The sequence below is a fragment of the Mesorhizobium sp. B2-4-1 genome (genome assembly GCF_006442185.1).
Taxonomy (GTDB): domain Bacteria; phylum Pseudomonadota; class Alphaproteobacteria; order Rhizobiales; family Rhizobiaceae; genus Mesorhizobium.
The window spans coordinates 1-57,671 of record NZ_VFVN01000018.1; the positions used below are offsets into that span (position 1 = coordinate 1).

49 protein-coding genes and 2 pseudogenes (1 of these 51 running past the window's edge) are annotated in these 57,671 nt (G+C 64.0%); 28 read left to right on the forward strand and 23 right to left on the reverse strand.

The features are described from left to right. The 8 genes and pseudogenes from FJ949_RS28595 to FJ949_RS28630 form a co-directional block, all read right to left on the reverse strand. Window positions 1-356 (reverse strand): annotated as a pseudogene (locus FJ949_RS28595) (NAD(P)(+) transhydrogenase (Re/Si-specific) subunit alpha); the annotation flags it as partial. Window positions 357-443: 87 nt separating this feature from the next. Next, a complete protein-coding gene (locus tag FJ949_RS28600) occupies window positions 444-668 on the reverse strand; it encodes an aa3-type cytochrome c oxidase subunit IV (protein WP_140501115.1) in 225 nt (74 codons plus the stop codon). Window positions 669-881: 213 nt separating this feature from the next. Continuing rightward, entirely contained in the window at window positions 882-1,031 is a 150-nt protein-coding gene (locus FJ949_RS28605; protein WP_140501117.1) for a DUF3096 domain-containing protein, read from the reverse strand. A 114-nt stretch (window positions 1,032-1,145) separates the two neighbouring features. Next, window positions 1,146-1,913 (reverse strand): hypothetical protein, encoded by a 768-nt coding sequence (locus tag FJ949_RS28610; protein WP_140501119.1) that lies wholly within the window; start codon window positions 1,911-1,913, stop codon window positions 1,146-1,148. Window positions 1,914-2,253: 340 nt separating this feature from the next. After that, window positions 2,254-4,569 carry an EAL domain-containing protein gene (locus FJ949_RS28615; protein ID WP_140501121.1) on the reverse strand — a complete coding sequence of 772 codons (2,316 nt, stop codon included), beginning with the start codon at window positions 4,567-4,569 and terminating at the stop codon, window positions 2,254-2,256. Between the two features lie 136 nt (window positions 4,570-4,705). Continuing rightward, on the reverse strand, window positions 4,706-8,182 hold the full coding sequence (locus FJ949_RS28620) for an indolepyruvate ferredoxin oxidoreductase family protein (RefSeq protein WP_140501123.1): 3,477 nt from the start codon (window positions 8,180-8,182) through the stop codon (window positions 4,706-4,708). 220 nt (window positions 8,183-8,402) lie between these two features. Continuing rightward, the gene (locus FJ949_RS28625; protein ID WP_140501125.1) at window positions 8,403-8,954 is read right to left on the reverse strand and encodes a hypothetical protein; all 552 of its coding nucleotides are present in this window, start codon (window positions 8,952-8,954) and stop codon (window positions 8,403-8,405) included. Further along, window positions 8,929-9,543: a CGNR zinc finger domain-containing protein gene (locus FJ949_RS28630; RefSeq protein ID WP_140501127.1), complete on the reverse strand. Its 615-nt coding sequence runs from the start codon at window positions 9,541-9,543 to the stop codon at window positions 8,929-8,931. The genes FJ949_RS28625 and FJ949_RS28630 overlap by 26 nt, the downstream gene beginning before the upstream one ends. A gap of 150 nt (window positions 9,544-9,693) precedes the next feature. Here FJ949_RS28630 and FJ949_RS28635 point away from each other — a divergent pair, with 150 nt between their 5' ends. The 4 genes from FJ949_RS28635 to FJ949_RS28650 all read left to right on the forward strand — a co-directional run bounded on the left by FJ949_RS28635 (window position 9,694) and on the right by FJ949_RS28650 (window position 14,316). Further along, on the forward strand, window positions 9,694-10,599 hold the full coding sequence (locus FJ949_RS28635) for a branched-chain amino acid ABC transporter permease (protein WP_140501129.1): 906 nt from the start codon (window positions 9,694-9,696) through the stop codon (window positions 10,597-10,599). A 291-nt stretch (window positions 10,600-10,890) separates the two neighbouring features. Further along, entirely contained in the window at window positions 10,891-11,475 is a 585-nt protein-coding gene (locus tag FJ949_RS28640; protein WP_140501131.1) for a TRAP transporter small permease subunit, read from the forward strand. Then, window positions 11,472-13,268, forward strand: a complete 1,797-nt coding sequence (locus tag FJ949_RS28645) for a TRAP transporter large permease subunit (RefSeq protein ID WP_181172162.1) — start codon at window positions 11,472-11,474, stop codon at window positions 13,266-13,268. The genes FJ949_RS28640 and FJ949_RS28645 overlap by 4 nt, the downstream gene beginning before the upstream one ends. 19 nt (window positions 13,269-13,287) lie before the next feature. Next, entirely contained in the window at window positions 13,288-14,316 is a 1,029-nt protein-coding gene (locus FJ949_RS28650) for a zinc-dependent alcohol dehydrogenase family protein (protein ID WP_140501133.1), read from the forward strand. Window positions 14,317-14,469: 153 nt separating this feature from the next. Here FJ949_RS28650 and FJ949_RS28655 read toward each other — a convergent pair whose 3' ends face one another. Beyond that, window positions 14,470-15,579, reverse strand: a complete 1,110-nt coding sequence (locus tag FJ949_RS28655; protein ID WP_140501135.1) for a TRAP transporter substrate-binding protein — start codon at window positions 15,577-15,579, stop codon at window positions 14,470-14,472. Window positions 15,580-15,823: 244 nt separating this feature from the next. Here FJ949_RS28655 and FJ949_RS28660 point away from each other — a divergent pair, with 244 nt between their 5' ends. After that, window positions 15,824-16,615, forward strand: a complete 792-nt coding sequence (locus tag FJ949_RS28660; RefSeq protein ID WP_224647246.1) for a gamma-glutamyl-gamma-aminobutyrate hydrolase family protein — start codon at window positions 15,824-15,826, stop codon at window positions 16,613-16,615. Here the strand turns inward: FJ949_RS28660 and FJ949_RS28665 are convergent, their stop codons facing one another. The 5 genes and pseudogenes from FJ949_RS28665 to FJ949_RS28685 all read right to left on the reverse strand — a co-directional run bounded on the left by FJ949_RS28665 (window position 16,616) and on the right by FJ949_RS28685 (window position 20,637). Continuing rightward, entirely contained in the window at window positions 16,616-17,020 is a 405-nt protein-coding gene (locus tag FJ949_RS28665) for a hypothetical protein (protein WP_140501137.1), read from the reverse strand. An 86-nt stretch (window positions 17,021-17,106) separates the two neighbouring features. Continuing rightward, on the reverse strand, window positions 17,107-18,090 hold the full coding sequence (locus FJ949_RS28670) for a 2-hydroxyacid dehydrogenase (protein WP_140501139.1): 984 nt from the start codon (window positions 18,088-18,090) through the stop codon (window positions 17,107-17,109). Further along, complete coding sequence (locus FJ949_RS28675) at window positions 18,087-19,109, reverse strand: LacI family DNA-binding transcriptional regulator (RefSeq protein WP_140501249.1); 1,023 nt, start codon at window positions 19,107-19,109, stop codon at window positions 18,087-18,089. Before FJ949_RS28675 ends, FJ949_RS28670 begins: the two co-directional genes overlap by 4 nt. Window positions 19,110-19,176: 67 nt before the next feature. Further along, entirely contained in the window at window positions 19,177-20,061 is an 885-nt protein-coding gene (locus FJ949_RS28680) for a DMT family transporter (protein WP_181165295.1), read from the reverse strand. A gap of 173 nt (window positions 20,062-20,234) precedes the next feature. Continuing rightward, a pseudogene (locus FJ949_RS28685) lies at window positions 20,235-20,637 on the reverse strand (DUF2000 family protein). A 49-nt stretch (window positions 20,638-20,686) separates the two neighbouring features. On the opposite strand from FJ949_RS28685, the gene FJ949_RS28690 reads away from it, so the two are divergent. Continuing rightward, entirely contained in the window at window positions 20,687-21,556 is an 870-nt protein-coding gene (locus tag FJ949_RS28690; RefSeq protein ID WP_140501143.1) for an AraC family transcriptional regulator, read from the forward strand. Between the two features lie 15 nt (window positions 21,557-21,571). Here FJ949_RS28690 and FJ949_RS28695 read toward each other — a convergent pair whose 3' ends face one another. Continuing rightward, complete coding sequence (locus tag FJ949_RS28695; RefSeq protein WP_140501145.1) at window positions 21,572-22,042, reverse strand: MarR family transcriptional regulator; 471 nt, start codon at window positions 22,040-22,042, stop codon at window positions 21,572-21,574. A gap of 444 nt (window positions 22,043-22,486) precedes the next feature. Between FJ949_RS28695 and FJ949_RS28700 the strand changes: the two genes are divergently transcribed. The 5 genes from FJ949_RS28700 (at window position 22,487) to FJ949_RS28720 (ending at window position 28,308) form a co-directional block, all read left to right on the forward strand. Beyond that, complete coding sequence (locus FJ949_RS28700) at window positions 22,487-23,566, forward strand: GTP-binding protein (protein ID WP_140501147.1); 1,080 nt, start codon at window positions 22,487-22,489, stop codon at window positions 23,564-23,566. A gap of 128 nt (window positions 23,567-23,694) precedes the next feature. Beyond that, window positions 23,695-24,669 carry a WD40 repeat domain-containing protein gene (locus FJ949_RS28705; RefSeq protein WP_140501149.1) on the forward strand — a complete coding sequence of 325 codons (975 nt, stop codon included), beginning with the start codon at window positions 23,695-23,697 and terminating at the stop codon, window positions 24,667-24,669. Between the two features lie 98 nt (window positions 24,670-24,767). Further along, window positions 24,768-26,141, forward strand: coding sequence for an aspartate aminotransferase family protein (locus FJ949_RS28710; RefSeq protein WP_140501151.1), 1,374 nt, complete (start codon window positions 24,768-24,770; stop codon window positions 26,139-26,141). Between the two features lie 47 nt (window positions 26,142-26,188). Further along, window positions 26,189-27,574, forward strand: coding sequence for a glutamine synthetase family protein (locus tag FJ949_RS28715; RefSeq protein WP_140501251.1), 1,386 nt, complete (start codon window positions 26,189-26,191; stop codon window positions 27,572-27,574). After that, window positions 27,571-28,308 carry a UdgX family uracil-DNA binding protein gene (locus tag FJ949_RS28720; RefSeq protein WP_224647248.1) on the forward strand — a complete coding sequence of 246 codons (738 nt, stop codon included), beginning with the start codon at window positions 27,571-27,573 and terminating at the stop codon, window positions 28,306-28,308. The genes FJ949_RS28715 and FJ949_RS28720 overlap by 4 nt, the downstream gene beginning before the upstream one ends. 9 nt (window positions 28,309-28,317) lie before the next feature. On the opposite strand, the gene FJ949_RS28725 is transcribed toward FJ949_RS28720, so the two are convergent. The 4 genes from FJ949_RS28725 to FJ949_RS28740 form a co-directional block, all read right to left on the reverse strand. Continuing rightward, a complete protein-coding gene (locus tag FJ949_RS28725; RefSeq protein WP_140501155.1) occupies window positions 28,318-29,583 on the reverse strand; it encodes a glycerate kinase in 1,266 nt (421 codons plus the stop codon). 163 nt (window positions 29,584-29,746) lie between these two features. Continuing rightward, on the reverse strand, window positions 29,747-30,253 hold the full coding sequence (locus FJ949_RS28730; RefSeq protein ID WP_140501157.1) for a heme-degrading domain-containing protein: 507 nt from the start codon (window positions 30,251-30,253) through the stop codon (window positions 29,747-29,749). A gap of 88 nt (window positions 30,254-30,341) precedes the next feature. Next, complete coding sequence (gene guaD / locus FJ949_RS28735; protein WP_140501159.1) at window positions 30,342-31,655, reverse strand: guanine deaminase; 1,314 nt, start codon at window positions 31,653-31,655, stop codon at window positions 30,342-30,344. Window positions 31,656-31,657: 2 nt separating this feature from the next. Continuing rightward, a complete protein-coding gene (locus FJ949_RS28740) occupies window positions 31,658-32,875 on the reverse strand; it encodes a urate hydroxylase PuuD (RefSeq protein WP_140501161.1) in 1,218 nt (405 codons plus the stop codon). Between the two features lie 138 nt (window positions 32,876-33,013). Here FJ949_RS28740 and FJ949_RS28745 point away from each other — a divergent pair, with 138 nt between their 5' ends. From FJ949_RS28745 to FJ949_RS28755, 3 genes are all read left to right on the forward strand, one after another. Next, window positions 33,014-33,934 (forward strand): LysR family transcriptional regulator, encoded by a 921-nt coding sequence (locus FJ949_RS28745; protein ID WP_140501163.1) that lies wholly within the window; start codon window positions 33,014-33,016, stop codon window positions 33,932-33,934. 108 nt (window positions 33,935-34,042) lie between these two features. Beyond that, window positions 34,043-35,026, forward strand: coding sequence for an LLM class flavin-dependent oxidoreductase (locus tag FJ949_RS28750; RefSeq protein WP_140501165.1), 984 nt, complete (start codon window positions 34,043-34,045; stop codon window positions 35,024-35,026). Continuing rightward, a complete protein-coding gene (locus FJ949_RS28755) occupies window positions 35,023-36,279 on the forward strand; it encodes an LLM class flavin-dependent oxidoreductase (RefSeq protein WP_140501167.1) in 1,257 nt (418 codons plus the stop codon). Before FJ949_RS28750 ends, FJ949_RS28755 begins: the two co-directional genes overlap by 4 nt. Before the next feature lie 13 nt (window positions 36,280-36,292). Here FJ949_RS28755 and xdhC read toward each other — a convergent pair whose 3' ends face one another. The 4 genes from xdhC to uraH all read right to left on the reverse strand — a co-directional run bounded on the left by xdhC (window position 36,293) and on the right by uraH (window position 41,566). Further along, the gene (gene xdhC, locus FJ949_RS28760; RefSeq protein ID WP_140501169.1) at window positions 36,293-37,300 is read right to left on the reverse strand and encodes a xanthine dehydrogenase accessory protein XdhC; all 1,008 of its coding nucleotides are present in this window, start codon (window positions 37,298-37,300) and stop codon (window positions 36,293-36,295) included. A 61-nt stretch (window positions 37,301-37,361) separates the two neighbouring features. Continuing rightward, a complete protein-coding gene (xdhB, locus tag FJ949_RS28765; RefSeq protein ID WP_140501253.1) occupies window positions 37,362-39,707 on the reverse strand; it encodes a xanthine dehydrogenase molybdopterin binding subunit in 2,346 nt (781 codons plus the stop codon). Next, complete coding sequence (gene xdhA, locus FJ949_RS28770; protein WP_140501171.1) at window positions 39,707-41,188, reverse strand: xanthine dehydrogenase small subunit; 1,482 nt, start codon at window positions 41,186-41,188, stop codon at window positions 39,707-39,709. Before xdhA ends, xdhB begins: the two co-directional genes overlap by 1 nt. A gap of 3 nt (window positions 41,189-41,191) precedes the next feature. After that, entirely contained in the window at window positions 41,192-41,566 is a 375-nt protein-coding gene (uraH, locus tag FJ949_RS28775) for a hydroxyisourate hydrolase (protein ID WP_140501174.1), read from the reverse strand. A gap of 201 nt (window positions 41,567-41,767) precedes the next feature. Between uraH and puuE the strand changes: the two genes are divergently transcribed. From puuE to FJ949_RS28845, 14 genes are all read left to right on the forward strand, one after another. After that, a complete protein-coding gene (gene puuE, locus FJ949_RS28780; RefSeq protein ID WP_140501176.1) occupies window positions 41,768-43,192 on the forward strand; it encodes an allantoinase PuuE in 1,425 nt (474 codons plus the stop codon). A 10-nt stretch (window positions 43,193-43,202) separates the two neighbouring features. Continuing rightward, window positions 43,203-44,066: a bifunctional allantoicase/(S)-ureidoglycine aminohydrolase gene (locus FJ949_RS28785; protein ID WP_140501178.1), complete on the forward strand. Its 864-nt coding sequence runs from the start codon at window positions 43,203-43,205 to the stop codon at window positions 44,064-44,066. Then, on the forward strand, window positions 44,063-44,566 hold the full coding sequence (locus FJ949_RS28790; RefSeq protein ID WP_140501180.1) for an ureidoglycolate lyase: 504 nt from the start codon (window positions 44,063-44,065) through the stop codon (window positions 44,564-44,566). The genes FJ949_RS28785 and FJ949_RS28790 overlap by 4 nt, the downstream gene beginning before the upstream one ends. Continuing rightward, window positions 44,566-45,159 carry a nucleoside deaminase gene (locus FJ949_RS28795; RefSeq protein ID WP_140501182.1) on the forward strand — a complete coding sequence of 198 codons (594 nt, stop codon included), beginning with the start codon at window positions 44,566-44,568 and terminating at the stop codon, window positions 45,157-45,159. Before FJ949_RS28790 ends, FJ949_RS28795 begins: the two co-directional genes overlap by 1 nt. Window positions 45,160-45,251: 92 nt before the next feature. Then, the gene (locus FJ949_RS28800) at window positions 45,252-47,237 is read left to right on the forward strand and encodes a CocE/NonD family hydrolase (RefSeq protein ID WP_140501184.1); all 1,986 of its coding nucleotides are present in this window, start codon (window positions 45,252-45,254) and stop codon (window positions 47,235-47,237) included. 153 nt (window positions 47,238-47,390) lie between these two features. Beyond that, window positions 47,391-48,977, forward strand: coding sequence for an ABC transporter substrate-binding protein (locus tag FJ949_RS28805; protein WP_140501186.1), 1,587 nt, complete (start codon window positions 47,391-47,393; stop codon window positions 48,975-48,977). Window positions 48,978-48,992: 15 nt separating this feature from the next. Then, window positions 48,993-49,952, forward strand: coding sequence for an ABC transporter permease (locus tag FJ949_RS28810; protein ID WP_140501188.1), 960 nt, complete (start codon window positions 48,993-48,995; stop codon window positions 49,950-49,952). A gap of 11 nt (window positions 49,953-49,963) precedes the next feature. After that, complete coding sequence (locus FJ949_RS28815; protein ID WP_140501190.1) at window positions 49,964-50,788, forward strand: ABC transporter permease; 825 nt, start codon at window positions 49,964-49,966, stop codon at window positions 50,786-50,788. Then, window positions 50,788-52,443 (forward strand): ABC transporter ATP-binding protein, encoded by a 1,656-nt coding sequence (locus tag FJ949_RS28820; RefSeq protein WP_140501254.1) that lies wholly within the window; start codon window positions 50,788-50,790, stop codon window positions 52,441-52,443. The genes FJ949_RS28815 and FJ949_RS28820 overlap by 1 nt, the downstream gene beginning before the upstream one ends. A 114-nt stretch (window positions 52,444-52,557) precedes the next feature. Continuing rightward, window positions 52,558-54,141: an ABC transporter substrate-binding protein gene (locus FJ949_RS28825; protein ID WP_140501192.1), complete on the forward strand. Its 1,584-nt coding sequence runs from the start codon at window positions 52,558-52,560 to the stop codon at window positions 54,139-54,141. A gap of 81 nt (window positions 54,142-54,222) precedes the next feature. After that, window positions 54,223-55,062 (forward strand): alkaline phosphatase family protein, encoded by an 840-nt coding sequence (locus tag FJ949_RS28830; RefSeq protein WP_140501194.1) that lies wholly within the window; start codon window positions 54,223-54,225, stop codon window positions 55,060-55,062. A 126-nt stretch (window positions 55,063-55,188) separates the two neighbouring features. Continuing rightward, window positions 55,189-55,755: a sigma-70 family RNA polymerase sigma factor gene (locus FJ949_RS28835; protein ID WP_140501196.1), complete on the forward strand. Its 567-nt coding sequence runs from the start codon at window positions 55,189-55,191 to the stop codon at window positions 55,753-55,755. Then, window positions 55,752-56,420 carry an anti-sigma factor gene (locus FJ949_RS28840; protein WP_140501198.1) on the forward strand — a complete coding sequence of 223 codons (669 nt, stop codon included), beginning with the start codon at window positions 55,752-55,754 and terminating at the stop codon, window positions 56,418-56,420. Before FJ949_RS28835 ends, FJ949_RS28840 begins: the two co-directional genes overlap by 4 nt. Further along, a protein-coding gene (locus tag FJ949_RS28845; protein ID WP_140501200.1) for a S8 family serine peptidase crosses the window boundary here: on the forward strand, window positions 56,410-57,671 show its 5' portion. The gene runs 160 nt beyond the window's last position; 1,262 of the gene's 1,422 nt are visible here — the first part of the coding sequence; its start codon is at window positions 56,410-56,412; its stop codon lies off the right edge, out of view. Before FJ949_RS28840 ends, FJ949_RS28845 begins: the two co-directional genes overlap by 11 nt.

Here is a 57,671-nt window from a genome sequence, read left to right on the forward strand (position 1 = left end):
AATTCCATCGCAAAGGCCGTCAGCCCGGCCTTGGCCAGCGCCGCGACGGCGGCATCGTTGCCATACGGATCCATGATAGCGATGACCGCAGCGCCTGACTTGTAGCTTTTCAGCTCCGCATCAGTCGGCCGGCGCACCTTCAGCACCACGTCGGTCTTAGCCACATCGCCGGCCTTGCCGATTGAAGCGCCCGCCTTGGCGAACTCCTCATCGGGAATGCGCGATCGCGTGCCGGCACCGGCCTCCACAACCACTTCAAGACCCAGGCCGGCCAGCCGTTTCACCGTATCGGGCGAAGCCGCGACGCGCGGCTCGTTCGCATCGAGCTCACGAGGGATGAAAACCGTCTGTCCCACCGCATGATCCTTTCGGCTGGAACCTGTTTGCGCAAAATGTCGGCCGGGGGATCCGGCGACGTCAAAGGCAATGGGGTTTTGGAAAGACTATCGCAGAATGAAGGCGCCGACGGCCATGATCAGGACGAACAGGATAGTCGCCGAGAAGAAGCCGCCCGCGAAGAAACCGAAAGCCATCGCCAGAAGTATGGCGCCGCAGAAGAGTGATCCGTATTTGGCCAGCATGAGGAAGCCCGCATAGGTGCGGTCGTGCTCGGCATAGTCCATCTTCGCGCCCAGTTCGACAGGACCGGTCGGCGTGTGCTCAGCCATAGGAATACCCCTTCGAAGACATCTTTCAGGCACATAGCGAAAAGCCGCGCCGAGAGCAATGGCGCTATTGCCGCATCGCAGCCTACAACTGCCTCAAGGGAAATTTGAAGCAAAGCGCCCCTGCGTTCGGCAGAATCGCCGAACCGCTCCGGCTGCTTGTTTTCGCGCAATCCCGGACGAAGCCGGCTGGCGCGTCAACCGCGCTGTCCGTCTTTAGCCGGCGAGGTGCGGAAACAATCCAAGCAGGCCGGCTATGATCAGGTAGAGCGCGACGATGTAGTTCAGCAGCCGTGGCATGACCAGGATCAGCACCCCGGCGATCAGCGAGATAAGCGGCGTGAGCGCGAGCTGGGAAATATGCATGTCGGGGTCCTTTTGGCAGATACGTCGAAATGGAGACGCGGAGCGTCAACGCGCCGCCGTCATCAAAACGCGGATCTGGCCGGAAAGCTCCGGAGCTTTGCAAAATCAGGGGCCTCAGGCGGCCTCACGATAATATTTCGCCGTCGGCACGATAGACAAGGGCGTCAGCCGATTGATGGCCGGATTGGCGAACATCAACCGCTGTTCCATGGGCGTCGACCTGAAGAATGGGAAACGTTCGAGCGTCAGGCGCATATTTTCGCCGGCGGGGATTTCGAACAGGGCGATCCGGGTAAGAACGCCCGGAAACTCCTTAGCCTCGGTCCTCTGCACGGCATTGAAGTAACGAGAATAAAAATTGGAATGCTCGACCTTGACCGGCGTCAGCACAGAGTTCTGGCCAAAATAGAGCGAGGCCACCATGGCAAGCCTGAGTGTCAGAAACGGCAGCACTCCGGGTGCCGGCGCGGCATCAGGATCGGTTGCGAAGCGGGTTCCGTCGATGAAGGTTTCTCCGCGGGCAAGCCGCTCGATCAGTATTTCCGGATAGGCATCAACGGAGGGCGAATTCGGGTGCTCGATGGAAATGTAATGGAAGCGGATTGTGCTCACCAATTCGCCGTAGCAATAGACACCGAATCGGTAGGAATTGGGTAGATTGTCCCAGCGATCCTCGAACATGCCGCTGGCGAGCGGGCCGCACATGCCGGAGCGCAGATAGGACTTATAGCGAAGCCGGTAAATCGCTTCCAAATCCTCGCCCCCGGTAATGAGGCGATAATCGACATGCTCAAGCAGTTGCATCATCGATCGATTCAGCACCGAATCCCCGGCTGTGCTTACCCCGCCAGACGCATTCCTTGTAGCTGTTGCAGCATCCATCGTCTGTCCTCGAATTCGACCTAGGATAGGCTATTCGAGTTGAAATGAGACACAAGCCGAAATTTAGATCTTGTTGATTTACATTCCGTTAACCTTAATGGCCGGGAGCCGCTTGAGAATATCTTACTGAGCAATCGTCCGAGCGATTGCCACTGAGAGGATGTGGATCATGCCTCCGATACATCTGCGTAGTGAGGAAGACCTTTCAGCAGCATTGCGCAAAGGCAAAATCACGGCGGAACCGTATCCTCTCATCGAACGATTGAGTTCGACATCAAAGAGCATCGTGCGACTCGCAACGCGCGGGGAATCCAATCGAGCGAAGTCGAAAATTACGGCGCTAACGGACCGTCCGTTTACCGGTGCGACGCAGGTCAGCGGCGAATGGCCAGGTGACATTCGACATCGTCTCGATACCCGACGCACTGAGCGCGGCACCGAACAGGAAGCCTTGCACGAGATCCGGTTTCACTTGCAAGGCCAGGATCTTGAGCTGCTCAAAGGTCTCGACGCCTTCGACAGTCACCGAAAGTCCAAGCGGCCGCGACAGATTGACAATGCCCTTCAGCAGCTCCAGCGAACGCTTGCTCTGGGTGACGTCCATCAGGAAGGAGCGATCGATCTTGATCTTGTCGAGCGGCAGCTTGTGCAGATAGCTCAGGCTCGAATAGCCGGTCCCGAAATCGTCAAGTGCGATGCGCACACCGATCTGCTTCAGTTCCTCGATATATTGACGTGTCAGCGACTTGTCATCGAGCAGCGCAGTTTCGGTGACCTCGATCTCCAGCCGGCCGGCGGCAAGGCCGGAGCTGACCAGAGCGTCGCGAACCTTCTGGATGACGTCCCGGTTGCGGAAATCCTTGGCGGAGAGATTGACCGAGACGCTGGTGTGGTCCGGCCATTTGGCGCATTCGGTGCAGGCTGCCTGCAGCACGAAGGTGCTAATCTCGGAAATGATGCCCATTTCCTCCGCCAGCGGAATGAAGATGCCGGGCGAAATCGGCCCGAGGTCGGGATGGTCCCATCGGCACAGCGCCTCGCAGCTGGCGATGCGCATCGTGCTCATCGCCACGATCGGCTGGTAGACGACGCGCAGGGCCTTGCCTTCCACCGCGCTGCGCAGATCCGCCTTCATCAGCTGGCGGTTGCGGAACGCAGCGTCCATGGCGGCCTCGAACAGCCGCCAGCCGTTCTTGCCGAGCTCCTTGGCCTTATAGAGCGCCAGGTCCGCCTTGACGATCATGGCATCGACGTCGGTATCCCTGACCCGTGACAGCACGGCGCCGGCGCTGGCCTGGATGCGCAGCCCGTGGCCGGCGACGTCCACCTCCCCTTGCAACGCTGCAAAGATCTCGTCGATCTGAAGGGTCAGATGGCTCTCATCCTCTATGCGGTCGAAGAAAACCATGAATTCGTCGCCGCCGAAGCGGCTGACGGTGATGCCTTGTCCCGCAACGGCGGCAAGACGCTCGGCCACCGCGTAGATCAATCCATCGCCGATCGGATGCCCGAGCGTGTCGTTGACGCTCTTGAAATCGTCGAGGTCGAGCACGGCAAGGCCGCAGAGGCGGTCACGGTCGCCTGACGCCATCGCCTCGCCGATCAGTTCGTGGAAATAGGCGCGATTGGGCAGGCCGGTGAGATTGTCATAGCGCGCCATGAAGCGGATCTTGTCTTCCGCCTCGACGCGCGCCGTCACGTCCTCGAAGGTGATGACCCCGAGTTCCTGGCTGCCTTCGCGGGCGGAGAATTCGTAGTGCTGGCCATTGGCGAGCGAAACCAGGACCTTACGGTCGCGGCCCTCGCGCAATGCACGCGTCAGCTGGGCTTCGATGTAGCGGCAGTCCTTTGGGGCCAGCATGCCGCCCACGACGCCGCGCATCAAGAGACCATGGATTGACCGCCCAAGCAGCGCATCGGCCGATTTGAGCGACATCAGATGCGCGGCCTCGGCATTGGCGACCGCCACCCGACCGTCCGGGCCAAGCATGACGAGACCATGCGACATGGTATTGAGCGCGCGATCGAATCTGAGCGCGAGCTTCCTCGCTTCCTTGTGGCCGATGACGGCCGAGAAAAGCACATCGCGGACGTGGTCGGCGCTGTTGATCGTGACGAAAGTCAACGGGATGATCATCAGCCCGAGAATGACCGAAGGCACATCCATGCGCAGCAAAAGTGCAAGTGCTGCCGGACCAATGAAGGTCACGGAAAAAACCCGCACCATAATGGGAGAGCCGTAGTTCCGGCCAACAACCGTCACCAAGGTCGCGATGGCCAGCGACGTCGCGGCCAGTTCGGCAAAGGGATCGGGATAGACATAGATCGATATGAAGCACAGTGCGCCCAACGTGAGGCCCTGCACGCTGCCCTTGAGGATGTAGTTGCGCTCCCACCGATGCGCCTCCTGGACGTCGGCTATTACACCGCCTGCCTTCCGGAAGGCGCGAATGCCGAAATAGCGGTAAAGGCAGATGGACAGCAGAACAAAAGAGAAAGCCAGGAACAACGGATTGTTCGTGCGCAAGTAGATCATTAGTCCGAGGATCCAGTAGCACACGCCACCGATCACCAGCATGTGGGCGTTGTCGAACAACGACCGCACAAACTGGATATAAACATCCGCTGGGATGTTTTCGGTCTTTGTTCTGCCCATGTCGTCGGCCCAACGCTAGGCCTCGTCATCTCACATCCGCCTTAAGAAAGGCTTAGAACAGCGGTTTTGGGCGGCTTGCCGAAGGCGCGCAAAGCAGGACAGACTGGGAGAATTGGGCTTTAGGTAAACAAGGCCATCACTCGGCGGCCTGGAGTTCCACCCTCGCTGACGTGCCGGACAGGCGCTCGAGCAGTCTTTGGCGCTCGCCGGCCGCCTTTTGAGCGCTGGCTTGCCGAACATGGCCGTAACCGCGGATGAGTGCCGGCACCGAGACGAGGGCCGTGGCGGCCTCGATGGTGTCCGGCGCCAGCGAGTTGGCGACGCGTTGCAGGTCGGCCTCATATTGCGCCAGCAATTGCCGCTCCATGCGCCGCTCGGCGGTGTAGCCGAACAGGTCGAATGCTGTCCCGCGCAGGCCCTTCAGCGCCGCCAGCATGCGGAACCCTTTCATCATCCAGGGACCAAAGCTCGATTTCCTCGGTTTGCCGTCATTGCCGCGACGGCCCAGGATCGGCGGCGCCAGGTGGAATTCGAGTTTTTCGTAACTCTGGAACTGCTTGCCGAGTTCGGCGGCGAAGGAGCCGTCGGTATAGAGCCGCGCCACCTCGTATTCGTCCTTGATCGCCATCAGCTTGAACAGGTTCCTGGCCGCCGCTTCCGTCACGGCGCTCGAACCGGGCGCGGCCTTGGCTTCGGCTGCGCGCAGGGCAGCGATCCTGCCGGCGTAGCGCTTGCCATAGGCGGCGTTCTGATAGGCGGAAAGGAAAGCGATCCGGCGGGCAATGATTTCGTCCAGCGTCTGGGCAATCGTGGCGGGTTGGCCGTCCTTGCCCGGCTGGACGAGGCCACGCACGAAATCCGGCTGATGCGCGGCGCGGCGGCCCCAGCGGAAGGCGGCGATGTTCATCCCCACCGCCTCGCCGTTCAATTCGATCGCCTTTTCGACGGCTTGCGCCGACAGCGGCAGACCGCCATGCTGGAAGGCGAAGCCGAGCATGAACATGTTGGCGCCCAGCGAATTGCCGAACAGGGCGGTGGCTGTGCGGGTGGCGTCGAAGAAATGCGCCTTGTCGTCGCCGGCAGCAGTGCGGATCGCCTTCTTCAAGCGTTCGATGGGCAGCGAGAAATCGGCCGAGCGGGCAAACTCGCCCGGCATGATCTCGGCAGTGTTGGCGAGGAAGATGGTGTGGCCCTCGCGCACCGCGGCCAGCACCTTCTTGGCGCCCGACACGACGAGATCGCAGCCGAGCACGAGATCGGCTTTGCCGGCCGAGACACGGATGGCATGGATGTCATCGGGCGTGCGGGCGATGCGGACATGGGTGAACACCGAACCGCCCTTCTGGGCAAGCCCGGCCATGTCGATCATGCCGCAGCCCTTGCCTTCGAGATGAGCCGCCATGCCGAGCACGGCGCCGACGGTGACGACGCCGGTGCCGCCGACGCCGTCGATGATCGCCGCCCAGCCCTGTTCGCCGAGCGGGAATTCGGCGGCTGCTGGAACGCCGTCGAGCGGATCGGTCTTGCCGGCGATGCCTTCGGCCTTGCGGATCTTGGCGCCATGCACCGTGACGAAGGACGGGCAGAAGCCATTGACGCAGGAAAAATCCTTGTTGCAGCTCGACTGGTCGATCCGGCGCTTGCGGCCGAACTCGGTCTCCACCGGCTGGATGGAGACGCAGTTCGATTGGACGCCGCAGTCGCCGCAGCCCTCGCAGACCAGTTCGTTGATGAAGACCCGCTTGTCGGGATCGGGAAAGGTTCCGCGCTTGCGACGGCGGCGCTTTTCGGCGGCACAGGTCTGGTCGTAGAGCAGGATCGAAACCCCGCTGACGCCGCGCAGCTCGCGCTGGACGAGGTCGAGATCGTCGCGGTGATGGATGGTGGCGCCGGCCGGGAACTCGACCTTGCCGGCATATTTGTCGGGTTCGTCGGTGACGACGGCGATGCGCTCGATCCCTTCGGCTCGCACCTGCCTGGCGATCATGTCCACCGTCAGGCCGCCTTCATGCGGCTGGCCGCCGGTCATGGCCACCGCGTCGTTATAGAGTATCTTGTAGGTGATGTTGGCGCCCGACGACAGCGCGAAGCGGATCGCCAGCGTGCCGGAGTGGTTGTAGGTGCCGTCGCCGAGATTCTGGAAAATGTGGTCGCGCTTGGAAAAGGGCGCCTGGCCGACCCACTGCGCCCCCTCGCCACCCATGGCGGTGAAGCCGACAGTATTCCTGTCCATCCACAGTGCCATGAAATGGCAGCCGATGCCGGCCGCGGCGATCGAGCCATCCGGCACCTTGGTCGAGGAATTGTGTGGGCAGCCGGAGCAGAAGAAGGGCGTGCGGGAGCCGATGTCCGACGCGTCTGCGAGCATGGCCTGGAACTGGCGCAGCTTCGCCACCCGCGCTGAAATCTCTTCCGACGGACCGATGGTTTTCACGATCCTTTCGCCAAGGGCAATGGCGATCTCGTTTGGGTCGAGCGCGCCCTTGGCCGGAAACAGCCAGTCGCCGCGCTCGTCCCTCTTGCCGACGATGACGGGCTGCGTGGCGGTGCCGTAGAGGCTCTCGCGAAGCTGCACCTCGATCAGCGAACGCTTCTCCTCGACGACGACGATGGTGTCGAGGCCGCGCGCGAACTCGGCAATGTGCTGGAAATCGAGCGGCCAGGGGCAACCGACTTTGAACAGCCGCACGCCGATGCGGCCGGCGGCCGCCTCGTCGATGCCGATATCCTCGAGCGCCTGGCGGACGTCGAGATAGCTTTTGCCGATGGTGATGATGCCGATCCTGGGATTGCGGCCGCCCGAATAGACGACGCGGTTCAGCCCGTTGGCATGGATGAAGGCCGACGCGGCGGCGCGCTTGTACTCATGCAGCCGCTCCTCCTGGCCGAGCATGTCGATCTCGTGGCGGATGTTGAGGCCGCCGGGCGGCATGTCGAACTCGGGATTAACGATGTTCAGACGCTCGATCGAGGCATCGACCGAGGCCGTCGATTCGATGTTGTCCTTGACGCATTTGATGGCCGCCCATGTGCCGGCGAAGCGCGACATGGCAAAACCGTAGAGCCCGTAATCGATTATCTCCTGGACACCGGCCGGGTTGAGGATCGGCACCATGGCGTCGACGAACAGGAATTCGGTGGCATGCGCGTTGGTCGAGGATTCGGCCATGTGGTCGTCGCCCATCAAAGCGAGCGCACCGCCATGTTTCGACGAGCCGGCCAGATTGGCGTGGCGGAAGACGTCGCCGGAGCGGTCGACCCCCGGACCCTTGCCGTACCAAACCGAAAAAACGCCGTCATGGGTGCCTTCGCCCAGCAGTTCCGCCTGCTGCGATCCCCAGCAGGCGGTAGCGGCGAGTTCCTCGTTAAGGCCGGGCTGGAAGACGATGTCGGCCTGGGCGAGCTGTTTTTTTGCCTTCCACAGCTGCATGTCGAGGCCGCCCAGCGGCGAACCGCGATAGCCGGAGACGAAGCCGGCCGTGTCCAGGCCCGCGCGGCGGTCGCGCTCGCGCTGCATCAGCAGCATGCGGATGACCGCCTGGGCGCCGGACAGGAAGATGCGTTCCTTCCCCAGGTCGAACTTGTCGTCGAGCGCGACGTCGTGCAGCGTCATCAGGCATTTCCTCTGCGGAGGCCGCGCGGGGGCAGGCAGCCAGCGTCGGGATCGGATGACGCATCCTTTCTCCCCTTGCAAGACAGGTCAAACGAAATCGGACGTGCCAGGCAACGCGCAACGAACGATCCGCCGTCATCCCTTGCCCGGTATGAAATCGCCCCGCGAGCAATGTCCGGCGTACGAAAATTTCGCTTGCCTTTCGGCTTGGCGGCGAGCGTCAGGTGCCCTTGGAGCAGTCGGGCTTCGGCTCGCCCGGCAGCTTGCCGTCGGGGTGGCCGACGAGATCGGGATTGGCGGTGTAGAGCTGGTCAATGACGAGCGGCCGATCGGGCAGGATGGACTGGTCTTCGGTGGACATCAGCGTGGTGTCGATCTTCTGCAGGACCGCGCCGTCGGAGCCCTTGATGGCGATGGCGATCGTATAAGGCTTGTTCTTGACGACGCAGGTCAAAGCCGGGCTCTCCAGCGTCACCTTGTCGAGCTTGGGCCAGACCTTCTGCTCGACCACCAACGGCGCGCCGCCGGCCGGATCCTGGAAGCTGGCGACCGCGACCTGGCCCTCTCCCATCGGGCGCAGGGGCCGCAGCGTCACGACATAGGTCGCCCTGGCAAGACGATAGTTGAAGACGAATATCTTGCCCGAAATCTCGAACAACTTGCCTTCACCGTCCTTGCCGGTGTCGCGGCAGGCGCCGAGCGCCATCGCCGCGATCAGCGCCATGCCGAGCAGGGCTGAACGAGAGCTAATCCTGGACATTGTTGACCTCATTGGCCGCCCTGCGGCGGCGATAGTGGCGGCTTGCCTTCTGGCGGTTGCCGCAGACCGCCATGTCGCACCACAGGCGGCTGGAATTGCGGCTGCGGTCGACGAACAGCCAGGTGCAGTTGGGGCAGATCCTGAGCCTGGCGACCGTGTCGTTGCGCAGCAGCGACAGGGCGGAAACCGCCAGTGCCGCTTCGAATGCGATCGGCGTTGCCGGATCGCCGAACGGCTTTCCGGGCGCTACGATCTCGGTCCGGCTGCCGGCAAGACCGCCGGCGCAGGCCCCCAGCAAGCCTGAGAGATGATCGGTGGCGACGGCGCCCCTCAACACGGCGTGGCGAAACAACCGGTCCGTCGCCTCGCGAATCGCCAGCACGACCGGCGCGATTGCAGTCGGCGCGGAGACCGCCAGCCGCCTGCCGCCAAGCTCGGCGGCGCGAAAGCCGCTCGCCGCGTCCGCGAAGCGGGCGATCTCGCGCGGATCGTCAAAACGGTCGAAGGTCCTCTTGGGATCGGCACGCAGCACGACGGTGTTCGCCGTGTCGAGCGCGAGCAGGCCGCCGGTGAAGCGGTGCGGGGTCCAGGATACCGTCATGTCCGAAATCTAACCGATAAATGGCATTTGACAAGTTAGATTCGACGATGCAAGTCTGCCCTGAAGCGGGTATTGCCGCTCTCTGTCTGGAGCGTATCGTCGTCCCAAAACCGCTATGCGCTTTGGGCGACATGCCCCGAGGATTTTCGCATGCTGTATCTGTTCCAGCAGGTCCTGAACGGGCTGCATTCAGGCGCACTCTATGCGCTGCTGGCGTTCGGCTATGTGCTGACCAACGGCATCCTGCACCGCACCAACCTGGCCTATGGCGCGCTGTTCGCCTTTTGCGGACAGACGATGATCCTGACCGCCGCCTTCGGCTACCAGGTGCTGTGGCTGACGCTGACGGCGGCGGTGGTGCTCGGCGTCGCAGCGGCTTTCCTCTACGCCGCGCTCATCAGCCGCGTCCTGTCGCGCAGCGTCTTCGAACCGCTGGCCGACCGCTCGCCCAATGCGATCGTGGTGACCACGCTTGGCATCCTGCTGGTTTTGTCGGAAGCAAGCCGCATCGCCGCCGACACGCATGATCTGTGGCTGCCGCCTATGCTGGCGCAGCCTGTCGTTTTCGCGCAGGATGCCCGCTTCAAGGCGACATTGACGCTGATCCAGCTGCTCGATTGCGCCGTGGTGCTGGCGGCGGTGGCGCTTGCGGCATGGGCCTTTGCCCATTCGAATTTCGGCCGGCGCTGGCGCGCCGTCTCCGACGATCCCAAGGCGGCCGCCATGTGCGGCGTCGATGTGCGCGCCGTGTTCCGCCACGCAGTGCTGTTCGGCGGTTTCTGCGCCGCGCTGGCCGGCGTCATGGCCGGCCTCTATTACGGCAATGTCAGTTTCGGTTCCGGCCTCGTCTACGGGCTGAAGATCCTGTTCGTGACGGCGGTCGGCGGCTATCTCTCACCGCCGCGGGCGGCCCTGGGCGCTGCCGCCTTCGGCATGGCCGAGTCGCTGTGGGCCGGCTATTTCCCGGTGGAATGGCGCGACGCATGGATGTACCTGTTCCTCGTCGCCATGCTGGTGCTGATCGGCGCTGGCCGCGACCAGACCAAGATCGCTTGATCAGCATCAGACTTTGGTTGCATGACGCCTGCCACCGATGAGCCTGTTTCGGCAACGAAACGATCTCCTTAACGCTTTGATTTTGCCCACGAACCCTGCCGGAAGCCGGTTCCGGTTTTCCGAGCCCTGCGCCGCAGCCCTGCGCTTCGTCGGCTTCCTCGTCTCACAACCGCGTTGACAGCGCCGCTCCTGTGTTGACCCGTCCTGCCACGCACGGCATACGGTTAGGCCACAGCGGCGCGGCGGAAAACAAGGGGGAGCCGTCGCGCCTCGGCCAACAGGGAGGAATGCATGGCAGGGCTTCTCGCTCTATCCAGGACGATCGACCGTGTGAACGAGTTCATCGGCAAATGGATATCGTGGTTGATCCTGCTGGCAATCCTGGTGAGCGCCGCTAACGCGACCATCCGCAAGGTGTTCGACACCTCGTCGAATGCGTGGCTGGAGCTGCAATGGTACCTGTTCGGCGCCGCCTTCATGCTGGCAGCGGCCTATACGCTGAAGCAGAACGACCATATCCGCATCGACATCGTCTATGGCCTGTTCCCGCGGCGCGTGCAGCACTGGATCGACCTTTTCGGCCATGTCTTTTTCCTGATGCCGTTCGTGACGCTGATGGTGATCTATTTCGTCCCGTATGTGTCGCTGTCGTTCCGCAGCGGCGAAATGTCGAACAATTCCGGCGGGCTGATCATCTGGCCGGCAAAGGCGATCCTGCTGGTCGGCTTCTTCCTGCTAGCGCTGCAGGGCATCTCCGAGATCATCAAGAAGATCGCCATCATGCGCGGCGACATGGACGACCCGACCCCGTTCATATCGGCGCATGAGCAGGCGGAACTCGAAGCCAAGGCACTGGCCGACGAGGTGCGCTCGTGATCGAGTTCATCGCCCAGAACATGGCGCCGATCATGTTCGCCTCGCTGGTCCTCTTCCTGCTGATCGGCTATCCCGTCGCCTTCTCGCTCGCCGCCAACGGACTTTTGTTCTTTTTCATCGGCGTGCTGGTCTCACCCTATTCGGGCGGCTCGATCAATCTCGCCTGGCCGCTGCTGCATGCGTTGCCGGATAATTTCTACGGCAGCCGGGTGATGTCGAACGACACGCTGCTGGCGATCCCTTTCTTCACCTTCATGGGCATCGTGCTCGAGCGATCGGGGATGGCGGAAGACCTGCTCGATACGATCGGCCAGCTGTTCGGGCCGATCCGCGGCGGGCTTGCCTATGCCGTGATCTTCGTCGGCGCGCTGCTGGCCGCGACGACCGGCGTGGTGGCGGCATCGGTCATCGCCATGGGGCTGATCTCGCTGCCGATCATGCTGCGCTACGGCTATGACCGCCGGCTGGCGTCCGGCGTCATCGCCGCGTCCGGAACGCTCGCCCAGATCATCCCGCCGTCGTTGGTGCTGATCGTGCTCGCCGACCAGCTCGGCCGCTCGGTCGGCGACATGTATGCGGGCGCGCTGATCCCCGGTATCGTGCTGACCAGCCTCTACATGCTCTACATCCTGATCATGACGATCGTCCGGCCGAATTCGATGCCGGCGCTGCCGCTGGAAGCACGCACGCTCGGCCATGGCGTCGTGTCGCTGCTGGTGGCGTTGCTGGCGACGGTGGCGATCTCCTACGCGGCCTACCGCTATCTCGCTCCGACCCATGGCGACAATGCCGACATCCTCGGCGCCAGCATCGGCGTGGCCGTGATCTATATCGTTGCGATCGCCGATCAGCGCCTGAAAATCAACATGATGTCGCGGCTGGCGCAGCAGGTCGTGATCGTGCTGATCCCGCCATTGGCGTTGATCTTCCTGGTGCTGGGCACCATTTTCCTTGGCATCGCCACTCCAACCGAGGGCGGCGCCATGGGCGCTGTCGGCGCGCTGGCGATGGCGGCGATCAAAGGCCGGCTGTCGCTCGACGTGGTCAAGCAGGCGCTCGCTTCGACGACAAGGCTGTCGTCCTTCGTGCTGTTCATCCTGATCGGCGCGCGCGTCTTCTCCCTCACCTTCTACGGCGTCAACGGCCACATCTGGGTCGAGCATCTCCTGACCTCGCTGCCGGGCGGCGAGATCGGCTTCCTGATCGGCGTCAACATTCTGGTCTTCGTGCTTGCCTTCTTCCTCGATTTCTTCGAACTGGCCTTCATCATCGTGCCGTTGCTGGCACCGGCCGCCGACAAGCTCGGCATCGACCTGATCTGGTTCGGTGTGCTTCTGGGCGTCAACATGCAGACCAGCTTCATGCATCCACCCTTCGGCTTCGCGCTGTTTTACCTGCGCTCGGTCGCCGCCCGGGTGCCCTATCTCGACCGCTTGACCGGCAAGCAGATCGCGCCGGTGACCACGGGTCAGATCTATTGGGGCGCCGTGCCGTTCGTCTGCATCCAGGTGATCATGATCGGGCTCACCATCGCCTTCCCGCAAATGGTGATGCACTACAAGGGCACAGCGGTCGATTCCGGCACGATCGACTATACGGTGCCGGAGGTGCCGGGACTGACGCCGCTCGGCACGCCGCCGGCCGGGAGCGGCCCCGCACCCGCCACTGGCGCCCCGCCGCCCGCCGCGCCTGCCGCGCCCGACCTGTCGCAACCGCCGAACTTCGGCGACACGGCGCCCGCCAAACCGGCGGCACCACAGCCGGATCTGTCGCAGCCGCCGAATTTCAACTGATGCCGGAGGTCGCAAAACCATGAAAGCGGTACGGCTGGAAGCGGTTGGCAGCATCACGCTGCGCGAGGTCGCCAAGCCGGTTCCCGGGCCTGACGATCTGCTGGTGCGCATCGAGTCCTGCGGCGTCTGCGGCACGGACCGGCATCTCTTCCACGGCGAGTTTCCCTGCCGGCCGCCGGTAACACCCGGACATGAGTTCTCCGGCATCGTCGAGGCAATGGGACATTCCGTGAGCGGCTTCTCGATCGGCGACCGCGTCACCGGCGATCCCAACATCGCCTGCGGACGCTGCCGCCATTGCCATGCCGGCCGCATCAATTTGTGCAGCAATCTCAATGCCATCGGCATCCATCGCGACGGCGGCTTCGCCGACTACGTCGTGTTGCCGCAGAAACAGGCCTTCATCCTGCCCGCGGACTTGAAGCCGACGCACGGCGCCTTCTGCGAGCCTCTCGGCTGCTGCCTGCATGGCGTGGATCTGGCCGAGATCAAGCCCGGCTCCTCGGTCGCCATACTTGGCGGCGGCGTGATCGGCCTGCTCACAGTGCAACTGGCAAGGCTTGCAGGGGCGACGACCATCATCCTGTCGACGCGACAGGCATCACGGCGCGCACTGGCCGAGGAGCTCGGCGCGACGGCAACGGTCGACGCAAGCGCCGCCGACGTCATCGATGCCATCTCCGGGCCAGCGGGACTGGTGCCCGGCGGTGTCGACGTGGTGCTCGAATGTGCCGGTGTCCAGGAAACGGTCGAGCAGTCGCTGCGGCTGGCGAGGGCCGGCGGCACGGTCGTCATTGTCGGCGTGGTGCCGCAAGGCATGAGGGCGGCGTTCGAGCCCTTCGATCTTCTGTTTCGCGAGTTGAAGGTTCTCGGCTCCTTCCTCAATCCCTACACGCACCGCCGCGCCGCCGAGCTGATCGCTTCGGGCGCGATCGAGATCGACCGGCTGATCTCCAGGCAGGTGCCGCTGGAAGAGGCCGCCGCGGTAATCGCCAACCCGCCTGCCGCCGGCGAGGTCAAGGTGGTGGTGGTGCCGGACCGAGGCTGAGTGCCGCTGTCGCTGTCGCTTCGAACCCGTTCGACCCCCGGCCCTGCGGCGCAAGTTTCGACGCCTTCGACTATCGATGTTTCCAGCACCGACGCCCAACGAATAAACCCCGGACTACCGAGTCCGGGGTCTTCGAAATAAGGCAGAAAAACCTTACAGCTTGCCGTTGCGCTGCTGGACCATCATGAAGGTGTCGTAATTGTACTCGGCCACCTGCGCCCAGAGATAGTGCTCCTTACGGAAGCCCTTGATCGAGTCCCAGATCTTCTTGAACGGCGCGTTCGAGGCTTCCATTTCGGCGTAGACCTCATTGGCCTTCTCGAAGCAGGCGGACATGATCTCCTGGCTGAACGGACGCAGTTTGGCGCCGCCGGCCACCAGCCGCTTCACCGCCGCAGGATTGAGATAGTCGTATTTCTGCAGCATGTTGGCATCGGCGGCTTGCGCGGCGGTATGCAGCAGCGACTTGTAAGTCGGCGAAAGTTCTTCGTATTTCGCCTTGTTGAACATCAGGTGGACGGTCGGGCCGCCTTCCCACCAGCCTGGATAGTAGTAGTAGGGCGCGACCTTGTAGAAGCCGAGCTTCTCGTCGTCATAGGGGCCGACCCATTCGGCTGCGTCGATGGTGCCCTTTTCAAGCGCCGGGTAGATGTCGCCGCCGGCGATCTGCTGCGGCACGACGCCGAGCTTCTGCACAACCTTGCCGGCGAAGCCGCCGATGCGCATCTTGAGGCCGGAAAGGTCGGCCACCGTGTTGATCTCCTTGCGGAACCAGCCGCCCATCTGCACGCCGGTATTGCCGCCAGGCAGGCCGAACAAGCCTTGCGTGGCGAGAAATTCGTTGAACAGGTCGATGCCGCCGCCATGATAGTGCCAGGCATTCATGCCGCGCGCGTTGAGCGAGAACGGAACCGCCGCGCCCAGCGCCCAGGTCGGATCCTTGCCCCAGTAATAATATGCCACCGTGTGGCAGGCCTCGACCGTGCCGGCGGTCGTGGCGTCGGCCGCCTGAAGGCCGGGCACCAGTTCGCCAGCGGCGAAGACCTGGATCTGGAAATTGCCGTCGGTGGCTTCCGAAAGCATCTTTGAGAAGACCTCGGCGCCGCCATAGATCGTGTCGAGCGATTTGGGAAAGGACGACGCCAGCCGCCAGGTCACCTTTGGATTGGACTGGGCTATGGCCGGCGCGGCGAGCGTGGCGGCGGCCGCGGCGGCGCCAACGCCGGTCGTCCCGGCCTTGCGGATGAATGAACGACGATCCATGAAGTCCTCCCTTTTGGATCAACAAACCGACGTGCGGCGCATGCTCGATGCCCCGCACGGCTGGGCGAAACAATACACGGGCAAGGAGTCGAGTCCAGCGTGGCGGCCTGATTTGACGGCGTGTGCGCAGGGCCTTGCAACTATAGTCTAACGGGCCGTTTGGTGGCCCATCCGACGGACCGAAACTTGTCATGGAAAAATGTGCTGGGATCGCCTATTTTGAAGGCAGGATTCCCCGGCCCAGATGGAAAACAAAGCCAAAATGCAGCAGCCGCTCGTCGCCATATCGACCGACGTCCGTCAATTCGACAACTACACCTGGCATGCCGCCCCACAGCAATATCTGGAGGCGGCGATAGCCGGCGCCGGCGTGTTTCCGGTGCTGGTGCCTTCGTTCGGCGAGCGGCTCGATTTCGATGAGCTGCTGTCGTCGGTCGACGGCGTCATGCTGACCGGCTCGAAATCCAACGTCGACCCCTCGCTCTATGGCGGCGATGCCAGCGAGGCGAACGGCCCGTATGATCCGGCACGCGACGCCACCACCTTGCCGCTGATTCGCAAGGCGATCGAGCGTGGCGTGCCGCTGCTTGCCATCTGCCGCGGCATCCAGGAGATGAACGTGGCGCTGGGCGGCACGCTGGGCACCGAAATCCAGGAGCGTGAAGGCTCGCTCGACCACCGCGCGCCGGTGAGCGACAATCAGGACGAACGTTTCGCGATTCACCAGACCGTTTCGATCAAGGCGGGCAGTTGCCTGGCCGGTGTGTTTGGGGCCGGCGACATGAAGGTCAACTCGTTGCACCGCCAGGCAATCGGCCGGCTTGGTTCGAAGCTGCAGATCGAAGCCGTGGCCGACGACGGCACCGTCGAGGCGGTCTCTGTAAAGGATGCCCGCGCTTTCGCGGTCGGCGTCCAGTGGCATCCCGAATACTGGGTCAAGTCGGATAGTAACTCGGCCAAGATCTTCCGGGCCTTCGGCGACGCGGTTCGCCTGCATGCGGCTGCCAAAGCCGGCGCCCGCGCGGCGGCGGAGTAATCAGTCGTCGGTGCTCGGGTCCCCGGCGGCCGCCAGCGACAGCAGCGGCAGTGCGGGAGCGTAGGATTCGAATCCGTCGCCATCGGCGACCGCGAAGGTGACGATCGGATCGACGCCGTTGACGCTGAAGGCGACCGTGCCGTCCTCCTGCTCGCGCCAGAATTTCGCCCGCTCGATGCCTGGCATGAGTCGGCTACAGTTCGGAGCCACCGTCAAAAGCGACAGGCCGTCCGAGACGGTGGCGCCGCGTTTGATTGCGCAAACCCCCTCATCACCATTGGCGACCAGCCTGTAGGTGTCGGGCGGCGCGGCCTCTTCAGCGACGCTTTCGCCAGTGCCGCCATGAAACAGCTGAACGCCGCCAAACAGGGCGGCGGCTCCGATCAGTACGGAAAGCGTTTTCATGGTGATCCTCATCCATGCGTACGGACAGGATGAAGAATGATTTCAAAGGGTTAAGCTGACGTTAATAAATATGGCAGCCCGACCGCTCAGCAGCGCGCCTTCACATGCGCGGTCTCGGGCACAGGTGTGATCGACCGGCGCTCGCTGAACCAGGACACCAGATTGTCGACGCACAGATCCGCCATGGCGCGACGTGTGTGCTCCGACGCCGAACCGACATGCGGCAACAGACTGGCATTGGTCGCGTCAAGCAGCGCCCGCGGCACGTTCGGTTCGTCGGCGAAGACATCGAGCCCGGCGGCGGCGATAGTGCCCTTGGCGAGGGCTGTCGCAAGCGCCGCCTCGTCGACCGTGCTGCCGCGCCCGATATTGACGAAGACGCCGTTGGCGCCAAGCGCCGACAGGATCTCGGCATCGACCGCCTTTTCCGTCGAGGCGCCGCCCGGGACCACCGAAATCAGCGTGTCGACTGCTTCGGCGAGGCCCTTCAGCGTCGGATGATAGGGGTAGGACAAGCCCTCGACCCGGCGCCGGTTGTGATAGGCGACGGGCAATCCGAACGCCTCCAGCCGGCGGGCAATGGCGAGCCCGATGCGGCCCATGCCGAAAATGCCGGCGCTGCGGCCGCGCAAGGTAAGCCGGCTCAAGGGATAGTTGCCCTTGCGCTGCCAGCTGCCGTCGCGCAGCCAGGCTTCGGCGCGCGGCAGGTCGCGCACGGTGTTGATCAGCAGGCCGATGGCGGTGTCGGCGACCTCCTCGGTCAGCACATCCGGCGTGTTGGTGACCATGATGCCGTGATCGCCAGCGTGGCGGGCATCGACCGAATCGTAGCCAACACCGAAACTGGCGACGATCTCAAGCTTGGGCAATGCATCCATGAAGGCCGCGCTGATGCCGCCGAACGAGGCGATGGCGCGCACGTTGTCACGCATTTCATCGGTGACCAGGGACGGGTCGGCGCGCTCGATCCCGACACGCCTGAATGTCCGGTCGATGCGCTCGACCGCGTGGTCGTTGAAATGCCCCGGCACCAGGATGGCGACGGTTTGCAGTTGCTCGGGCCTTGTCATGCACGCTCCACCGGCTTGCCGGTCGACTGTCGCACATGCAGTTCCGGCTTGATCAGTTCCTGAGAGGGCCGCACCGTCTGCCCGTTCAGCTTGTCGAGCAGGGCGCTGGCGGCGCGGCGGCCAACCTCGCGCTGACCGTTCCACACGGTGGTCAGCGCCGGCGTGGCGATTGCCGCCTCCTCGAGATCGTCGTAGCCGGTGACCGATATGTCCAGGCCGGGCACCAGGCCGGCGCGCGCGATGCCGTTCATCAGGCCGATGGCGACGAGGTCGTTCCAGCAGCAGGCGGCTGTCGGCTTGTCCTTCAGGGCCAGAAACTGTCCGGCGGCCTCGAAGCCAGCCTGCTTGGTGCGCGGGCCGGGGATGCGCCAGGCCGGCCGCACTTCCAGCCCGGCGGCCTCCATGGCGTTGACATAGCCCTGGTAGCGATCGCGGCCGGTCGAGGTCTGGTCGGTGCCGCCGATCATGGCGATGCGCTTGTGGCCGAGCGAGATCAGGTGATTGGTGGCAAGCCCCGTGCCATAGGCATCGTCGCCGCGAAAAACCGGCACGTCGGCGCCCTCGACGGTGCGCGCGATCAGCACCGCCGGCAGGCCGTTTTCCTCGGCCATCAGAATATCCGAGGCCGGAGTGCCGATGGCCGGCGACATGATGACGCCGTCGGCGCCGAGCTGCAAAAGCGTGTCGATGAAAGTGCGCTGCTTCTCGAGCTGGTCGTAGTGATTGGACAGGATGAAGGTCTGGCGGCTGCGGTCGAGCTCGCTTTCGATCGAGCGCAGTATCTCGGCGAAGAACGGGTTCATGATATCATGCACGACGACACCGACAATGCCCGAACGCGAGGTGCGCAGGCTGGCGGCACGGCGGTTGTAGATGTAACCGATGGCGCGGGCATGTTCCTTGATGCGGTCGCGGGTGCCGCCTGCGACCAGCGGGCTGTCGCGCAGCGCCAGCGATACCGTGGCCGTGGACACGCCGAGCGCATCCGCGATCGTCGACAGCTTGATCTTCTGTGCCAGCCTTCCCCTCCCCCGTCGTTTTTTTAAACTGTTTAAAGGCGGCCTTATGCCACCCTTCGACGCTAAATCAAAGTTTTTTTGCCAGCGCTTCCGCCTCGACGTCCAGCACCGCACGATTGCGCAGGCGCAGCCGGTGCTCGCGATGAACGATGTAGAGACCGCTGGCGACGATGACGGCGGCGCCGACGAGTGTCCAGCGGTCGGGGAACTGCTTGAAGACGATGAGCCCGGAAAGGATCATCCACACCATCTGCGAATAGGGATAGGGGGCGAGCGCGGTGGTGGTGGCCATGCGATAGGCCTGCACCAGAAGCCAATGACCGACGCCGCCAAAGACGCCGAGCATGAGCAGGATGAACCAGTGCCAGCCATCATGCGGCAGGGAAAACGAGAACGGCAGCATGGGCAGGAGCACCACCGCCGGGGCCAGTGCCGAAAACAGGATGAGGCTTTCCGATGTCTCGGTCGCCGACATGCGCCGGGTCATGATCACATAGAAGCAGTTCGACAGCATCGAGCCGAGCGCGAACAGGTGGCCGATGCCGAAAACGCCGACTCCCGGCCTTGTGATGATCAGAACCCCGGCGAACGCGGCCAGGATCGCCAGCCACCGCCGCCAGCCCGCCCATTCGCCAAGCAGCGGGCCGGCAAGTGCGGTGATGACCATCGGCCCGAAGAAATAGATCGATGTCGTCTCGGCCAGTTGCAGGGACCGCAGCGCCAGCACGTTGAAGATGGTCGAGCCGAACAGGAACAGCCCGCGCAGGACATGAGCCGGCAGGTTGGCCGGACGGAACCGCGCCGGTTCACGCCAGCCGCGCAACAGCGCGCCGACCAGCACGACATGCACGGCAAAGCGCACCCAGGCGACGACAAGCGCGGAGACGCCGGCTAGGACGAGGTATTTGCTGCTGGTGTCGAGAAAGGTGAAGAAGACATAGGTGGAAAGCATGCACAGGATCGCCACCGGCGGCGTCGCGCTTTCTGAAGATGTTTGGGGAGCACTCACTTGCAGGCCGGATGGAAAGCTGGGCTGAGGCCCACCTTTTGCGGCAATTGCGGGCGTGCGGCAAGCCAAAAGCGGCTGGCACAACAAGAGCTGCGGACAGGCTCAGGCCCGGGTCGTCAGGGATGCATGCGAGCACCCTTGGTGATCTTGTCGACCGTCTTCTTGTCGGCGCGTAATGCGATGCCGACAACCTTGGCGTCTTCCGGCGCGAATTCGGCGAAGACGGCGCGGTTGGCGGCGTCGAACCCGGTCGAGAACATCTCCTCGACATAGAGCGAGCTCGTTACTCCGCGCTCCAGGGCGCGGCTGTGGATTGCGCCGAGTGTCGCCTGGTCGGCGGACAGCACGATGACGGGCTGGATCGACAGCGGGTTGTAGACATTGCCGGCGCGGTCACGATAGGGCTCGCCGATGAGATCGGGGCGCGACGACGCCGCTGGTCAGGAATGCTGTGACGTTGAGTTTTTGCCAGACCGGCAGATCATCCCTGAGCACGATTGCAAATTTCGTATCGAACATGAGACAGTGACCATTCGGGGTTGTGCCCCTTTCAAGGCGAAAGGAAGCGATGTCGCTCGATCTAGGCAGCCAGGCGTTCCAGGGTCTTGGACGTTTGTGCGCGGAGGCCGCGGAAAACTGCATCATTGCCGCCTGCGATCCTGCCGGCATGGAGCGCATCGAGGCGCGATTCCACGGCAGCGCCTTCGACCTGCATCGCCACGACACCTATGCGATCGGGGTGACGCTGCAAGGCGTGCAGAGCTTTCGCTATCGCGGTGCGGTGCGGCATAGCCTGCCCGGCCAGATCATCGTCCTGCATCCCGACGAACTGCATGATGGCGGCGCCGGAACCGAGGACGGGCTGCGCTACAGGATCCTCTATCTGGAACCGTCACTGATGCTGGACTGCCTCGGCGGCGCATCGCTGCCTTTCGTCAGGCAGGCCGTGGTGGCGGACGAACGCCTGCGCGCGACCTTGCTTTCGGCGCTGGGTCCGCTGGAGGAGGAACTCGATGAGCTGTTCGTCGCCGACTTCCTGGCGCAACTGATGCAAGGGCTCGCCCGCCATGCCGGCCAGCCGGCGAGAGCGGTGCCGGGAACGGCCTGGCGGGCGGCCGCTCTGGCGCGCGACTATCTCACGGAAAACTCTGCCCGGCCCGTGCGATCCGACGAGTTGGAGGCGGTTACCGGGTTCGACCGCTATGCCTTGTCCAGGCATTTCCGCGCCGCTTTCTCCACCAGCCCGCATCGTTTCCTTTTGATGCGCCGGCTTCAGCGCGCGCGACGCATGATCGCCGCCGGCGAGCCGCTGGCACAGATCGCGGCCGAGGCCGGTTTCAGCGACCAAAGCCACTTCAACAGGCAATTCAAGAAGGCATTCGGCATGACGCCGGGACGCTGGTCTTCGCTGATCCGTGGGGCCGCAGCGGCAGCCTGATCACCGCACCGGCGGTCAGTCGTCCGACTCGGCGTCGTCGTCGATCAAGGCCAGTTCTTCGTTCGAAAGATTGGCCTCGATGCGGGCAAGAAATTTGAACAGCGCCTTCTGGTCCTTCTTGTCGAGGCCCTTCAGCGCCTGCTTTTCGGTCTTCTTCACCGACTTTTCGATGGCGCGGATGGTCTCGCGACCGGTGTCGGTGAGAAAGATATGCGCCTGGCGGGCATCGGCGTCGGAGGCGCGCTTTTGCAGAAAACCCTGTGCCTGCAGCCGATTGATGGTCTTGGTGATGGTGGGCGGGCGCACGCCGAGCCGGCCAGCCAGATTGCCCGGGGTCTGGCCGTCCTCGCGGTCGAGCGCCAGCATGATCTGGTCCTGGCCGGCATAGAAGCCATGCGCCAGCAGCCGTGCCGCAAGCGCTGTTCTTGCCAGCCTTGCCGCCGAATGCAGCCGGCTCATTGTCGCAGTCTTGTCCGCCTTGGCCATGGTCATCCCTCTTCGGCCATACCGGTGCGGGCAGCATAGACGCAGCCGGCCGGTTGGCAATCGACGATCAAAAAAGATTCCGGCGCCTGAAACAGCTTTGCCGGCAAGCATTGCGGTACCCGCCGTGGCTAATGCCAGCATTGCGGTACCCGCCGTGGCTAATGCCAGATGATTATTTCAGTTAGATGACAAACGACTTTTCGCGAAAGCGATTGCGGTGGATCGGCCGGCCGTGGTCGTCCACAGGCTCTTTTTGCGCACCGATACCGCATGGCCTGCAGGGCGCCGCCAGCCGCCTAGTTCGACGAGACGCTGACCTAGGGATTGGACCGCAGCCATTCGCGGTTTGCCTCGTGCAAAAGCCCGCCGCGCATCCTATATGGAGCCGACAATCCCTTTCGAGGCCGCCGAAATCTTTCAAGGCCCATCCATTCGAGGCAAGCCATGAGCGACGCACAGACGCAGATCCCCGTAACCGTTCTGACCGGCTATCTCGGCGCCGGCAAGACGACGCTGCTCAACCGCATCCTGTCGGAAAACCACGGCAGGCGCTACGCCGTCATCGTCAACGAATTCGGCGAGATCGGCATCGACAACGACCTGATCGTGGAGTCCGACGAGGAAATCTACGAGATGAACAATGGCTGCGTTTGCTGCACGGTGCGCGGCGACCTGATCCGCGTCGTTGAGGGCCTGATGCGCCGGCCCGGCCGCTTCGACGCCATCGTGGTGGAGACCACGGGTCTCGCCGATCCGGTGCCGGTGGCGCAGACCTTCTTCATGGACGACGACGTGCGCTCCAAGACGAAGCTCGACGCCGTGGTGGCGCTGGTCGACGCCAAGCACCTGCCGCTCAGGCTGAAGGATTCCAAGGAAGCCGAGGACCAGATCGCCTTCGCCGACGTCGTCGTGCTCAACAAGACCGACCTCGTCACACCAGAAGAACTGGCCAAGGTGGAAGCGACGATCCGCGCCATCAACCCGGCCGCAAGGATCCATCGCACCACCCGCGCCGGCGTGGCGCTGTCGGAAGTGCTCGACCGCGGCGCCTTCGACCTGTCCAGGGCGCTGGAGAACGACCCGCATTTCCTCGAGGCGCATGACGACCACCATGGTCATGATCATGATCATGACCACGACCACGATCATCACCACCACGATCATGACGGGCACGATCATGACCACGATGGACACGACCATCACGCGCACCCATCCGACATCCATGACGTGACGGTGCAGTCGGTTTCGCTGCGGGGAGGCGAGATGGATCCGAAGAAATTCTTCCCCTGGATCGAGAAGGTCACCCAGATGGAGGGGCCGAACATCCTGCGCCTGAAAGGCATCATCGCCTTGAAGGGCGACGACGAGCGCTACGTCATCCAGGGCGTGCACATGATCATCGAGGGCGACCACCAGCGCGCCTGGAAAGACGGCGAGAAGCATGAGAGCCGGCTGGTGTTCATCGGTCGCGAACTGGACCCCGAACGGCTGAGGAAGAGCTTCGAGGCCTGCCAGGCCGCTTGATTTCCGGACTTTATGGCGGTAGCGCTGCCCGCTCTTCCTTCTCCCCTTGCGGGAGAGGGTGGGGCCGCGCCTGGCGCGCTGGCGGCTCCCGAGACGACCAGCAACAATCTGGAATGGACCTGTCCTACATGCCGACCGTCGCCCCGCTTGATCTCGAAGGCCATTGCCTTGCCGCCGTCTTCCTCGGCGACGTGCCGCATTTCGCGCTGGCCGACGGCACCGTCCATCGGCTCGACAATGGCCACAAGACGGTGCAGGCCAATGACGGGCTGCTCGCGGCCTTCCACGATGCCGCCAATGACCGGCTGCTCACCGGCGGCGAAGACGGCAAGGTGTTTGCGGTGAAAGCGGGCGGCGAGGCCAAGGAATTGGCGAGCGCGGGCAAGAAGTGGGTCACCAGCGTCGCCGCTGGCCCGCAAGGTGCCATCGCCTACGCTACAGGCAAGACCGCCTATGTGCGCTTTGCCGACGGCCGCACAAAAGAGTTCGCCCATCCGCGTTCGGTCGAGGGGCTGGCATTTTCGCCCAAGGGCATGCGCTTCGGCGTAGCGCGCTACAATGGCGCGACGCTGCATTTCCCGGCCGCCGAGGGCAAGCCGGTGGAGCTCGAATGGGCCGGCGCCCATACCGGCATCACCTTCTCGCCGGATGGCGCCTTCCTGGTCACCACCATGCAGGAAAACGCGTTGCACGGCTGGAAGCTGGCGGACGGCAAGCACATGCGCATGAGCGGCTATCCCGCCAAGGTCAAAAGCCTGTCATGGAGCGTGAAAGGCAAGTGGCTGGCGAGTTCCGGCGCGCCGGCGGCGATCGTCTGGCCGTTTTCAGGCAAGGACGGGCCAATGGGCAAGGCGCCGCTGGAACTCGGTACGCGCGGCAATGCGATGGTGACCTCAGTCGCCTGCCATCCGAGCCAGGATGTCGTCGCCATCGGCTATGAGGACGGCATGGTGATGGCGGTGCGTTTTTCCGACGCCAAGGAAGTGCTGTTGCGCCGCCCCGGCAAGGGCGCCATCACCTCGATGATGTGGGACAGGGAGGAACGGCGCATCGCCTTCGGCAGTGCCGCCGGCGACTGCGGCGTTATCGACATCACGGGTTAGGGGAGTAGGGGAGTAGGGGAGTAGGGCAATATGGGAGCGGGTTTAGAGCATCCGGGCCGTTGAGCGCCTACTCCACTACTGCGCCAGAGAGGGGGTTCATGCACAGCGCCCACACGTCCATTGGCGGCGTCAGCCGCGACCGCATTGCCGCATTGCGGGATACCGAAGGCGCCAGCTTCCGCAAGGCGCGGCCGAAATCGCAGGCCAAGGCCGGCAACGGCCTGCCCGGCTTCTTCGGTGGCGTGCCGATGCACTGGATGAACGACTGGCCGACGCCGTTTCCGATCCTGGTCGAGAGCGCCAAAGGCGCTACGATCACCGACATCGACGGCAACAGGCTCGACGATTTCTGCCTCGGCGACACCGGATCGATGTTCGGCCATTCGCCGCCGGCGATAGCGCGCGCCATCCGCCGGCAGGCCGGACGCGGCCTGACATACATGCTGCCTTCGGAAGATGCGCTCGCCATTGGACCGCTGCTGCAACAGCGCTTCGGCCTGCCGTTCTGGCAGATCGCCACGACGGCGACCGATGCCAACCGCTTCGCGCTGCGCGTTGCCCGCGCCGTCACCGGGCGAGAAAAGATATTGGTTTTCAACGGCTGTTATCACGGCTCTGTCGACGAGACGATGGTGCGGCTGATCGACGGCAAGCCGGCCAACCGGCCCGGATTGGCCGGAGAATTCCGCGACCTGACCCGCACGGCCAAGGTCATCGAGTTCAACGACGTTGCCGCGCTGGAGGCAGCGCTCAGGGACAAGGATGTCGCCTGCGTCATCGCCGAACCGGTGCTGACCAATTCCTGCATGGTGCTGGCCGATCCCGGTTTCCACGAGGCGCTGCGAAAGCTGACGCGCGCGGCCGGCACGCTGCTTCTGATCGACGAGACACACACGATCTCGACCGGACCGGGCGGCTATACCGCGAAATACGGGCTGGAGCCGGACCTGTTCGTGCTGGGCAAGCCGATCGCCGGCGGTGTACCGGCAAGCGTGTGGGGCATGAGCGAAGAAGTCGCCTCGCGCTACGCCGACTACAACAGGACGAAAGAGCCGGGTTATTCCGGCATGGGCACGACGCTCTCAGCCAATCCTCTGCAATTCGCGGCCATGCGCGCCGCGCTCGAAGAGGTGATGACGGCTGAAAACTACGACCGCATGGATCATCTGGCGCGGCGGCTCGATGCCGGGCTGACCACGGTCATCGACCGCTACCGCCTGCCATGGCATGTCGCCCGCGTCGGCGCCCGCGTCGAATTCATCTGCGCGCCGGGCCCGCTGCGCAATGGGGCGGAGGCGGAGGCCGCGCACGCGCCGGAACTCGAAGCCGCCATCCATGTCGCGCTGGTCAATCGCGGCGTGCTTATCGCGCCCTTCCACAATATGATGCTGATCTCTCCGGCGACCACTGGCGCCCAGGTCAACCGGCTGATCACCGCCTTCGGCGCAGTTGCGGCGGAGCTTGCGGCATGAGACAAGCCACCCAACAGACAGGCGCGCAAGCCAGGCCGGGCTCCATCATGACTTCACCTTCGGGCTCGACGCCCACCGAGGCGCAGGCCTTTCTCGACGCCCATCCTGAGATCGAAGCCTTCGATATCGTGCTGACCGATGCCAACGGCGTCGGCCGTGGCAAGATCGTGCGCCGGCACGAGCTGAAAGCCATCTTCGAAGGCGGCCGGCACATGCCGATCTCGATCCTCGGCCTCGACATCACCGGCGAGGACGTGCACGAGACCGGGCTGATCTGGACCACCGGCGACGGCGATCTGCGCGCCTGGCCGATTCCTGGCACGCTGGTGCCGCTCCACGGGACCAACCCGCCGCGCGGCCAGGTGCTGATGGCGATGTATCATCTCGACGGCGCGCCGATGTCATCGGACCCGCGGCTGGCGCTGGCAAGGCAGGTCGACATATTGGCGTCCAAGGGGCTGTACCCGGCCGGCGCCTTCGAGCTCGAATTTTTTCTCCTCGCCAATGAGCGCGACAGCGACGGCAAGGTGCAGCCGGCGCACGCCGTGCTGGATGGCCGCGTCTCGGGCAAGACCGAGGTCTACTCGGTCGACCATCTGCACGGCATGGAGCCGCTGTTTACCGACATCTATGCCGCGGCCAAGGCACAGGGCATTCCGGCCGAGACCGTGATTTCCGAATATGCGCCCGGCCAGTACGAATTGACGCTGAACTACCGCAAGGATGTGATGCGGGCGGCCGACGACCTCGTCATGCTGAAACGGCTGGTTCGGGCGCAGGCGCGCCGCCATGGCGTCACCGCTTGCTTCATGGCCAAACCGATCGAGAAATATGCCGGCTCCGGCATGCATTTCCACGTCTCGCTGCAGGACAAGGCTGGCCGAAACGTTTTTTCGGAGGCCGGTGGCGAGAGTTGGTCGCTGCCACTGCTGCGCGGGCTGGGCGGCCTGATCCAGACCATGGCGGAATCGATGCTGGTGTTTGCGCCGCACGCCAATTCCTGGCGGCGCTTCGTCTCCCAATCCTATGCACCGGTGGCGCCGACCTGGGGCGTCAACAACCGGTCGGTGGCGCTGCGCGTGCCGGCGGGCGACGCCAGGAACCGGCGCATCGAGCATCGGCCGTCGGGCGTCGACGCCAACCCCTATCTGATCGCGGCAACCGTGCTTGCCGGCATCGTCAAAGGGCTCGACGAAGGCCTCGACCCCGGCCCCGAGACGACCGGAAACGGCTATGAGGCGGCGGTGACGCGCACGACCATGCCGGTCGACTGGCGCGCGGCGATCGAGGCGGCCAGAGCGTCCAGCTTCCTCAAAGGCGCGCTCGGCGAAGACCTGCACCGCACCTTCGTGGCGATCAAGCAGTCCGAATACCTGCGCGTGGCGCGCACGGTCAGCGAGCTGGACTATCACCTCTATCTGCACGAGGTCTGAGCCCTCGGAGGAACCATCGCCCTTCCCGTCCATTTCAGTGTCAGAACCGACAGGACAGGATGATGGCGACCACAGGCCAAACGCATGAAGCGAAGAGGCCGGCCAGGCGCATTTCCGGGCCGTCCGACGAGCCACTGCCAGATGTCACCTCGATCTCGGAGCTGCGTGAGGTAGCGAAGGCTTGCCACCGCTGCCCGCTGTGGCGCGATGCGACGCAGACCGTGTTCGGCGAAGGGCCTGACGGCGCCAAGGTGATTTTCGTCGGCGAGCAGCCCGGCGATCAGGAAGATCTCGCCGGCGCTCCTTTCGTCGGCCCGGCCGGCAGGGTGTTCGACGCCATACTGGACGACGCCGGGGTCGACCGCCAGAAAGTCTACGTCACCAATGCGGTCAAGCACTTCAAGTTCGAGCCGCGCGGCAAGCGTCGCATTCATTCCAAGCCGAACGCCGGCGAGATTCAGGCGTGCCGCTGGTGGCTCGACCAGGAATTCGGACTGATCAAACCGAACCTTGCCGTGGCGCTTGGCGCAACGGCGGCATTGTCGCTGCTCGGCAAGGCGGTTCCGGTGACGAAGATGCGCGGCCAGGCGATCGAGCGGGAAGATGGCATGCGTGTGTTCATCACCATCCATCCCTCCTTCATCCTGCGCATCCGTGACCGTGCGGACAAGGAGGCCGAGCGAGAACGGTTCCTTGACGACATGAAGCAGGTGAAGCGGCTGATGGCTGCCTGATCCAAACGATTAGCGAATCAGGATGGCCCTGAGATCGTTGACATTGGTGCCGGTCGGACCGGGCACGAACAGATCGCCGACCGCGTTGAAAGCCGTCCAGGCATTGTTGCCTGCCAGCATCGCCTTGGCGTCGATGCCGGCCGCGCGCATGCGCGCGACCGTGGAACCATCGGCGAAGGCGCCGGCATTGTCTTCCGAGCCGTCGATGCCGTCGGTGTCGGCGGCCAGGGCGTGAATGCCCTTCACATCATTGATGCCGATGGCGAAGGCGAGCAGGAATTCGGAGTTGCGGCCGCCTTTCCCCTTGGCACGCAGCGTCACCGTGGTCTCGCCGCCGGACAGGATCAGCACCGGCTTTGAGAAAGGCCGATTGCGTGTCGCTACTTCGCGCGCGATGGCCGCGTGAACCCCGCCCACCTCGCGGGCTTCGCCTTCGATGGCATCCGAGAGAATGACAGCTTCGATGCCCTGTCGGCTCGCTTCCGCTGCGGCTGCTTCGAGCGACACGCCGGCGGAGGCGATCAGATGCACCTCGTTGCGCGAAAAGCGCTCATCCCCGGGAATTGGTGCATCGGCGGCCGGTGAATTGATATGCGCCATGACCGAGGCCGGCAGGTTCATGCCGTAGGCTGATATCGACGCCAGCGCATCCGCCCGGCTGCCGGTGTCGGGAACGGTCGGGCCGGATGCGACCAGCGCCGGATTGTCACCGGGAATATCGGAGACAACCAGCGACACCATTTTGGCCGGCCAGGCGGCGGCGGCCAGCCGGCCTCCCTTGATGGTGGAAAGATGCTTGCGGATGGTGTTCATCGCCGCGATCGGCGCGCCCGACGCCAGCAGCGCCTCGTTGACGGCGATCTCGTCGGCCAATGTCAGGCCGGTTGCCGGTGACGGCAGCAGCGCCGAACCGCCGCCGGAAATCAGCGCCACCACCAGATCGTCGGCGGTCAGCCCTTGCACCTTCCCGAGCAGCCGCCGCGAAGCCTCGAGCCCGGCGGCGTCCGGCACCGGATGCGCCGCCTCGATGATCTCAATGCGCTCACATTTCGCGCCATAGCCGTAGCGGGTGACGACCAGTCCTTCGAGCGGGCCGTCCCATGCTTTCTCGAAGGCCGCCGCCATCTGCGCCGAGCCTTTGCCGGCGCCGATCACGATGGTGCGGCCCTTGGGCCTGACCGGCAAATGATAGCGGATGGTCTTTTCCGGATCGGCGGCGGCGACGGCGGCGTTGAAAATGGAAGTGAGGAAGGATTTGGGATCGGTAATGGTCATATCGGGCAGCCAGCAGCGTTTCGCGCATTCTTGCAAGGCTGGCGCTGCCCCTCTTCCTTACCCTCTCCCCGTGAAAATCGAGGAGAAGGTGCCGGTCCACCCTCCGCAGCAGCTGCGCAGCTGCTGCGGAGGACGGGCAGGCGGATGAGGGGCGGCGCCGACGTCACGATTTTTCTTCCGGCGGCAATACCAGTTCGCGCTTGTCGATACCCAGATGATCACACAGCGCATCGACCACCACGCCGTGATCCTGGCGCTCCGGCAGGCCCGAAACGGCGATGACGCCGATGACCCCGACACCCTTGACCGTGACGGGAAAGCCGCCGCCGGCCAGCACGTAGTCGGCAATATCCAGGCCCTCGCCGATCTTGAAGGTGCGGTCGGGGCGCTGCTGTTCCAGCACCATGCGGTAAGTGCTTTTCAGGAACCGCTTGACGACGTTGATCTTGCGCCGCGCCCAGTCGGGATTGGAAGCGTTCGAGCCCGGCATGGCGGCGTAGAACAGCGGCCGGTCGAAGGTCCTGATATCGGCGATGATCGGGAGATTTTCGGCGAGCGCCCGGTCGCGGATCGCGGATCCGATACTGAACGCAACAGCCTCGTCGAAGGCGGGAAAGACAAGGGCTTCCTCCTGTCTCTTGATCAGAGCGATGTCTTCGGCAACGGCCATGTCGTTCCCTTTCAACGTCGCCGCACGCTTTGACGGATGGTTGCCGCTGGGTCAAGCCCGGGTCAAGCAAGGAACGCGCCGTCACGTTCTAAATTGCCAAATCGGTTTTTGCCGGCCGACCCGCCACATAGACCTCGCGCACGGCGCGATCATCGCCCAGCGTCTGCAAGAGAAAGAGTTCCTGCGCCAGCGTCTCGACGGTCTCCATCCTGAGCCGCATCGACGACGTCGCCCTGGCGTCCAGCACGACGATATCGGCATCGGTGCCTTCCTCCAGCGTGCCGATCCTTTGCGCCACCGACAGCGCCTCGCCGTTGCCGCGCGTGACCTGCCAGAAGGACTGGAACGGGTTCAGCTTCTCGCCGTTCAGCGCGATCACCTTGTAGCCCTCGTCCATGGTGCGCAGCATGGAATAGTTGGTGCCGCCACCGACATCGGTGGCGGCGGCGATGCGGAGGGCTTTATCGCGGGTGCGGTAGCGCTGATAATCGAACAGGCCGGAGCCGAGGAACAGGTTCGAGGTCGGGCAGAACACGGCTACGGAGCCGCTGTCCGAAAGCGCGTCCGCCTCCCGCTCCGACAGATGGATGCAATGGCCGAGCAGGCTCTTTCTCCCCAACAGCCCGTAATGCTCGTAGACGTCGGTGTAATCGCGCGACCACGGATAAAGCTCCTGCGTGAAGGCGATCTCGGCATGGTTTTCCGACAGATGCGTCTGGATGTGCAGGTCGGGGTATTCGCGGCATAGCGCGCCGGCCATCTCCATCTGCTCCGGCGACGAGGTGATCGCGAAGCGAGGTGTGATGGCGTAAAGCTGCCGGCCCTTGCCGTGCCACTCCCTGATCAGCGCCTTGCTGTCGTCATAGCCCGATTGCGGCGTGTCGAGCACGCCATCGGGCGCATTGCGGTCCATCATCACCTTGCCGGCGATGTTGAGCATGTTGCGGTCATGCGACTCGGCGAAAAAGGCTTCGGCGGAGGCCTTGTGCACGGAGCAGTAGGCGGCAACCGTCGTGGTGCCGTGGCGCACCATCTCGTCGAGGAACAGCCGCGCGACGCGCCGGCCATGCTGCGCATTGGCGAACTTCGTCTCCTCCGGGAAAGTGTAGGCGTTCAGCCAATCGAGCAGTTCCGCGCCGTAGGAGGCGATGATCTGCATCTGCGGGAAATGCACATGGGCATCGATGAAGCCCGGAAGCAGCAGATGCGGCCGGTGATCAATCCTTCTCGCTGTCTCGCCTGCTTTCCTTTCAACATCGACGTAAGCGCCCGCAGCGACGATCCTGCCGTCGTGGATCAGCAGGCCGCCATCCTCCTCGTAGCGCCAGGCGGAATGATCATCGATGCTTTCAGGCCAGCGCACGAAGGACAGCGTGCGGCCACGCAGAAGTGTCGATGTCATGCTTATTTCCCCGCGCCTTCGAACCAGGCCACCAGCAGCGCCCGCTCCTTGTCGGTGATCTGGCTGACATTGGCGGGCGGCATGGCATGGCTGCGGCCGGCCTGCAGATAGATCTCGCGGGCATGCTCGGCGATGCCGGCGTCGGTATCCAGCATCACGCCCTTGGGCGCATGGTAGATGCCCTCGTAGACCGGCTCCTGTGAATGGCACATCGAGCAGCGGCCGAGCACGGTGTCGCGCACGGCCGGGAAATGGGCCGAGGCGATATAGACTTGCGCCGAGGCGGACGCCTTTGGTTCGCCGGTCAACACCTTCGGCACGGTGGACAACCAGACGATGATGAGGAACAGGACAAGGGCGCCCAGCCAGGTCCAGTGCGGGTTGCCGGCGCGCTTGTGCACGGTGTTGAAGTAGTGGCGGATCAACACGCCGATGATGAACACCAGGGAGGCGATGATCCAGTTGAACTCAGTGCCGAACGCCAGCGGGTAATGGTTCGACAGCATCAGAAACAGCACCGGCAGCGTCAGGTAATTGTTGTGGAGCGAGCGCTGCTTGGCGATCTTGCCGTATTTCGGATCCGGCTTGCGGCCGGCGATGAGGTCGGCAACGACAATCTTCTGGTTGGGGATGATGACCATGAAGACATTGGCCGACATGATCGTGGCGGTGATGGCGCCCAGATGCAGGAAAGCGGCGCGGCCGGTGAACAGATGGGTCAGTCCCCAGGCGATGAACACCAGCACGCAGTAGAGCACCAGCATCAGGCCTGTATCGCTTTTGCCCAGCGGCGAACGGCAGAGCAGGTCATAAACCACCCAGCCGACGCCGATCGTCGCCATCGACAGGACGATCCCGACCGGCACAGACATCGGCAGCACGTTGGGATCGATCAGGAACAGGTCGGCCCCGGCATAGTAGACCACGCACAGCATGGCGAAGCCGGACAGCCAGGTGGCGTAGGATTCCCATTTGAACCAGGTGAGGTGTTCCGGCATCTCGGCCGGCGCGACCAGGTATTTCTGGATGTGATAGAAGCCGCCGCCATGCACCTGCCACTCCTCGCCGAAGGCGCCGACAGGCATGCCCGGTCGCTGGCGCAAACCGAGATCAAGCGCGACGAAATAGAAGGACGAGCCGATCCAGGCGATGCCGGTGATGACGTGCAGCCAGCGCACGGCAAAGCTCAGCCAGTCCCAGAAAATAGCGAAATCCATCATTGAAGTCGTCCCTGCCGATGAAGCGACTTTACGGTGTGGCGCGCAAACGGAAAGAGGCGAGGTGTGCGATGACTTTCAAAAAAAATTGGAAAATACTAGGTTGCTCGCACACAGCTTGATTGAAAGCCCCTGAACCGCATGGCCTATCTCGACAACATCGCTGTCTTCGTCCGCGTGGTCGAGCTCGGCAATCTGTCGGCGGCCGGGCGCGACATGCGCATTTCGCCGGCGGTTGCTTCCAACCGCATCAAGGAGCTGGAGAAGCACCTTGGTGTGCGGCTGTTCAACCGCACGACACGACAATTGATGCCGACCGAGCATGGCACGGTGTTCTACACCGGCGCCAAGCAGGTGCTGGAAGCGATCACCGAGGCGGAGGCCGCGGTTTCGGCCCTTTCCGGTCAGCCGCGCGGCACCATCCGCGTGACCGCGCCGCTCGGCCTCGGCCGCCGCCTGGTCGCCTCGGGTATTCCCGATTTCCACGACAAATATCCTGATATCGAAGTGCGGCTGAGGCTCTCGGATCACAATGTCGATATCATGAAAGAGGGCATCGACGTCGCCTTCCGACTCGGTATCATCGAGGATTCCAGCCTCAGGATGCGCGGCATCATGGAATGCGAGCGGGTGCTGGTCGCGGCACCCAAATATCTGGAGGCGCGCGGAGAGCCGGCCGAGCCGCAGGAACTGATCAGCAGGAAGCACGATTGCCTGATGCTGCGCTATTCCGGCGCGCGCGAATATGTCTGGACCCTGCAGACGCCGAACGGGCCGCAGAAATTCGAGGTGCACGGGCCCTATGATACGGACGATGGCGACGTGCTGACCGGCTGGGCGCTGTCGGGGCGCGGCATCATCAACAAGCCGCGCTTCGAGGTCGAGCCGTTCATCCGCGACCGGCGGCTGAAGATCATCCTGGCCGGCACGCCGCCGACGCCGGTGCAGTTCGCCGCCGTCTATCCGCACAAGAAGCTGCAGGACCCGAAGGTGCGCCTGCTGCTGGATTTCATGGCCGAGCGCTGCCAGCGGCTGATCAAGGACATACTGGTCGGCAAGTGAGCGGCTCCTGGCCCAGTCGCAAGGGTTGCCTTGCGCGAAGGCGAACTTAGGTTCGCGGATGCCGCCTCATGGCCGATGGGCTTTGCGCCGACTGACGAGCTAGCCACAATGCATCTCACCGTTTCGCTCAACATTGCCTCCACGGCCGGGCAGGCCGGCGCGCTCACCTTCAGCGACTTGGCCGGCTTCGCGCAGCGGGCGGAAGCGGCCGGGCTGGACATGATTGTTCTCGACGATGCGCCGCCGGGCAGGGCCGGGTCGGGCAACCCGTTCGAAGCGACGACCCTGCTTGCCGCACTGGCGACCGTGACGAGCAGGATCGGGCTGGTCGCCACCGCGTCGATGGTTGCCCACCAGCCCTACAATCTGGCGCGCCGGTTCGCCTCGCTCGATATCATCAGCCACGGTCGCGCCGGATGGAACGCAACCATGGCGCAGGCGCCGAGCGAGGCGGCCAATTTCAGCCGGCCGGATGGATTTTCCAGCGACGAGTTTCGCCGCCGCTCCGAGGAATATATCGGCATCGTCCAGGGCTTGTGGAATGGCTGGGAGGCGGACGCGCTGTTGTTCGACAAAGACAGCGGCCGCTTTCACGATCCCGGAAAAATGCACCAGCTCGACCACAAGGGCGAATTCTTCGCCGTGCGCGGACCGCTGAACGTGGCGCGTTCGCCGCAGGATACGCCGGTTCTGGTCCTGTCCGGCCTGGCGGCAGGCGACCTCGACATTGCCGCGCGCACAGCCGATGTCATCCTGCTGGACGAAAGGCAGGCAGCGCGGCGCAAGGCACGCCATGACGAATTCAGGCGCCGCGTTTCCGCGTCCGGGCGCGAACCGAATGCCGTGAGGATATTGGCTGACATATCCCTCGCCGCCAACGGCGTCGCCGGGCTGGCCGACAGGATGGAGGAAGAATTCCGGGCGAACAATTGCGACGGATTCAACATCCGGCTGTCCGCGCACATTTCAGCGCTCGACGATTTCACCAATCGCGTTCTGCCGGAGCTGCGGCGGCGCGGCGTGATTCGACAGAGCTATGGGGGCACAACGCTGCGCTCGCATCTGGGACTCAGCGGCGGAGGCGACCGATGACCGCGCGCCAGATGAAGCTCGGCGCCTTTCTGTGGGCGACGGGCCACCATATCGCCGCCTGGCGGCATCCCCAGGCCCATGTGAAGGCCGGGATCGACATCGATCATTACGTCGCGCTGGCGCGCACGGCGGAAGCGGCGAAATTCGACCTGTTGTTCTGCGAGGATGCGGCCGGCCTGCGCGAAGCCGATGTCAGCATCGCCAGCCAGACCTCGCGTTCGATCGGCTTCGAGCCGATCAGCCTGCTTTCCGCACTCGCTGTCCAGACCAGCCGCATCGGCCTCGTCTCCACGGCTTCGACCAGCTACAACGAGCCTTACGGGCTGGCACGAACCTTCCTTTCGCTCGACCAGCTGAGCGGCGGGCGCGCCGGCTGGAACCTGGTCACGTCGGCCAGCCCGATCGAGGCCGCCAACTTCGGCGCAACGGGTCTCAGACCCCACGCCGATCGTTATGAACGGGCACGAGAATTCGCCGAAGTCGTCACCAGGCTTTGGCACGGCAAGCTCGGCGCCTCCGGCCATGACGGCCAGAGCTTTTCGGTGTGCGATCCACTCGATTTGCCGCGTTCGCCGCAGGGCGCCCCGGTCATGGTTCAGGCCGGCGCCTCGGATGTCGGTCGCGATCTCGCCGCTCGCACCGCCGATGTGGTGTTCACCGCAGCGCAGACTTTCGCGGAAGCGAAGGCTTTCTACGACGATCTCAAGGGCCGTCTGGCGGCCTATGGACGCGAACCGGACGACATCAAGATCATGCCCGGCGTCGCCCCGGTGGTGGCGGAAACCGAAGCGGAAGCGCGGGCGAAATACGAGGAGCTGCAGGAGCTGATCCCCGATGACGTCGGCGTAGCGCTGCTGTCCAGCTATCTCAGCATCTCCGATCTTCGGCGCTATCCGCTCGACGGGCCGCTGCCCGAATTGCCGGAGAGCGAAGGCATGAAAAGCCGGCAGGCCCTGGTCATCGAGCAATCGCGCCGCGACGGCCTTTCCATCCGCCAGCTTGCCCGCCATTTCGCCGGCGCACGCGGCCATTGGCGCATCGTCGGGACCGCGGTGCAGATCGCAGACGAACTCCAGGCCCGGTTCGAGGGCGGTGCGGCGGACGGCTTCAACGTCATGCCGTCATATTTCCCCGGCGAACTCGATGCCTTCGCCACCCTGGTTGTGCCGGAGCTGCAGCGGCGCGGCCTGTTTCGCAGGGAGTATGAGGGCCGCACACTGCGCGATCATCTGGGCTTGAAGCAACCGGTATAGCCGCGACGTGACCTTACCCGGCCGTCGTCCTATCATGCGGCATCTGACGTCCGGCATTTGACGCGGCGCCGTGATTGACCAGCGCCGTCATGATCTCGGCGGCCGCTAGCGCGGCAATGACGGATGGGCGCTTGTCTTTCACGGCGTCACCGCCGATTGGGGAAACGAGGCGGGCAAACTGCGCTTCCGTACCCTCCGCCGATTTCAGCAACCAGTTCCTGAACGTCGCTTTCTTGGTCTTCGAGCCGATCATGCCGACATAGGCGGTGTCGCCACGCTTCAGGGCTTCGGCGACAATCAGGAAGTCCAGCGCATGATCATGGGTGAGGATGGCGAAGGCGCTGCCTGCAGGCGCGTTGCGCACCTCGGCTTCAGGCATCGGGGTCAGCCGCGTCTCGATGGCTTGCGGCATTCCTTCAAGCGCGTCGGCCCGTGTTTCGATGACGACGGCACGCACAGGGAGAAGGGCGACCGCGGAGGCCAGCGCCTGGCCGACGTGGCCGCCGCCGAAAATGTAGACATAAGGCAGTTCAGCCTGCTCGATTTCCGCGGCCGAAATCAGCTCCTGCGCCAACGTCGCATCGACGAGGCGGATCGACACTTCGACACGCCCGCCACAGCATTGGCCGATCTCCGGGCCGAGCGCCACCTCGAGGATCACGCGGGTGTCGGGGCGGGTTTCTTCACCCTCCCCCTTAGGGGGAGGGTCGGACGGCAAAGTCGTCTGCGGGGCTGTGAACGCCACTCCCCCACCCCGTTTCGCTGAAGCCGCTTCGCGGCGTCCGCTCGCCGACCCTCTCGACAAGGGGGAGGGTGAAGAACCAAGCATCTGCCTAGCCTTGTCGATGGCCATATATTCGAGCTGGCCGCCGCCGATCGTGCCCGATGTCGCCGCTTGCGAGACAAGCATGAAGGCGCCCTTCTCGCGCGGCGTCGAGCCCTTCGTCGCCGCGACCTCGACGAGCGCGACCCGGCCGGCTTGGCCAAAAAAGGCTTTCAGGCTTTGCACAGTCGCGTTCATTTTCACATTCCCTGTCGGGAAATATAGGCCTTTTCGGCCTGTTTTGCACGTTTTGCCGGTGTCAGGCCTTCGCCTCTTGCTTCAGCCGCTCGATCGCCATCAGCACGCGTTCCGGTGTCGCAGGCGCATCGAGACGCGGACAGATCCTGTGGTCGGCGACGCTGGCCACCGCGTCAGACAGGGCATGCAGCACCGACATGCCGAGCGGGAAGGGCGGCTCGCCGACGGCCTTGGAGCGGTGGATTGTCGGCTCACCGGCCTCCGGCCAATCGGCCAGTGTCACGTTGAAGATCTTGGGCCGGTCCGACGCCAACGGGATCTTGTAGGTCGACGGCGCATGGGTGCGCAGCCGACCCTTCTCGTCCCACCACAATTCCTCCGTCGTCAGCCAGCCCATGCCCTGGATGAAACCGCCCTCGACCTGGCCGAGGTCGATCGCGCGGTTCAGCGAGCGGCCGGTCTCATGCAGGATGTCGGTGCGCTCGACCATGTATTCGCCGGTCAGCGTGTCGACCGAGACTTCCGAGCAGGAGGCGCCATAGGCGAAATAATAGAAGGGACGACCCTCGCCCTTATCGCGGTCCCAGTGGATCTTCGGCGTCTTGTAGAAGCCGGCCGCCGAAAGCTGGATGCGGGCCATATAGGCCTGCTTGACGAGGTCGGCGAAAGGTATCTCCTGGTTGCCGATGCGCACCCTGTTGGGCAGGAACAGCACCTGGTCGCGCGGCACCTGGTATTTCTCGGCGGCGAAATCGGTCAGCCGGTCCTTGATCTGGCGGGCGCCGTTCTGCGCCGCCATTCCGTTGAGGTCGGTGCCGGACGACGCGGCGGTGGCCGACGTGTTCGGCACCTTTCCGGTGGTCGTCGCGGTGATCTTCACCTGGTCGAGGTCGATCTGGAGCTCTTGCGCCACCACTTGCGCCACCTTGACGTTGAGGCCCTGCCCCATCTCGGTGCCGCCATGGTTCAGATGCACCGAACCGTCGGTGTAGACATGCACCAGCGCGCCGGCCTGATTGTAATGCGTGGCGGTAAACGAGATGCCGAATTTGACCGGCGTCAGCGCCAAGCCCCGCTTGATGAAGCGGCTGTTGTTGTTGAAGGCCGAGATCTCGCGCCGGCGCCTTGCATAGCTGGCGCTTTCTTCCAGTTCCGCGACGATGCGGTGGATGATGTTGTCCTCGACCGCCTGGTGGTAGGGCGTGACGTTGCGGTCGGCGGTTCCATAGAAATTCCGCTTGCGGATCTCAAGCGGGTCCTTGCCGACGGCAAACGCCACCTCGTCGATGATACGCTCGGCGCCGACCATGCCTTGAGGGCCGCCGAAGCCGCGAAAGGCGGTGTTCGAGACCGTGTTGGTGTAGAGCGGCGCCGACTGTGCATGCACAGCCGGCCAGAAATAGGTGTTGTCGCAGTGGAACAGCGCGCGGTCGGTGACCGGGCCTGAAAGGTCCGCAGAAAAGCCGCAGCGCGCCGCGAACATGAAGTCGACGCCGAGAATATTGCCCTCATCGTCGAAGCCGGCTTCGTAGTCGATGAGGAAATCGTGCCGCTTGCCGGTGGCGATCATGTCGTCATCGCGATCGGGCCGGATTTTCACTGCCCGATGATGCTTCTTGGCTGCGATCGCGGCCAGCGCTGCAAACTGGTTGCCCTGCGTTTCCTTGCCGCCGAAGCCGCCCCCCATGCGACGCATTTCCACGGTAATGGCGTTGCTCGGCACGCCGAGTGCATGACCAACCATGTGCTGGACTTCGCTCGGATGCTGCGTCGAGGAATAGATGGTGACGTCCTGATCCTCGCCGGGAACCGCCATCGCGATATGCCCTTCGAGGTAGAAATGCTCCTGGCCGCCGACGCGCATTTTTCCTTTCAGCCGGCGGGGGGCCTGACGGATCGCAGCAGCCGCGTCGCCGCGCTTCAGCGTCAGAGGCGGCGTGACGAGTTTGTCCTTGCTCGGATCAAGCGCGCCGATGTCGGTGACGAAAGGCAATTCCTCGTATTCGACCCTTGCCAGCCTCGTGGCGCGCCGCGCCTGCTCGCGCGTCTCGGCAATCACGCAAAAGATCGGCTGGCCGAAAAACTGTACCTTGCCGTCGGCGAGTACCGGCTCGTCATGGCGCCCGGTCGGCGAAATGTCGTTCTCGCCCGGCACATCCTTTGCCGTGAGCACGTCGATCACGCCGGGGGCGGCGCGCACCGCCGACAGGTCCATTTTGGCGATGGCGGCATGCGTGGCCGTGGCCAAGCCGAGGCAGCCATGCAGCGTGCCCGCCGGTTCGGGCATATCATCGATGTAAACGGCGCTGCCGCTGACATGCTTGTGCGCGGAATCATGGCGCTGGTCTGTGGCGACGCCGCCGACGATCTTTTCGGCCTTTAAATTGGCGCTGGCGTGCTTGTTCATCATGCCGCCTCGTTGCGCGACACCTGGAACGGTGCCCTGGTGCCGGTGGTTTCGACAAAGAAACGCAGCAACAAGTTTTTCGCCGCCAAAGCCCGATATTCAGCGCTTGCCCGCACGTCGGTGAGCGGCGTGAAATCCGTTGCGTATTCGGTCATCGCCGCCTCGACTGTTTCTTCGGTCCAGGGTTTGCCGAGCAGAGCTTTCTCGACCGCCGCAGCCCGCTTCGGCGTCGCCGCCATGCCGCCATAGGCGATGCGGATATCGGCCACGGTGCCGTCCCTGGCCAAGGTCAGAAAAAACGCGCCGAGGGCGGCGGTGATATCCTCGTCGCGGCGCTTGGTGATCTTGTAGACGCCGAACTTCGTTTCGTTTGCCGGAACCGGCACATGCACGGCCTCGACGAACTCGCCGGCCTGCCGGTCCTGCTTGCCATAGGCGATGAAGAAATCCTCGAGCGGGATCGTGCGCCGCTTGCTTCCACGGCGCAGCGTCAGCCGCGCGCCGAGCGCGATGAATGGCGGCGGTGTGTCGCCGATCGGCGAGCCATTGGCGATGTTGCCGCCGATCGTGCCCATGTTGCGCACCTGTTCGCCGCCGATGCGATCGAACAATGGCCCGAGCGCCGGGATGCGTTTCGACAGCATCGCGAAGGCATCGGAATAGGTGACGCCGGCGCCGATCGAGATCACGTCCTTGTCCTCGGCAATGGCGCACAGCCCGTCGAGATTGCCGATGAAGATGACAGGCGAAATATCGCGCATGTGCTTGGTCACCCAGAGACCGACATCGGTCGAGCCGGCGACGATGGTGGCGCCCGGTTCCTTGTCGAGCACGGCGGCGAAATCGTCAACGTCAGCCGGCACGACGAGCCGCGCCTTGCCGGCGCCGATCTCGATCCGTGCGCCGTCGCCCATCGCCTCGAGTCTGGCCATGATCGACTGACGCTCCAGCGCCAGCGGATCCTTCTGTGCTTTGCCGTAGCTGGAGATGGCGCGAGCCGCGCGCATGATCGCCTCATAGCCGGTGCAGCGGCAGAGATTGCCCTGCAAGGCCTTTTCGATGGCCGCGTCCGACGGTTCCGGTGATTTCATCCACAAGCCGTAAAGCGACATGACGAAACCTGGCGTGCAGAAGCCGCATTGCGAACCGTGGAAATCCACCATCGCCTGCTGCACCGGGTGCAACTGGCCCGGCGTTCCACGGAGATGCTCGACCGTCACGACATGGGTGCCGTCCAACGAACCCAGAAAGCGGATGCAGGCGTTGACACTTTCATAGACCAGTTCGCCGGCGGAAAGCCTGCCGACCAGCACGGTGCAAGCGCCGCAATCGCCCTCTGCGCAGCCTTCCTTGGTGCCGCGCAGCGATCGGTCGAGCCGCAGCCAGTCGAGCAAGGTCGCGTCAGGCGCCACGGATGACAGCACGACATCCCTGCCGTTGAGGATAAAACGAATATCGTTACGGATCTTGACCTCGGCCACGTCTCAGCTCCCCCTGTAAGTCGAATACCCGTAGGGCGAGACGAGCAGCGGCACATGATAGTGCACGGCATCCGCCATGCCGAAGCGGATCGGCACGGTGTCGAGGAAGGCCGGCTCGGGCAGTTTCGTTCCCTGGCGCCGCAGATAGTCGCCAGCGGCGAAAACCAGCTCGTATTCGCCGGTCTGGAAATCCGCGTCGGCCAAAAGCGGTGCGTCGCAACGGCCATCGGCGTTGGTGGCGACCGTCTTCAGATGCGTCCTGGCCGGGCCATCGATCCGGTAGAGCGCGATCGACAATCCCGCCGCGGGCTTGCCGGTTGCCGTATCCAGGACATGGGTCGTCAGACGCCCGCCATCGATTTTCGACGTTTCTGCCATTGTCCGCCTCCCATTCCAATACGAACAAACCGGCCGGTACAGCCAAACATTGCTGATGAATTGTGCGCCAATTAAAGGCGATGCATAAGTCCCGGTCGAGCGGAGTGCGACAAAAACACTTTCAAAAATTTTCGGGGGAATGCGAGAAGCACCCTTTCGATATCCTGATCATACTTCGGGCGATGCCCCGTGGGAGGGACGATGCGTTACACCAGAGACATGCGCGGCTACGGAGCCAATCCGCCGGATCCCAAATGGCCCGGTGGCGCGCATGTGGCCGTGCAATTTGTCGTCAATTACGAAGAAGGCGGCGAGAACTGCGTCCTGCATGGCGACAAGGCTTCGGAAGCCTTCCTGTCGGAAATCGTCGGCGCGGCTCCCTGGGCGGGCCAACGCCATTGGAACATGGAATCGATCTACGAATATGGGGCGCGGGCAGGCTTCTGGCGGCTGCTTCGCCTGTTCACCGAGGCCGAGGTGCCAGTGACCTGTTACGGCGTCGCCACGGCACTCGCCCGCTCGCCCGATCAGGTGACGGCGATGCAGGATGCCGGCTGGGAGATCGCCTCGCACGGGCTGAAATGGATCGACTACCGCGACCACAGCGCCGAGGACGAGCGCCGCGACCTCAAGGAGGCGATCCGGCTGCACTACGAAGTGACAGGCACGCGCCCGACGGGCTGGTACACCGGCCGGACGTCGGTCAACACCGTGCGGCTGGTGGCGGAGGAAGGCGGCTTCGACTACGTCTCAGACACTTATGACGACGAACTGCCCTACTGGTTCGCGGATGAGGGGACCGACAGGCCACAGCTCATCATCCCCTACACGCTCGATGCCAACGACATGCGCTTCGCCACGCCGCAGGGCTTCAACTCGGGCGACCAGTTCTTCGCCTATCTGAAGGACAGTTTCGACACGCTCTATGCCGAAGGCAAGGCTGGGCGGCCGCGCATGATGAATATCGGCCTGCACTGTCGCCTCGTCGGGCGGCCGGGGCGGGTGGCGGCGCTGAAGCGCTTCGTCGACTATGTGAAGTCGCACGACAAGGTCTGGCTGGCGCGGCGTATCGACATCGCCAGGCATTGGCGCGAGACCCATCCATACAAGCAGCCGGTGCTGCGCCCTTCGAGGATGGAATTCGAGGCCTTCGTGCATGCTTTCGGCGGCGTTTTCGAACATTCGCCGTGGATAGCCGAGCGCGCCTACGAGCTGGAACTTGGCCCGGCGCACGACAGCGCCGGCGGCCTGCACAATGCGCTCTGCCGCGTTTTCCGCGCCGCAAGCGAAACGGAGCGGCTCGGCGTGCTCAACGCCCATCCCGACCTTGCCGGCAAGCTGGCAAGGGCCAGGCGGCTGACGGCTGAATCGGCCAGGGAACAGGCTTCGGCCGGCCTCGATGAGCTGACCGACAAGGAGCGCGAGCTGTTTTCCAAGCTCAATGCCGCCTACGTCACCACCTTCGGTTTCCCGTTCATCATCGCGGTGAAGGGTAAGACCAGGCAAGAAATCCTGGCGGAGTTCGAAAGGCGCATCGGCAACAGCCGCGGCGTCGAATTCGAGACCGCCTGCAAACAGGTCGAGCGCATCGCGCTCTTCCGCCTCAAGGACATGCTTCCGCAATAGGTTTGAACCCATGGATACGATCAGGATGCCCGAGCGAACCTATTATGCTCCACATGGCGGCCATTCCGGCCAGAGTGAGCTTCTGACCGGCCGCGCCGTCTTCACCGAGGCCTATGCCGTCATCCCCAAGGGCGTGATGCAGGACATCGTCACCAGCGCCCTGCCATTCTGGGACAAGACCCGCGTCTGGATATTGTCGAGGCCGCTGTCGGGCTTTGCCGAGACGTTTTCGCAGTACATCGTCGAGATCGCGCCCGGCGGTGGCAGCGACCGGCCGGAACCCGATGCCGGCGCCGAGGGCGCCTTGTTCGTGGTCGAAGGCGAACTGACCGTCCTGCTTGCCGGCGAAAGACATGTCTTGCGGCCGGGCGGCTTCGCCTTCCTGCCGCCGTCGAGCGGCTGGACTGTTCGCAACGAAAGCAATGCGGCTGTCCGCTTTCACTGGATACGCAAGGCTTATGAGTCCGTCAGCGGCCTCGAGGTCCCGCAAGCCTTCTTCACCAACGAGCAGGACATCGGGCCGACGCCGATGCCGGGTACCGACGGCCGTTGGGCGACGACGCGCTTCGTCGATCCGGCCGACATGCGCCATGACATGCACATGACCATCGTCACCCTCGAACCGGGCGCGGTCATTCCCTTTGCCGAGACCCATGTCATGGAGCACGGGCTCTATGTCCTGGAAGGCAAGGCCGTCTACCGGCTCAACCAGGACTGGGTCGAGGTGGAGGCCGGCGACTATATGTGGCTGCGCGCCTTCTGTCCGCAGGCCTGCTATGCCGGCGGACCGGGAAAATTCCGCTATCTGCTCTACAAGGACGTCAACCGGCACGCCAAGCTCGGCAGTGCCGGGATCGCAGGGCGTGCGCCGTGACCCGCATCGTCGCGCGGCCGCTGACCCGCGAGGGCTTTGCCCCGTTCGGCGATGTCATCGACATGGGCGGCGACAACCACTACCCGATCAATGGCGGCAAGGCCGAGCGCTACCATGATCTGGCGACCGCCGAGGCCGTGGGGCCGAATGCGCGCGTGCTGATCTCGATGGTGCGCGGCACGCCTTACGAATTGCCGCTGGCGCTGACCATGGTCGAGCGTCACCCGCTCGGCAGCCAGGCCTTTGTCCCGCTGTCGCCACGACCGTTCCTGGTCGTCGTCTGTCATGACGGCAAGGACGGTCCGGCCGAGCCGCATGCCTTCATCACCAAGCCAGGGCAAGGCATCAATTATTCACGCAATCTATGGCACGGCGTACTGACGCCATTGGGTGAGCCCCAGGATTTCCTGATCGTCGACCGTGGCGGCGACGGCTCCAATCTCGAAGAATTCCATTTTTCGCACGCCTACGAGATTCATCTCCCCGACGAGATCCTTTGATGACCGACATTTCGCTGATCGACCGCCTGCTCGACGTCATCGAGCACGACATCGTGCCGAAGACGCAGGAAGGCGTCGCCCATGGCAACAAGCTGTTCGGCGCGGCGATCCTGAAGAAAGGCGACCGCTCGCTGGTGCTGGCCGAAACCAACAACGAGATCGAAAACCCGCTCTGGCATGGCGAAGTGCACTGCCTGAAACGCTTCTACGAAATGCCCAAAGCCGAACGTGTCGACACCAAGGAGGCCATCTTCCTGGCCACGCACGAGCCCTGTTCGCTCTGCCTGTCGGCGATCACCTGGACCGGTTTCGACAATTTCTACTATCTGTTCAGCCACGAGGATTCGCGCGACAGTTTTGCCATCCCGCACGATCTGAAAATCCTGAAAGAGGTCTTCACCCTCGATCCCGGCGGTTACAATGCCGAGAACGCCTATTGGAAGAGCTTTTCGATCCGCAGGCTGGTGCGGGCGCTGCCCGAGGCGGAACGCGGGCGGCTGGAGGCGCGCATCGGCAAGATTGCAGCACTTTATGAAGCGCTCTCTGGCGACTACCAGGCCAACAAGGCCGAGAACGACATTCCGCTGAACTGAGGGCACCAAGCAGCGGCACAGGTCGCATATTCCACTGCTCCAGTCGCGAATGGCGATTGAAACTTGCCGCGCCGCGAGGCGTTATGCGCGCCATGAAAACCGTCACCGAGTTTCCCCGCAAGGTCGTCGAATTCCCTGATATGGGCATCGTTATGCCGGATGGCTGCCGGCTGTCGGCGCGGGTGTGGATGCCGGAAGATGCCGGCGACGATCCGGTGCCTGTCATCCTCGAGCACCTGCCCTACCGCAAGCGCGACGGCACCATCTTTCGCGACCAGCTGACGCATCCCTATTTCGCCGGCCACGGCTATGCCTCGATCCGTGTCGACATGCGCGGCAATGGCGATTCCGAAGGGCTGATGGACGACGAATATTCCGAGCAGGAATTGCAGGATGCCTGCGACGTCATCGCCTGGGCGGCCGCCCAACCCTGGTGCAACGGCAATGTCGGCATGATGGGCATTTCCTGGGGCGGCTTCAACTGCCTGCAGGTGGCAGCCATGCAGCCGCCGGCGCTCAAGGCGGTGATCAGCCTGTGCTCGACCGTTGATCGCTATGCCGACGACATCCACTACAAGGGCGGCTGCCTGCTGCTGGAAAATTTCGGCTGGGCCTCGACAATGCTGTCCTATTCGTCACGGCCGCCGGACCCGCTGCTGGCGGGCGACAACAGATGGCGCGACCTGTGGCTCAGCCGGCTGGAGAACCAGTCGTTCCTTTTGCCACTCTGGCTTGGCCACCAGCACCGCGACGCCTACTGGAAACGGGGATCGGTCTGCGAGGATTTCTCCGCCCTCAAGGCCGCGGTGCTGTCGATCGGCGGCTGGCATGACGGTTACCGCAACACCATCTCGCATCTCGTCGCCAACATCGAGGCGCCGGTCAAAGGCATTGTCGGCCCTTGGATCCACAAATACCCGCATTATGCCGGGCCCCAGCCGGCAATCGGCTTCCTGCAGGAAGCGCTGCGCTGGTGGGACCGCTGGCTGAAGGGTATCGAGACCGGCGTCGAGGCCGACCCGGCCTACCGCGCCTATGTGATGGACAGCGTGCGGCCAGCGCGCTGGCATCCGGAACGGCCGGGCCGCTGGGTGGCGGAGCGGCAGTGGCCTTCGCCCGACATCAAGACGCAAACGATCGACCTGATCCCGGCGGGCGGTAAATCCGTCACCATCGCTTCGCCGCAAAGCTGTGGGCTGGCCGGCGGTGAGTATTTCCCGTTCACCTTCGGCCCGGAATTGCCGGGCGACCAGCGTCCCGACGACGCGCTGTCGGTGTGTTTCGACCAGCAGGAACTCGCCGAGGCGATCGACATCGTCGGCGCACCGGAAGTCGAGGTCCGGTTATCCTGCGACCGTCCGCAGGCCAACATCGCGGTGCGGCTTTGCGACGTGCATCCCGATGGCGCCTCGGAACTGATCTCCTATGGCGTGCTCAACCTCACGCACCGCCTCTCGCACGAATTCCCGCAAGCGCTTGTCCCCGGCGAGAGCGTTTCGGCACGCGTCGTGCTCGACCAGTGCGCCTATCGCGTGCCGGCCGGCCACCATTTGCGCATAGCCGTCTCGAACGCCTATTGGCCCATGATCTGGCCCTCGCCGGAGCCGGTCCGCCTGAGCCTGTCGGCGGCGACGCTGAAGCTGCCGCTGCGCCCGTTGGCGACGGGCGACGAGGTCACGTTCGCCGCGCCGGAGGCTGCTTCCCCCTGGGCAACCGAGACCATCCGCCCGGCCAATTCGGAACGCCGCGTCGACCGCGACGAGAAGACCGGCATCGTCACGCTTTCCATAGAAGACGATTTCGGCGAGGTGCGCGATCTTGCACATGGCCTGGCGAACGGCAGCATCGCCCGCGAGACCTGGACGATCCATCCGGACGATCCGTTGTCGGCCGGGGGACGGACGCATTGGACGCAAACCCTGTCGCGAAGCGGATGGTCGGTGCGCACCGAAACATCGGCCGAAATACGCTCGGACGCCAAAAACTTCATCGTAAGCGCCCGAATTGAAGCTTACGAAGGCGAAAAACTCGTCTTCGAACGCGATTTCGAACAGGCGGTTCCGCGCTCGCTTGTTTGAGCGGCAAGGCATTGGTCCAATTGCGACGTGCCATTTACGCCACGGCATGTCGCATTCGGTCTTGCTTACCGCTTTCCCTTGCGGTCATTATTCCCCTCACAAGAAACAAGAAAACGACCACTAAGGTCGAACCAACAGAGTGAGGAACTCAAAATGTCAAACGAACTGGAATTCCTTAGCCGACGTGTCGCCTCAGGCAAGCTCAGCCGTCGTGATTTTCTCGGCCGGGCGGCAGCGCTCGGCGTCACCGCGACCTTCGCCAACTCACTGCTTTCGAGCGCGGCGCGCGCAGCCGGCCCGGTCAAGGGCGGCACGCTCAAGGCAGGCCTGGTTGGCGGCGAGTCCACCAACAGCCTGGATCCAGCCCTGTTCATGACGCAGGTGCCGTTCGCCTTCGGCAAGATGTGGGGCGAACTGATCGTCGAGCTTTCCCCCGAGGGCAAGCTCGAGAACCGCATCGCCGAGGAGATCGGCTCGTCCGACGATGCCAAGGTCTGGACACTGAAGATCCGCGACGGCGTCGAATTCCACAATGGCAAGACGGTGACCGCCGAAGACGTCGCCGCCACGCTCGAGCGTCATTCGGACGAGAAGTCGAAGTCCGGCGCGCTCGGCTACATGAAAGGCATCGAAAGCATCAAGGCCAGCGGCAAGGAAGTGGTGCTGACGCTGAAGGAGGCCAATGCCGATCTGCCCTACCTGCTCAGCGACTACCACCTGATCGTCCAGCCCAATGGCGGCAAGGACAAGGCCGATGCCGGCATCTCGGCGGGCCCTTATAAGATCACCACCAACGAGCCCGGCGTGCGCCATGGCGGCGAGCGCTTCGCCAACTACTGGCAGGGCGACAAGATGGGCCATGCCGACCAGATCGAGATCATCGTCATCAACGACGCCACGGCCCGTACGGCCGCCCTGCAGGGCGGCCAGGTCAACATGGTCAACCGCGTCGAGCCGAAGATCGTCGACCTGATCAAACGCGTGCCGGGCGTCACCATCCGCAACCATGCGGGACCGGGCCATTACGTCTTCATCATGCACTGCAACACGGCGCCGTTCGACAACAACGACCTCAGGATGGCGCTGAAGCTGGCGATCGACCGCGAAGAAATGCTGAAGAAGGTGCTGCGCGGTTACGGTTCGCTCGGCAATGATTTCCCGATCAATGCCGCCTACCCGCTGTTCACCGAGATCGAGCAGCGCACATACGATCCGGACAAGGCCAAGTTCCACTACAAGAAGTCCGGGCATGACGGTGCGGTGCTGCTCAGGACCTCCGACGTCGCCTTTCCCGGCGCCGTCGACGCGTCCCAGCTTTTCCAGCAGAGCGCGGCCAAGGCCGGCATCCAGATCGAGCTCAAGCGCGAGCCGGGCGACGGCTACTGGAACGAGGTCTGGAACAAGCAGCCCTTCTGCGCCTCCTATTGGGGCGGACGCTCGACCCAGGACCAGATGTACTCGACCGCCTACCTGTCGACCGCCGACTGGAACGACACGCGTTTCAAGCGCCCGGATTTCGACAAGATGGTGCTGGCGGCGCGCGCCGAGCTGGACGAGGCCAAGCGCAAGGCGATGTATCACGACATGGCCGTCATCGTGCGCGACGAAGGCGGCCTGATCCTGCCGATGTTCAACCAGTTCATCGACGCCACCGGCGCCAAGGTGGGCGGCTGGGTGGACGATCCGCACCAGGAGTTGATGAATGGCTATGCCCTGGCAAAGTGCTGGCTCGAAGCCTGAGCCGGCCTTGCCCAGATGTCCTCACCCATCGTGAAACTGGTGGCCCAGCGCGTTGCGCTGGGCATCCTCCTTTTGTTGGCCGTCTCGGTCCTGATCTTCGCCGGCACACAGATCCTGCCCGGCGACGTCGCGCAAGCCATCCTAGGGCAGTCGGCGACACCGGAATCGCTCGCCAATCTGCGTGAGCAGCTTGGGCTCAACGATCCGGCCTATATCAGGTATTTCCGCTGGCTCGGCGGTGTTTTGACCGGCGATCTCGGGACCGCCATGTCGAGCGGACAGGACATCGCGACATCGATCAAGGGCCGGCTGTGGAACACGCTGTTCCTCGCCTTCTGGGCGGCGATCGTGGCCATTCCACTGGCCATAACGCTTGGCCTGATCGCGGTGCGCTACCGCAATGGTTGGGCCGACAAGCTGATCTCGGGACTGGCGCTCGCCTCGACCTCCTTCCCGGAATTCTTCATCGGCTACTTGCTGGTCTTCTACTTCGCGGTTCAGCATCAGTGGTTCCCCGCCATCTCGACCGTCTATGACGGCATGCCTTTCGGTGAACGCATGCAGGCGATCGCGCTGCCGGCGGCGGCGCTGACGCTGGTGGTGCTTGCCCATATGATGCGCATGACGCGCGCGGCGATCCTAAACGTCATGCAATCGGCCTATGTGGAGACCGCCGAGCTCAAGGGGCTCTCGGCTTTCGCGGTCATCCGCAAACATGCCTTCCCGAACGCCATCGCGCCGATCATCAACGTCGTCATGCTCAACCTCGCCTATCTGATCGTCGGCGTGGTCGTGGTCGAAGTGATCTTCGTCTATCCCGGCATGGGGCAGTATCTGGTCGATCACGTCACCAAGCGCGACGTGCCGGTGGTGCAGGCGGTCGGACTGATCTTCGCCGCCGTCTATATCGGCCTCAACATCATCGCTGACATAGCGGCAATCGTCGCCAATCCGCGCCTGAGGCATCCCAAATGAAGAGGGCGGGCATGCTCGACATCAAACGCATCCCCGTGCCCGCGCTGGTCGGCCTGGTGCTGACGGCCCTGTTCGTGCTGGCGGCCATCTTCGCGCCGTGGCTTGCGCCGCACGGCAATGGCGAGATCGTCGGCGACGTCTGGGAGCCCATGTCGGCGGCGCACTGGCTGGGCACCGACAACCTTGGCCGCGATCTGCTGTCGCGCATGATCTATGGTGCGCGCATCACCCTTTTCATCGCAGTGCTCGCCACGGCGTTGTCCTTCTCGCTTGGCGCCATTCTCGGCTTTTCGGCGGCGGTGTTCGGCGGCTGGTTCGACACGCTGCTGTCGCGCCTCGTCGATCTTCTGATGTCGATCCCGACGCTGATCATGGGCCTTGTCGTGCTCTCGGTGCTGCCGACAAACCTGGTGACGCTGATCCTGGTGATGGGCATTCTCGACTCGACCCGCGTCTACCGCCTGTCGCGCGCGGTGGCCGTCGACATCAACGTCATGGACTATGTCGAAGCCGCCAAGCTGCGCGGCGAAGGCAGCACCTGGATCATCTTCCGCGAGATCCTGCCCAATGCGCTGTCGCCGCTGGTCTCGGAACTCGGCCTGCGCTTCATCTATGCCGTGCTGTTCCTGTCGACGCTCTCCTTTCTTGGCCTCGGCGTACAGCCGCCGGATGCCGACTGGGGCGGCATGGTCAAGGAAAACAAGGACGGCATCGTCTTCGGCATTGCCGCGGCGCTCATACCGGCGGCCGCGATCGCGGCGCTTGCGATCTCGGTCAATCTCGTCGCCGACTGGGTGCTCAACCGCACGACAAGCCTGAAAGGAGGACGCGGATGATGGCCGACAGCAAAGCGAAATCCAGCCCGCTCCTCGATATCCGCAACCTGCGCATCGAAGCCATGGTCTACCCACCGGGCGAAGCGCCAAAGACCATCACGCTCGTCCACGACGTCTCGCTGACCCTGGAAAAGGGCAAGGTGCTCGGCCTGATCGGCGAATCCGGTGCCGGCAAGTCGACCATCGGCCTGTCTTCGATGGGTTATGGGCGCGGCGGCGTGCGCATCACCGGCGGCGAGGTGCTCCTCAACGGCCGCGACATCCTCAAGGGCGGCAAGGAAGGTTTCCGCAGGCTGCGCGGCCGCGAGGTCTGCTATGTCGCGCAGTCGGCGGCAGCGGCGTTCAACCCGGCGCACAGGCTGATGGACCAGGTTGTCGAAGCCACCCTCCTGCACGGCAGGGCGACGCGCGCGGAGGCCGAGAAACGCGCCGTCGCGCTGTTCAAGAAGCTGAGCCTGCCCAATCCCGAAACCATCGGCGAGCGTTTCCCGCACCAGGTCTCCGGCGGCCAGCTGCAGCGTGTGATGACGGCGATGGCGCTGTGCTCGGAACCGGACCTGATCGTCTTCGACGAGCCGACGACGGCGCTCGACGTGACGACGCAGATCGACGTGCTGTCGGCGATCAAGGACGCCATCCGCGACACGCATGTGGCCGCGCTCTACATCACCCACGACCTCGCCGTCGTCGCCCAGGTGTCGGACGAGATCATGGTGCTGCGCCACGGCCGGCTGGTCGAATGGGGCGGCACCCGCCAGATCATCAAGGAGCCGCGCCAGGAGTACACCAACGCTCTGGTGTCAGTGCACGAGATCGAACACGCCGAGCAGAAACCCGGCGTCTCGCCATTCCTGTCCGTGAAGAACGTCACCGCCGCTTATGGCGGCGGTCATGTCAAGGTGCTGAAGAACGTCTCCGTCGATATCTATCCCGGCCAGACGCTGGCGGTGGTCGGCGAGTCCGGCTCCGGCAAGTCGACGCTGGCGCGCGCCATCACAGGGCTCCTGCCGCCCGAACAGGGCACGGTGACCTTCGACGGGCGCCCGCTTGCCAACCGGCTTGCCGACCGGCCGAAGGAGGATCTGCGGCAGCTGCAGATGATTTACCAGATGGCCGACGTGGCCATGAACCCGCGCCAGACCGTCGGCACCATCATCGGCCGGCCGCTGGAGTTCTATTTCGGCATGCGGGGACGTGAGCGCGACCGGCGCGTCGCCGAATTGCTCGACGAGATCGAGATGGGCAAAGGCTTCCTCGACCGCTATCCGGCGGAGCTGTCGGGCGGCCAGAAGCAGCGCGTCTGCATCGCCCGCTCGCTCGCCGCCAAACCGAAGCTGATCATCTGCGACGAGGTGACCTCGGCGCTCGACCCGCTGGTGGCCAACGGCATTCTCAAGCTTTTGTTGAACCTGCAGCAGCACGAGAAGGTCGCATATCTCTTCATTACCCACGACCTTGCGACGGTAAGGTCGATCGCCGATTCGATCGCGGTGATGTATCGCGGCGAGGTGGTCCGTTACGGTTCCAAAAGCAAGGTGCTCACACCGCCTTTCGATGCCTATACCGACCTCCTGCTGTCCTCGGTTCCGGAAATGGAGATCGGCTGGCTGGAAAAGGCGATCAAGGGGCGACGCATGGCGAGCGCCGGGAACTAGCCAGCGGTTCGCCAGTCAAGGAGATGACGAACGTCATCCGGATGCAACACTGGAGGGCCAGACGTCCTTCGGACGGCATCGCCTGTGTGCGGTTGTTTCAAAAAGGGGTAGGACATGAAGACTGAACTCGACCATCTCGCTGAACTCGCCGGCCAAGGCCGGATATCGCGGCGTGACTTTCTCGGGCGCACCGCGGCGCTGGGCATGTCGGCGGCGCTGGCAACGACGCTGGCCGGGAAAGCCTTCGCGCAGACGCCGGTCAAGGGCGGCATTCTCAAGGCCGGCCTGCAGGGCGGCGAATCGACCAACAGCCTCGATCCGGCGCTGAACCTCAGCCAGGTCACCTTCAGCTTCGGCAAGCAGTGGGGCGAATATCTGGTTCGCCTCACCCCCGACAACAGGTTGGTCAACCTGATCGCCGAGGACATCGGCGCTTCCCCGGATGCCAAGACCTGGACGATCAAGATCCGCGACGGCATCGAGTTCCACAATGGCAAGACGGTCGGCGCGGAGGATGTCGCGGCCACCATCGAGCGCCACGCCGACGAGAAGTCGAAGTCGGGCGCACTCGGCATTCTCAAAAACATCAAGGGCATTAAGGCCAAGGGCAAGGAGGTCGTCGTCACGCTTGCCGACGCCGATGCCGACTTCCCCTATCTGATGGCCGACTATCATCTCGTCATCCAGCCCAATGGCGGCAAGGACAATCCGAACGCGGGCATCAGCGCCGGCCCCTATAAGGTGACCGTCAACCAGCCCGGCGTGCGCCACGGCGGCGAGCGCTTCGCCAATTACTGGCAGGGCGACAAGGCGGGCCATGCCGACCAGGTCGAGATCGTCGTCATCAACGATGCGACGGCGCGGCTGGCGGCCCTGCAAGGCGGCCAGGTGCACATGATCAATCGCGTCGAGCCGAAGGTGGTCGATCTCGTCAAGCGCATCCCCGGCGTCAGCATCGAGAACGTTTCGGGCAAGGGCTATTACCCGTTCAACATGTTCTGCGACACCGCGCCCTTCGACAACGGCGATCTCAGGATGGCGCTCAAGCTCGCCATGGACCGCGACGAGATGCTGGAAAAGATCCTGCGCGGCTACGGTTCGGTCGGCAATGACTTCCCGATCAACGAGGCCTATCCGCTGTTTTCGGCCATCGAACAGCGCAAATTCGACCCGGAAAAGGCTGCGGCGCTCTACAAGAAGTCGGGCCACAGCGGCTCGATCCTGCTGCGCACCTCCGACGTCGCCTTCCCCGGGGCCGTCGATGCGGCACAGCTCTATCAGCAGAGCGCCGCCAAGGCAGGCATCAAGATCGAGATCAAGCGCGAGCCTGGCGACGGCTATTGGTCGGAGGTCTGGAACAAGCAGCCTTTCTCGCTGTCTTACTGGGGCGGGCGTGCCACGCAGGACCAGATGTATTCCACCGGCTATGTGTCGAACGCCGACTGGAACGACACGCGTTTCAAGCGGCCCGAGTTCGACAAGATGCTGTTTGCAGCGCGCGGCGAGCTCGACCAGGACAAGCGCAAGGCGATCTATCACGACATGGCCGTGCTGATGCGCGACGAAGGCGGATTGATCGTGCCTTTCTTCAACCAGTTCATCGACGCCGCCACCAACAAGATCGGCGGCTTCGCCAAGAGCCCGATCGGCGAGATGATGGACGGCTACGCGCTCGCCGAATGCTGGCTGAACGCCTGACATCAAGTTCCTGCCGAGCACGCCGCGTGTCCGTGCGACACGCGGCGTGCTCGTTCCCCCGACAATCGCATGGAGCAGCTCGTGGCGCTCAAGACCAAACTGTTGCTGATCATCCTCGACGGCGTGCCTTACCGGAACTGGCGCCGGCTGATGGGCAACCTCGAAGGCTGGGTGCAGTCGGGCGAAGCGCGGGTATGGAAGATGCGCTCGGTGCTGCCGTCGACCTCGGCCTGCTGTTATGCTTCGATCCACACCGGGGTGCCGCCGCAGGCGCATGGCATTCTTTCCAACGAGAACCGCTTCCGCGTCAGCCAGCCCGACATCTTCTCGGAGGTCACCGGGGCCGGGGGAATAACCGGCGCGGTCACCCACTCCTACTGGTCGGAGTTCTTCCGTTCCTACCCGTTCGACCTCGTCGAGGACATGGAGTATGACGAGCCGGGCGGGCCGATCACGCATGGCCGCTTCCACACCATGACCGGCTACAACGCGCGCAACCAGATGACGCCGAGCGACGTCGACCTGTTCGCCACGCTGACCATGCTGAGCAGCCGCCACGGCATCGACTACGGCATCCTGCACACTTGCACGCTGGACTCGATGGGCCACCGTTTCGGCCATGACTGTCACGAGATGGACCATGCCTGCTACGCGATGGACGGCATGCTGGCCGCTTTCCTGCCGCGCTGGCGCGACGCCGGCTATGAAGTGATCGTCACCGCCGATCACGGCCAGACCGACCGCGGCCACCATGGCGGCCATGATGAGGAGATGCAGGATTTCGCGCTGTATTATTTCGGCGCCGGCAAGGGACCGGATGCCGACACACTGCTCGACCAGCTGCAGCTGGCGCCGACGGTTCTAAGCCGACTGGGGGTGTCGGTGCCGGCGACGATGAAGGCGAAGCCTTTCCTGAGCTAGCTTCCCCTTCACCCACTGGCAAGGCTCATCTTCTTCGGTTAGCCTCCGCAAATTCCTTGGCGGAGGATGAACCTTTTTGAGCCGATCAGCGACAGAGCAGGCAGGAGCCAGGCGGCTCGATCGGTCATGACCGGCGCGATGGAGACCGATCGCGCGCTTGTCGAGCGGGTCGCGAAGGGCGACCGGGCCGCCGTGCGGCTCCTGTTCATGCGCCACCACGCGCGGATATACCGCTTCGTGGCGCGCCAGACGGGATCGGAAATGATGGCTGACGACATCGCGAACGAGGTGTTCCTCGAACTGTGGCGCCAGGCGCCGGGTTTCGAGGGACGTTCCGAAGTCTCGACATGGCTGCTCGGCATCGCCCGCTTCAAGGCTCTGTCCCTGTTGCGCAAGAAAAAGGAAGACTGGATCGACGACGAGGCCGCAGCCGCGGTGCCCGACGGCGCCGATACGCCCGAGATCGTTGCCATGAAGGGGGACAAGAGCACCGCCCTGCGCCGCTTCATCGATGCCTTGCCGCGCGAGCATCGCGTGGTCATCGATCTCGCCTATTATCAGGGGCAATCGGTGACCGAGATCGGCGAGGTGCTCGATATCCCGGTCGCGACCGTCAAGACCCGCATGTTTTATGCCCGCAAGAAACTCGGCGAAGCCCTCAAGGCCGCCGGTTACGACAGGGGGTGGCCATGAGCGCCGCTGAAAAGATGTCGCGCCGCGACGAAATGGAAACGTTGCTGCCGTTCTACCTGAACGGTTCGCTGGAAGGCTCGGAACTGGAGGCCGTCGAGGAATGGCTGGCCAGCGATCCGACGGCGATGGCCGCCCTTGGCGAGGCGGAGGCTGAATTCTCCAGCACCGCGGCCGCCAATGAGGCGATCCGTCCGCCGGCCGATGCGCTGAGCCGCTTTTCCAGGGCGCTCGATGCCGAGGCTGGCCCGGCGCGCGCCGCCGCCGGTTCGTCCTGGCTGGCGCAGGCCTGGAGCCGCTTCATGGCGCTGCCGGTCGGCGTCGCCTGGGCGGCGGCCGCGGCTCTGCTGGCGCTGGTCATGGTGCAGTCGTTCGTGCAGCCCGGCGGCAAGGGCGGCAATTTCGAGATCGCGGGCGCGCAGGACGAGATGGCGAAGATGCCGTTCGCCCTGGTCAAGTTCAGGCCCGACGCGAAAATGTCCGACATCGCCGCCTTTCTCGGCAGCAGCGGACTGAAGATCCTGGACGGACCGACCGCCGAGGGCGTGTTCCGGCTCGGCATTCCGGCCGCCAACGCGGCCGACTACACCAGGCAACTCGGCCTTGTTGCCGCCCAGCCTTTCACCGACACCGTGATCGAGGGAAGGAAACCGGCCGATGGCGGCTGAGGCGGTCATTCGATTTGCGGCAATCCTTGCGGCGGCGATGACGATCGCCATCGGGCCTGCGTCGGCGCAGGGCAACGACGCCAATGCCGACCGAAAGATCGACTGCCGCGACGGCACCGATGCGGCAAGCGCCGACTGTGGCAAGGACGGCGGCGACAGCGGCAGCGCGGCCGGTGCCGTGTTTCTTCCCGCCCTGATCGTCGACCTGTTCCCCAATCCGGCCGCTCCCGCGGCACCGGTGCCGACGCCACGGCCGGACCCGGCGGCGCCGCCCGCCGGCACGCAGGCCGGACCGCCTTCGGGCGGGCCGATCGTCTCGCCAAGCGATCTCATCGCCGTTCAGCCGCCACGCGCCGTGGCCGGCGATTTCGTGCCCGACGAGGTGCTGGTGACCGTCGATGGCGATGCGGGCGCCGTGCAGCAGATCGCCGCTTCCTTCGGCCTCGATGTGCGCTCGCAGCGGCAATCATTTTTGCTCGGCACCACGCTTGTGCGCTTCGGCATTCCCGACCGCCGCCCCGTCGGCGTGGTGCTGGCGCAGCTTGCCGCCGACAGCCGCACGCAGCGGCGTGAGCCCAACCATATCTATTCGCTTCAGCAGGCGGCGGGCATCGTCAACTATGCGTTCGAGCGCATCGCGCTGGAACCCAGCCAGGCGAGCGGCGAGAACGTCCGCGTCGCGGTAATCGATACCGGCATCGACGACACCAATCCGACGCTGGCCGGGGTCATCGCCGGCCAGTTCGACGCCATGCCCGACGTGCCGGTCGAAAAGCGCGACCACGGCACTTCGGTCGATGGGCTGATCGCCGGCGTCGGCGCGCTCAAGGGCATGGCGCCCGGCGCCAGGATCTATCACGCACGTGCCTTCGAAGGCGGCAAGTCGACAATGGACGTCATCCTTGCTGCGCTCGACTGGGCGGCCGAGCAGGATGTGCGCATCATCAATATGAGTTTCGTCGGTCCGAAGAACGACCTGCTCGGCATCGCCTGCCGCAATGCACGCGCGCTCGGCATGGTTCTTGTCGCCGCCGCCGGCAACAACGGGCCCAAGGCGCCCTATGGCTACCCGGCCGCCTTCGACGGCGTCATCGCGGTGACCGCCACCGACGCCAGGGATGGGCTAATGCCGCAGGCCAATCGCGGCGCCTATGTCTTCATCTCGGCGCCGGGCGTCGAGATGGTGGCGCCGAGCGGAGCCGGCTCGGATGTCGTCACCGGCACATCGTTCGCCGCCGCGATCGTCTCGGG

Excerpts from the sequence above, each read along its gene's own strand:
- FJ949_RS28600 (WP_140501115.1), bottom strand. The coding sequence starts at position 668 with ATGGCTGAGCACACGCCGACCGGTCCTGTCGAACTGGGCGCGAAGATG.
- FJ949_RS28605 (WP_140501117.1), bottom strand. The coding sequence starts at position 1,031 with ATGCATATTTCCCAGCTCGCGCTCACGCCGCTTATCTCGCTGATCGCC.
- FJ949_RS28610 (WP_140501119.1), bottom strand. The coding sequence starts at position 1,913 with ATGGATGCTGCAACAGCTACAAGGAATGCGTCTGGCGGGGTAAGCACA.
- FJ949_RS28615 (WP_140501121.1), bottom strand. The coding sequence starts at position 4,569 with ATGGGCAGAACAAAGACCGAAAACATCCCAGCGGATGTTTATATCCAG.
- FJ949_RS28620 (WP_140501123.1), bottom strand. The coding sequence starts at position 8,182 with ATGACGCTGCACGACGTCGCGCTCGACGACAAGTTCGACCTGGGGAAG.
- FJ949_RS28625 (WP_140501125.1), bottom strand. The coding sequence starts at position 8,954 with ATGAGGTCAACAATGTCCAGGATTAGCTCTCGTTCAGCCCTGCTCGGC.
- FJ949_RS28630 (WP_140501127.1), bottom strand. The coding sequence starts at position 9,543 with ATGACGGTATCCTGGACCCCGCACCGCTTCACCGGCGGCCTGCTCGCG.
- FJ949_RS28635 (WP_140501129.1), top strand. The coding sequence starts at position 9,694 with ATGCTGTATCTGTTCCAGCAGGTCCTGAACGGGCTGCATTCAGGCGCA.
- FJ949_RS28640 (WP_140501131.1), top strand. The coding sequence starts at position 10,891 with ATGGCAGGGCTTCTCGCTCTATCCAGGACGATCGACCGTGTGAACGAG.
- FJ949_RS28650 (WP_140501133.1), top strand. The coding sequence starts at position 13,288 with ATGAAAGCGGTACGGCTGGAAGCGGTTGGCAGCATCACGCTGCGCGAG.
- FJ949_RS28655 (WP_140501135.1), bottom strand. The coding sequence starts at position 15,579 with ATGGATCGTCGTTCATTCATCCGCAAGGCCGGGACGACCGGCGTTGGC.
- FJ949_RS28660 (WP_224647246.1), top strand. The coding sequence starts at position 15,824 with ATGGAAAACAAAGCCAAAATGCAGCAGCCGCTCGTCGCCATATCGACC.
- FJ949_RS28665 (WP_140501137.1), bottom strand. The coding sequence starts at position 17,020 with ATGAAAACGCTTTCCGTACTGATCGGAGCCGCCGCCCTGTTTGGCGGC.
- FJ949_RS28670 (WP_140501139.1), bottom strand. The coding sequence starts at position 18,090 with ATGACAAGGCCCGAGCAACTGCAAACCGTCGCCATCCTGGTGCCGGGG.
- FJ949_RS28680 (WP_181165295.1), bottom strand. The coding sequence starts at position 20,061 with ATGCTTTCCACCTATGTCTTCTTCACCTTTCTCGACACCAGCAGCAAA.
- FJ949_RS28690 (WP_140501143.1), top strand. The coding sequence starts at position 20,687 with ATGTCGCTCGATCTAGGCAGCCAGGCGTTCCAGGGTCTTGGACGTTTG.
- FJ949_RS28695 (WP_140501145.1), bottom strand. The coding sequence starts at position 22,042 with ATGGCCAAGGCGGACAAGACTGCGACAATGAGCCGGCTGCATTCGGCG.
- FJ949_RS28700 (WP_140501147.1), top strand. The coding sequence starts at position 22,487 with ATGAGCGACGCACAGACGCAGATCCCCGTAACCGTTCTGACCGGCTAT.
- FJ949_RS28705 (WP_140501149.1), top strand. The coding sequence starts at position 23,695 with ATGCCGACCGTCGCCCCGCTTGATCTCGAAGGCCATTGCCTTGCCGCC.
- FJ949_RS28710 (WP_140501151.1), top strand. The coding sequence starts at position 24,768 with ATGCACAGCGCCCACACGTCCATTGGCGGCGTCAGCCGCGACCGCATT.
- FJ949_RS28715 (WP_140501251.1), top strand. The coding sequence starts at position 26,189 with ATGACTTCACCTTCGGGCTCGACGCCCACCGAGGCGCAGGCCTTTCTC.
- FJ949_RS28725 (WP_140501155.1), bottom strand. The coding sequence starts at position 29,583 with ATGACCATTACCGATCCCAAATCCTTCCTCACTTCCATTTTCAACGCC.
- FJ949_RS28730 (WP_140501157.1), bottom strand. The coding sequence starts at position 30,253 with ATGGCCGTTGCCGAAGACATCGCTCTGATCAAGAGACAGGAGGAAGCC.
- guaD (WP_140501159.1), bottom strand. The coding sequence starts at position 31,655 with ATGACATCGACACTTCTGCGTGGCCGCACGCTGTCCTTCGTGCGCTGG.
- FJ949_RS28740 (WP_140501161.1), bottom strand. The coding sequence starts at position 32,875 with ATGATGGATTTCGCTATTTTCTGGGACTGGCTGAGCTTTGCCGTGCGC.
- FJ949_RS28745 (WP_140501163.1), top strand. The coding sequence starts at position 33,014 with ATGGCCTATCTCGACAACATCGCTGTCTTCGTCCGCGTGGTCGAGCTC.
- FJ949_RS28750 (WP_140501165.1), top strand. The coding sequence starts at position 34,043 with ATGCATCTCACCGTTTCGCTCAACATTGCCTCCACGGCCGGGCAGGCC.
- FJ949_RS28755 (WP_140501167.1), top strand. The coding sequence starts at position 35,023 with ATGACCGCGCGCCAGATGAAGCTCGGCGCCTTTCTGTGGGCGACGGGC.
- xdhC (WP_140501169.1), bottom strand. The coding sequence starts at position 37,300 with ATGAACGCGACTGTGCAAAGCCTGAAAGCCTTTTTTGGCCAAGCCGGC.
- xdhB (WP_140501253.1), bottom strand. The coding sequence starts at position 39,707 with ATGAACAAGCACGCCAGCGCCAATTTAAAGGCCGAAAAGATCGTCGGC.
- uraH (WP_140501174.1), bottom strand. The coding sequence starts at position 41,566 with ATGGCAGAAACGTCGAAAATCGATGGCGGGCGTCTGACGACCCATGTC.
- puuE (WP_140501176.1), top strand. The coding sequence starts at position 41,768 with ATGCGTTACACCAGAGACATGCGCGGCTACGGAGCCAATCCGCCGGAT.
- FJ949_RS28785 (WP_140501178.1), top strand. The coding sequence starts at position 43,203 with ATGGATACGATCAGGATGCCCGAGCGAACCTATTATGCTCCACATGGC.
- FJ949_RS28795 (WP_140501182.1), top strand. The coding sequence starts at position 44,566 with ATGACCGACATTTCGCTGATCGACCGCCTGCTCGACGTCATCGAGCAC.
- FJ949_RS28800 (WP_140501184.1), top strand. The coding sequence starts at position 45,252 with ATGAAAACCGTCACCGAGTTTCCCCGCAAGGTCGTCGAATTCCCTGAT.
- FJ949_RS28805 (WP_140501186.1), top strand. The coding sequence starts at position 47,391 with ATGTCAAACGAACTGGAATTCCTTAGCCGACGTGTCGCCTCAGGCAAG.
- FJ949_RS28810 (WP_140501188.1), top strand. The coding sequence starts at position 48,993 with ATGTCCTCACCCATCGTGAAACTGGTGGCCCAGCGCGTTGCGCTGGGC.
- FJ949_RS28815 (WP_140501190.1), top strand. The coding sequence starts at position 49,964 with ATGCTCGACATCAAACGCATCCCCGTGCCCGCGCTGGTCGGCCTGGTG.
- FJ949_RS28820 (WP_140501254.1), top strand. The coding sequence starts at position 50,788 with ATGGCCGACAGCAAAGCGAAATCCAGCCCGCTCCTCGATATCCGCAAC.
- FJ949_RS28825 (WP_140501192.1), top strand. The coding sequence starts at position 52,558 with ATGAAGACTGAACTCGACCATCTCGCTGAACTCGCCGGCCAAGGCCGG.
- FJ949_RS28835 (WP_140501196.1), top strand. The coding sequence starts at position 55,189 with ATGACCGGCGCGATGGAGACCGATCGCGCGCTTGTCGAGCGGGTCGCG.
- FJ949_RS28840 (WP_140501198.1), top strand. The coding sequence starts at position 55,752 with ATGAGCGCCGCTGAAAAGATGTCGCGCCGCGACGAAATGGAAACGTTG.